The organism is Lentibacillus sp. (assembly GCF_035301675.1).
In the GTDB taxonomy this organism is placed as follows: domain Bacteria; phylum Bacillota; class Bacilli; order Bacillales; family Amphibacillaceae; genus Lentibacillus.
In genome coordinates this window covers 1-57,671 of record NZ_DATGTT010000047.1, presented here as the reverse complement: position 1 = coordinate 57,671, position 57,671 = coordinate 1, and the positions used below count along the sequence as shown (strand labels likewise).

The following is a 57,671-nucleotide window of genomic DNA, read 5'->3' as shown; positions in this document are numbered from 1 at the left end:
TTGGTGGAGGTTCCACGACAGTCTCAGTTTTTGAAAACGATCATTTGGCCGGAACCAGCTCTATTCCATTGGGTGGGGATAACATAACAAAAGACCTGTCCATTGGATTAAGGACGTCAACTGAGGAAGCAGAAGATATTAAGCTGAACTATGGTCACGCGTTCTATAATGATGCTCAGGAAGACGAAACTTTTGAAGCGTCCATTATCGGTAGCAATCATCGTGAAACGTATAACCAGCTGCAAATCTCCGACATGATTGAAGCAAGACTGGAAGAAATCTATGCATATGCAGAACGGGAAATACGCCGAATGGGTTACCAGCAATTACCTGGTGGATATGTTTTGACGGGTGGTACAATGAAAATGCCAGGTGTTATGGAACTTGCACAGGATTTATTTCAGTCGAACGTCCGTGTTGCAATTCCTGACTACATAGGTGTAAGGGAACCACAGTTTATTGCTGGTGTGGGAATCTTGCAATTTGCCTATCGCAATGCGAAAATACAGGGAAAAGAACTTTTAACTTCTGTAGCAGACTTTGAAGGTGAAGCGAAGCCGAAGCGCGCTAAAAAATCAGGTGGTTCGGATGCACCGGTTAAAACCAAGAAAAAAGAATCGGGAATCGCGAATTTGTTTAAATATTTCTTTGATTAATTAAGTGAAATGTTTGACATGTTTTTTTAATGCGTTTTTTGGTTACATCCGGGTATCAGAGTATAGAAATTAACACGTCGTAATTCAGCATAATAGGAGGAACAGATGTATGTTAGAGTTTGAAACGAATATGGATCAACTGGCAACAATAAAAGTTATTGGAGTTGGAGGCGGCGGCAGTAATGCCGTTAACCGCATGATTGAACATGGTGTTGAAGGTGTTGAGTTCATTGCTGTCAACACAGATGCACAAGCTTTGGATCTGTCAAAGGCAGAAACTAAACTCCAGGTCGGCGGAAAATTGACACGCGGACTGGGGGCCGGGGCAAATCCGGAAGTTGGCAGAAAAGCTGCTGAAGAAAATAAGGAACAGTTGGAAGAGGTCCTCCAAGGAGCAGACATGATTTTCGTTACAGCCGGTATGGGGGGCGGAACCGGTACAGGTGCGGCGCCTGTTATCGCCCAAATAGCTAAAGAGCTTGGAGCTTTGACAGTGGGTGTTGTAACACGTCCATTCACATTTGAAGGCAAAAAGAGGTCAACACAGGCAGGTTCAGGAATTGATTCACTAAAATCGAGTGTTGATACGCTGATTGTTATCCCGAATGATCGCCTTCTGGAAATTGTAGATAAGAATACGCCAATGCTTGAAGCCTTCCGTGAAGCAGATAATGTTTTGCGTCAAGGTGTACAAGGTATATCAGACCTGATTGCAAAACCTGGTTTGATCAACGTAGACTTCGCTGACGTAAAAACCATTATGTTTGATAAGGGCTCTGCCTTGATGGGCATCGGTATCGCCACAGGTGAAAACCGTGCAGCCGAGGCTGCCAAAAAAGCAATCTCATCGCCACTTTTGGAAACATCCATTGATGGTGCACATGGTATTCTGATGAATATCACAGGCGGTTCAAATTTGAGTCTTTATGAAGTTCAGGAATCTGCCGATCTTGTCACTTCTGCCGCGGATGACGAAGTGAATGTAATCTTTGGTTCGGTTATTAACGAAAACCTGAAAGACGAAATTATTGTAACCGTCATTGCAACAGGCTTTGATGAGAGTCAAAAGGCAGATAATCAGCCGCGTCAGCGTCCCGTTATCAATCAAAACCAGCAAGCAGCAACACGTACTTCTGAAGAGCCGCCGCGTGAGCGTGAACAGGCACAAAACCAGCAAAATCGTCCGAATACACAGGATGATGAATTGGACATCCCTACATTTCTGCGGAATCGCAACCGCAACCGTGACAATTAATAGGTTAATAAATTTTGAAGAAGCAATCAGATTTAGTCTGGTTGCTTTTTTTTGCTCTACGAATGCTTTATCAAAAATTGCCACGTCCGGCTCCAGCGCAGCTGGAGCGAATCCGGCACTTCATGGTAGTCAAAATGAAAGCACGCCTCATTAATGAGAACTTTCACTACATCGCAATATATGAATTTTGTGTCAAAGACAATATACTATTAGAAAATAGCCTTTGTTTTTTGAACATTCGTATTGATAGCTGCTTTAAGATAAAAGAGCGTCTTGATCTGAAACAATATTATAGCTTCACAGAGTTTAGACTGTTGAAAGCCTTTTTATGACAAATTAGCTGATAAGTAGTTAAAATTAGCCCCATTAACCCTTCACGAAATGACAGACTTTGCTGTTCAATACCACTATACTTTCCGTTAAGGGATTTTTTCAGGAAAGGAAGAACTGAGTGTGACCATTTATCTGGATGCTGTCTGGCTGCTGAACTTTTGTTTGGATATGATGTTACTGATGCTCACACAAGCTCTGGCAAAAGACAGCACAAGAAGGCTGAGAATCGTATTCGGTGCGTTTGTGGCTTCACTATTGGTCCCGCTGTCCATTTATTATCCCGATTCTTTTTTTACAAGTCTGATAGGAAAGCTGATGTATTCAATCATCATTATTTTATGCAGCTTTCGCATTTATTCAATCTATCAGATGGTCAAATTACTGCTCTTATTTTATTTCACAACTTTCTCCATAGGGGGTGGATTGATCGCAATACACTTTCTATTCCAAAACCCCGTTGGTGTTTCTTCAAGTGGGGTTTTGACATTTAGCGGCGGTTATGGTGATCCGATCAGTTGGCTGTTTGTTGTCATTGGCTTCCCGATCATTTGGTATTTCACTAAGTCCCGCATGGACAAGCACGCAGCAGAAAAAATCCGTTATGACCAATTATGTCCGACCACGATCCAATTTCAGCAAACAAGTAAATCAACGACAGCTTACATCGACAGTGGTAATCAGCTGACGGACCCATTAACTAAAAAGCCGGTCATTATTTGTGACGAGTATTTTTTAAAACAATGGTTTACAGAAGAGGAATGGAAGATGCTGGAGACAGCTCATGACACACTTGATTTTGGGGGGGTTCCTGATGAGTGGGAAAACAGAATCCAAATTGTTCCGTTTCAGGGTGTTGAAGGAAACCGTACGTTTATGTTGGCGATTAAGCCTGATAAGGTCACAATTATTTATGAAGAAAGGGAAATTGTAGCACGTAAGGTACTGATCGGTATCCAATTTGCGAATTTGACAAAAGACCAATCATATCATTGTCTGTTGCATCCGCAAATCATCAAATTGGGTACATCCGTTTCGGCTTAACGTGACATATAGTTTTTGCCGTATCTTTATTCCAGTAAATGATGACAATAATCTGAAAAGGAGCGACTTGATTTGAAACTATTAAGACTTCGTTTGCGTTTATGGTGGTATAAAATACTGTTTAAATTGGGCTTCAAAACAGATGAGATTTATTACATCGGGGGCAGTGAAGCACTTCCGCCACCTTTATCCAAGGAGGAAGAGCGACGGCTGCTTGAACTCCTTCCTAAAGGTGATAAATCAGCCAGAGCAATGCTTATTGAACGAAATCTGCGTCTTGTTGTTTATATTGCCCGTAAATTTGAAAACACCGGCATTAATATTGAAGATCTGATCAGTATCGGAACGATCGGACTGATCAAGGCAGTCAATACTTTTAATCCTGAAAAGAAAATAAAACTCGCTACATATGCCTCAAGATGCATTGAAAATGAAATATTAATGTATCTGAGAAGAAATAATAAACTTAAGTCGGAAATATCTTTTGATGAACCGTTGAATATTGATTGGGATGGCAATGAATTATTGCTCTCGGATGTAATGGGAACAGATGAAGATATAATAACCAGAGATATTGAAACAAATGTTGATAAGCATTTATTGAAAAATGCGTTATCACAGCTGAATCCCCGCGAAAAACAGATTATGGAGCTTCGCTTTGGTCTGATCGGCCAGGAAGAGAAAACACAAAAAGATGTGGCCGATATGCTGGGTATTTCGCAATCCTATATTTCACGTTTGGAGAAAAAAATTATAAGACGGCTGCAAAAAGAATTTAATAAAATGGTTTGACTTACTCTGGCGTGAATTACAGCCATGTTGAGGACGTTTATATGACTTATCGCATTGCATAAAAAACCTCCTACGGGGAGATACTGCTCATGAACAGCATCTCCAACCGGGAGGGTAGAACATGACAAAACATAAAGTAGAAATATGCGGAGTTGATACATCAAAATTACCTGTCCTGAAAAACAACGAAATGCGTGAATTATTTAAACGAATGCAGGCTGGTGATATAACAGCAAGGGAAGAGCTGGTCAACGGGAATTTACGTCTCGTATTAAGTGTTATTCAGCGCTTCAATAATCGTGGTGAATATGGTGATGATTTATTTCAAGTTGGCTGTATTGGACTTATGAAATCAATTGATAATTTTGATTTAGGACACAATGTGAAATTTTCCACCTATGCTGTACCGATGATCATAGGTGAAATAAGACGATACCTGCGTGACAACAATCCAATCAGGGTATCGAGATCTTTGCGGGATACCGCTTATAAAGCCCTTCAAGTCAGGGAAAAATTAATCAGTAAAACATCCAAAGAACCGACAGCAATGGAGATAGCCAAGGAAATGGATGTCGACCATTCCGATATTGTTTTTGCAATGGATGCCATTCAGGATCCGGTGTCACTATTCGAACCAATTTATAATGATGGCGGCGACCCAATCTACGTCATGGATCAATTGAGTGATGACAAAGACAAAGATTCACTCTGGGTTGATAAACTTTCACTGAAAGAGGGAATGTATCAGCTTAATGAACGTGAAAATACAATCTTAAATAAACGTTTTTTTCAAGGGAAAACCCAAATGGAAGTGGCTGATGAAATCGGTATCTCCCAGGCCCAGGTTTCCCGGCTTGAAAAAGCAGCTATCGACCAAATGAACAAAGAAATGTTCGAATAAAAGTACAACCATCTATCATTGCTCCTGTAATCGACTCCAAATTCAATTTGGAGTCTTTTTTTATAAAAAGATCGAGAAGTTCGTGGGGGTACAGTTTCGAGCATAGGTAAAGCTATCCTGAAAATCATCGCACACGAACATTGGTGCTATTTTTTCCAAAGGGCGGAGAAACAAGCCGACGAAGACAATCAATAAAAATGGAAAATATAATAATTTACTCATCTGCCTGCATATAAATCTCTAATAAGAGGCAGGTGAGACTTGTGGTAACGTTATCTGAACTGCAAATAAAAGAAGTTATTGTGGTGAATGACGGCAGGCGGTTAGGACAACTTTCCGATTTGGAAATTGATGGGGATAATGGCAGGATCACAGCGCTGGTACTTATCGCAAAGGATAAAAAATCAGGGTTTTTCGGAAAATCCGATGAGCTTATTATTCCCTGGAACAATGTAGAGGTAATCGGCACTGATGTCATTTTGGTCAAAGATGTAAAAACACCTACCCTTTATTCTGAACAGGAATTACTCGAATAATGTCTGAAATATGGTAGAATGGAACAAGCACTTAGCGCCGATTAGGAGGAAAGCAAATGTCGGAACCATTCCAGCCACTGACAGAATCCACTTTAGAATTGGAAGATTGGCAACAGCTGATTCCGGGTCTTAAAGCAGGCTTCACAACGCGAAACAGCGGTCTGTCAGCGCCGCCTTTTGATACATTGAATCTTGGTCTGCATGTACCTGATCATTCAGCAGATGTGGTTGCCAATAGACGAAAGCTGGCGGATATCGTTCAATTTCCATTAGGGTCTTGGGTTTCCGGCGAGCAGACACATGAGACGAACGTTCATCTTACAGCAGAGAGTGACAGAGGAAAAGGATCGACAACGTATGACACATCATTAAAGCAGACTGACGGCTTGGTCACGAATCAAAAAGGCATATTATGTACTGCCTTTTTCGCTGATTGCGTACCCATCTTTTTCCTGGATCAATCGACAGGATACATTGGTATTGCGCATGCCGGCTGGAAAGGGACTGTCAGTCATATTGGGCAACGGATGGTCGAAACAATGCAAAAAGCCGGTGCCGATCCGGTTGATATACGTGTCACCATTGGTCCGAGTATATCACATGATGTCTATGAGGTGGATGAGCGGGTTGTAAGCCATATTCCGCAGGCGTTTTTTGAAAAAACGGTTACTGCTCAGGAAAATAATCGTTTTTTGCTTGATCTAAAGCAATTAAACGCAGAAATTCTTTTACAACAGGGTATTTTGCGTCATAATATAGATATAACAAATTATTGCACATTCCGTGACGATCATTTATTTTTCTCGCATCGGCGTGACCAAGGGGAAACTGGCAGAATGCTGGGCTATATTGGTTACGAAAAATGATTGAATGGGGGAGGACGAAGGGTATAATGGATGTAGCAGAAAATCTGAGCCGTATCAGACAAAATATTGAACAAGCCTGTAAAAACAGTAATCGGAATCTCGATGAAATAACCATAATTGGTGTGACGAAATATGTTACAATAGAGCGAGCAAAGGAAACAATTGAAGCAGGAATTACGAACCTTGGCGAAAATCGTCTGGAGGGTTTTCTGGAAAAACACGAAAATATACAAGACAGCGCATCGTGGCATTTTATCGGCACGCTGCAGTCCAGAAAAGTTAAAGAGGTGATCGGTAAGGTCGATGCCATTCACTCATTGGACAGGATGTCGCTCGCCAAAGAAATAAATAAACGTGCCGCAAAGCCGGTTGATTGTTTCGTTCAGGTGAATGTAAGCGGTGAAGAAACGAAACACGGGTTTGTACCTGAGGATACACTGTCATTTATCAGGGAACTGGAAGTGTATAACAATATCCGGATAGCGGGACTGATGACAATGGCACCGCATATTGATGATGAGGAACAGTTGCGGAATAATTTCAGACAATTGGCTTCGCTTAGGGAAAACATTCAAGCCGAAAACATTACATATGCGCCATGTGAGTACTTATCAATGGGTATGAGCAATGACTATCAGATTGCTGTTGAAGAGGGTGCCACGCATATCCGAATCGGGTCTGATTTGGTCGGATCCTAACAACGGGGTGAAATAATGAGTATTAAGAACAAAATTAAAAACTTTTTTACAATGGAAGAAGATTATGAGTATGTTGAGGAGCACGAAGAAATGAATCATGAACCGGTGACACATCAGTCGAGCAGTAATGGGAATATTGTCAGTTTAACAAGTATGCAGGGGCCGACATCCAAAGTTGTGCTGTATGAACCGCGCAATTACAGTGAGGCACAGGAAATTGCCGACAATGTCGTCAATAAGCGGGCAGTCGTCATTAATCTTCAGCGTGTTGATCAACAGCAGGCAAAACGGATTGTAGATTTTTTGAGTGGCACTGTGTATGCGATCAACGGTGATATTCAAAAAATTGGTGCCGGGGCATTTCTGTGTACAGCGGATAATGTCGATGTATCAGGTTCCATAACTGAATCACTTGCTGAAGAAGATGAATATAGTAAAGGATGGTAGCAGACTATGCAATCACTACTCAGTTTTTTATATTTGGCATTGGAGCTTTACAGCTTTGCCTTGATTATTTATATATTCATGTCCTGGTTTCCGGGTGCGCGTGAATCCTCGTTTGGCGTCTTTTTGGCCAAAATATGCGAACCTTATCTTGAACCTTTCCGCAAAATCATACCACCGCTTGGAATGATCGATTTGTCCCCGATTGTGGCTATCTTTGTCCTGTATTTTGCCAGAGCGTTCGGGTTGCCTGTTCTGTTCAGCTGGTTTTGATAGGTGAAGATATATGGGAATTCACCAGCATTACAGGAAAGAGGAACACCCATTTATCGATCAGGCATTATCATGGATAGACCATGTTGAAAAAACTTACCGGATGAAACGAACGGACTTCCTTGATCCAAGGGAGCAGCAAATTGTCGAGACACTGGCCAGGACAAGCATGGAAGAGTTAAGGGTTTACAAACGTGGCGGCGGTGATAATGCTGAGCGGCGGCGGCTAATCATTGCGCCAATGTACGACGAAGTGATGGAAGAATCTTTTCAGCTCACTTTACTGCAAGGATCCTATCATGACAAATTTGTGTCACTGGGACACCGCGACGTAATGGGAGCATTTTTATCGTTAGGGATTAAACGGAAAAAACTGGGCGACATCGTGGTTGAGAACGGACTTATTCAAATCGTAATAGCTGAGGAAGTCGCCCCTTTCGTACTGGCAAACTTGACCGCCATCAAAATGGCAAGAATCAGGCTGGAAGAACGGTCGCTTTCATTCCTTGTGGAACAGGATGTCAATTGGGCCGAATCCAGTCAGGTTGTGACCTCACTTCGGCTTGATGCTGTTATAAAGGCGATTTATAAACTGTCCCGCAAAGACGCAGCCGAATCGATTACCAAGGGTCTTGTGAAGGTGAACTATAAAATTTCTGATGATCGCAAATTGATTCTGGAAGCCGGTGATATGCTCTCTTTGCGGGGCAAAGGAAGAAGCAAGCTGGTTGAGGTCAACGGGCGGACAAAGAAGGATAAAGTCAGTATAACAACTGCACTATTAAAATAATCTAAACAAATTTGCAGGATTTTTGGCTTTTTTGTCGAAATAACATATAATATGAACTTATCATAACTAATGTAATATTTAACGGTTAAACTACTTAAGGAGGTGGCCTGTGTGGCATTAACACCACTGGATATTCATAATAAGGAATTCACAAGAAGTTTTCGCGGATATGACGAGGATGAGGTAAATGAATTTTTGGATCAAGTTATCAAAGATTATGAAATGGCGATCCGTGAGAAAAAAGATTTACAGGAAAAAGTCGATCAGTTGAATGAAAAGCTGGGACATTTCACGAATATTGAAACGACACTGAATAACTCAATTCTGATTGCACAGGAAACGGCTGAAGAATTAAAAGGAAATGCCCAGAAAGAATCAAAGCTGATCATTAAAGAGGCGGAGAAGAATGCTGACAGGATTGTTAATGAAGCGTTAGACAAATCCCGCAGAATAGAAATGGATGTTGAGGGGTTAAAAAAGCAGGCTAAAGTCTTCCGTACCCGTCTGAAAATGCTTGTGGAAGCTCAGCTGGATGTTATCGACGCAAACGATTGGGAAGAACTATTCGACGAGGAGACCGATGAGGAAACCAATGAGGAAACAAATGAACAAACGGAAGAGATGCCTGATTACGCAGGGTCAAAGGCATAGACCTTGACGTCTAATGATATTTTACATATAATGCTCTTATATTAATACGCTATATGATGACGGAGACAGTATGGATGTATGCTTGTCCAGCGAATCAGGGGGCGGTGGAAGCCTGATACATCAATGCATTCTGAACATCACTCCCGAGTATTCATTCTGAAGTACAGTAGGGATGGACGGTTTATTCACGTTATGAATCTCGAGATGAATTTACAATGAATCGACAGGCGATTTTAAATTTATAAGGGTGGTACCGCGAGTCTTCTCGCCCCTTTTTGGGGATGAGAAGGCTTTTTAGTTTCAGGCTGTTTTCTCAAAGTAATATTTTCATCCGGCATAACGTGCAGCAAACCCCTTGCAGGCACAATGGCCAAAGCGAGACCCCACAGTGAAGTTCGACCGGGGAGGTTCACGGTCACCTTAAGGTGCGCAAAGTATATTCAGGCTGCGATTTTAACAGCAATGCGTATTACAAAAAATAATTTTTTACAAAATGAATAGGAGGATAAACAGTGGATTATAAAGACACGTTACTGATGCCTAAGACGAAGTTTCCGATGCGCGGTAATTTGCCGAATAAAGAACCTGAACGTCAGAAAATATGGGATGAAAACCGAATTTATGAAAAGAATCTTGAACGGACAAAAGGCCGTCCGCTGTTCATTCTGCATGACGGACCACCATATGCCAATGGCGACCTGCATATTGGGCATGCACTAAACAAAATATTGAAAGACTTTATTACCCGGTACAGATCAATGAGCGGCTATCATACGCCATATGTGCCCGGCTGGGATACACATGGTTTGCCGGTTGAAACCGCACTGACCAAAAAGAAAAAAGTGGACCGCAAAAAAATGAGTATTGCCGAATTCCGGCAAAAGTGTGCCGAATACGCTATGGGACAGCTGGATAATCAACGTAATCAGTTTAAGAAGTTTGGTGTCCGTGGTGATTGGGATAATCCGTATATTACGCTGACCAAAGACTATGAAGCAGCCCAAATTAAAGTGTTTGGTGAAATGGCCAAAAAGGGTTATATCTACCGGGGGCTAAAGCCTGTTTACTGGTCACCGTCTTCTGAGTCAGCCCTTGCAGAAGCGGAAATTGAGTACCATGATAAACGGTCACCTTCTATTTACGTCGCATTTAACGTAAAAGACGGTAAAGGAGTTCTCGATGGCGACGAGAAAATCATCATATGGACGACAACACCTTGGACAATACCTGCAAACCTGGGTATTGCCGTTCACCCTGAATTGGAATATGCGGTCGTGGCTGTCAATGGTGAAAAATATGTGGTTGCGCATGAATTACTGGAAATGATGACCGAAGAACTCGAGTGGAATAACCCGCAAGTTATCAAAACATTCAAAGGAGATGAAGCGGATAGAGTCGTTGCCAAACATCCGTTTTATGACCGTGATTCACTTGTAATGCTAGGAGAGCATGTGACAACAGATGCCGGTACGGGGTGTGTTCACACAGCACCCGGACACGGCGAAGATGACTTCTATATGTCCCGGGAATACGGAATTGAACCATTGTCACCTGTTGACCATCAAGGTTACTTCACCAATGAGGCGCCAGGCTTTGAAGGCGAGTTTTATGACAAAGCTAATAAACCGATTACTGAAAAGCTGGATGAGACCGGGTCATTGTTGAAGCTGACATTTATTACACACTCATATCCGCATGACTGGCGTACGAAAAAGCCGACGATTTTCCGTGCGACTTCACAATGGTTTGCATCTATAAAGGATTTCCGTCAGGATATTCTTGATGAGATCAACCGGATTAACTGGTATCCTGCCTGGGGTGAAACACGTCTTTATAACATGGTGCGCGACCGGGAGGATTGGTGTATTTCCCGGCAGCGGTCATGGGGTGTGCCAATGCCGGTATTTTATGCCGAGGATCAAACGCCGATTATTACCGACGAGACGGTCGAACATGTCTCCAAATTATTTGCTGAGCATGGCTCGAACGTTTGGTTTGAACGGGAGGCAAAGGATCTCCTGCCTGAAGGATTTACATCTGAGCATAGTCCAAATGGCAAATTCACAAAAGAAACGGATATTATGGATGTCTGGTTTGACTCAGGTTCCTCTCATGAAGCTGTTTTGATGGGCCGGGAAGACCACAGGCGTCCAGCTGATGTTTATCTGGAAGGAAGCGATCAGTACCGCGGCTGGTTTAATTCATCGATTTCCACGGCTGTGGCAGTTACCGGAAAAGCGCCGTTTAAAACAATTGTCAGCCATGGGTTTACATTGGATGGCAACGGCCGAAAGATGAGTAAATCACTTGGCAACGTCATGGATCCCTTAAAAATCCAAAAGCAGCTTGGAATCGATATACTGCGTTTGTGGGTGTCATCGGTTGACTATCAGGCAGACGTCCGGATTTCTCAGGAGATCCTGAAACAAATTTCAGAAGCTTACCGCAAAATCCGCAATACGGTCCGCTTTATGCTCGGTAATCTGGCTGATTTTGATCCGGCTAAAGACGCTGTTTCTGAGTCGGAAATGGAAGAGGTCGACCGTTATATGCTGCACCGTCTGCAGAACCTGGTGAAGAACGTTAGAGATAACTATGACATTTATGAGTATTCACCTGTTTACTCACAGATTCATAATTTCTGTGCAGTTGATTTGAGTTCGTTTTATCTTGATTTCGCTAAAGATATTTTATATATCGAGGCAGCAGATAACCATCACCGCCGGAGTATCCAGACTGCTTACTACGAAATTGTGACAACTCTGGTGAAACTCTTAACGCCCATCATCCCGCATACGACGGATGAAATGTGGGAGTATATCCCGGGCGTGGAAGAGGAAAGTGTCCAGCTGACTGACATTCCGGAGCCGAGGGAAATCACCGGATTCGACCAACTTAATGAAAAATGGGATCACTTCATGAACATCCGTGATGATGTTCTGAAAGCGCTGGAAGAAGCCAGGGAAGATAAAGTTATCGGGAAATCACTCGAAGCGAAAATTACGGTGGTACCGAAAGACAGCAAAACAAAAGAAGTGCTTAATGGCATTTCCGATGTGCATCAACTTTTCATTGTATCAGGAGCAGAGATAACGGAAAATGCTTCAGATGCAAAGGAACACCGTTATGTTGATGTAAAAGTGGAAAAACATCCCGGTGAAACTTGCTCACGCTGCTGGACCGTTTCCGAAACAATCGGAAGTGATCACGACCATCCGGAATTATGTTCACGCTGTGCCGATATCGTCAAAGAGCATTACAGCGCATAAAGCAAAAAGCGCCTATCCTTTTATAGGATAAGGCGCTTTATAATTATATGTGGTAAAATACTTAAAAAACCCTTAAAATGTAAAAGAGATGTGCTGTTAGCTAAAAACTGTTGTTCAAGTTGTATTGCACTTGTACAGTAAGAAAGGATTTATACTTTCTTAACTTCCGAAAAAGCCAAATAAACTTACACTTAAAGAAAAGCTAAGGGATAAGACAAACGGAGGAAATGGGATGTTTTTATATTACATATTGGCACTGCTTGTTTTAGCAATTGACCAGTTGTCCAAGTGGATAGTTGTGAACACGATGGAAATTGGTGAACAGATAACTGTTATCGGGAATTTTTTCTATTTAACGTCACATCGTAATAGCGGAGCTGCATGGGGAATCCTCCAGGGGCAAATGGGCTTTTTTTACGTAATTACAGTAATTGTCGTTATAGGTCTTATATATTTCATGCAAAAACATGCCAGGGAGAGTAAAACTCTGGCAATCGCATTGAGCTTGATTCTCGGCGGTGCAATCGGGAATTTTATTGATCGGCTGTTCCGCAAAGAAGTGGTGGACTTTTTGGATTTCAATATTTTCGGATACGACTATCCGATTTTCAATATAGCGGATTCAGCGTTGGTAGCAGGCGTAATTTTAGTGATCATCATTACCATTATTGATGAACGAAAGGAAAAGCGGCAAAATGACACAACAATACAGCGTAACGGAAACTGAAGCGAATATACGGGTTGATAAATTGCTCTCCGGCATTATTCCGGGTGCATCACGCTCAGAGATTCAAACATGGATGGCAGATGGGTATGTCCGTGTGAATGGCCGGCAGATGAAAGCAAATTACAAATGCCAGAATGGTGATGTGATCGATTGGTCGATCCCTGAACCGGATACCTTAACGATTGAACCGGAAAATATACCACTGTCAGTGATTTATGAAGACACCAGCCTGCTGGTAGTCAACAAACCAAAGGGGATGGTTGTCCATCCATCGGCAGGTCATCAGCACGGGACGCTTGTGCATGCACTGCTATATCATTGTGATTCTCTGTCACAAATTAATGGTGAGGAGCGGCCGGGCATTGTTCACAGGATCGATAAAGATACAAGCGGTCTTTTGGTTGTTGCTAAAAATGATCAAAGCCATAACAGTCTTACCGAGCAGCTGTCTGCAAAAGATATTGACCGGCGGTATGAAGCGATTGTTCATGGTGTCATTGAACATGAAACAGGAATGATTGACGCTCCGATTGGCAGGGATCGGAATGACCGGAAAAAGATGGGGGTCGGCGAAAACGGTAAGCCTGCTGTAACGCATTTTCGTGTTTTGAATCGCTACAAAAATTTCACACATGTTGAATGCGATCTGGAGACCGGCCGTACCCATCAAATTCGGGTTCACATGAAATATATCGGTTTTCCGATTGCCGGCGATCCGAAATATGGACAGCGAAAAACGATGACAATCGGCGGGCAGGCACTGCATGCCAAGTCCCTGTCATTTAGTCATCCGAAAACAGGTGAACAGTTGCATTTTGAAGTGGAAACGCCGTCCTATTTTCACGAGTTATTAGCACAATTTGAGAAGATGCATTGACAACCTGAGGGAAGTCTGCCATAATAATTTCAAATCAAACATGAACCTTTAATATAGTCCAGTGAGGCTAAAAAGGTAACGGAAAAGTAACGGCGTGTGTTACGTATGTCCAAACCCTTTTCTCACTGGAGAAAAGGGTTTTTTCTATGTCTGGAGTGATCGAGTTGCAGAAAAAAACAGTTCTGCTTGATAAGCCCGCAATGGGTAGGGCTTTGACACGAATTGCGCATGAAATCGTTGAGAATAATAAAGGCGGTGACAACCTTGTTCTGATTGGCATTAAAACAAGAGGCGTGCCTATTACAAAGCGGCTTCAGGAAAAAATCAAGCAGATCGAGGACATTACAGTGCCGATTGGTGAATTGGATATTACATTATACAGAGATGATCTGGTTAAGGTAACCTCCAGCGAAGACCCTGAATTGAAAGACACTAAAATTGATGTAGAACTGAAGAATAAAAAAGTCATTTTGATCGATGACGTTCTCTACACAGGAAGGACAGTCCGGGCAGCAATGGATGCCGTTATGGACATTGAACGCCCATCCCAGATCCAACTTGGGGTCCTGATTGATCGGGGGCATCGTGAACTGCCTATAAGAGCAGATTATGTCGGCAAAAACATTCCGACATCTGAAGAAGAAATCATCGTTGTTCACCTGGATGAAATTGATCAGCAAGAAGAAGTGAGTATTTACGAAAAATGAATTGATTGACCTTTAATTAGATCCGGAGAGATTTAAAAGGTCGCCTTAGAAGACGTGTATTCACAACACACGTGTACCTCTTTGCGGCCTTTCGCAAAGAGGTTTTTTTGTAAGATTAACCCCGAGCTGTGGATAGCTGCAGTACAGACTAAGGAAATCTGACTGTTAAAAATGAATTGGAGGAATTCGAAATGAACAAACAGGAAATGGTCATGGACGTTCAGGAAGCGCCGAGAATGCAAAAATGGATTGTGCTGAGTCTGCAGCATTTATTCGCGATGTTCGGGTCAACGATTCTTGTTCCTTTCCTGACAGGGCTGTCACCGGCAGTAGCACTGATATCGAGTGGCGTGGGAACGTTAGCCTATTTACTGATCACTAAAGGGAAAATTCCGGCATACCTTGGTTCAAGTTTTGCATTTATTGCACCGATTATTGGTGCCAGTTCAGCAGGCGGCCCGGCCGGCGCGATGATCGGAACTTTTTTGGCGGGGGTTGTCTACGGAATCGTTGCCGTATTCATCAAACTGTTGGGTTTAAATTGGCTAATGCGGATTTTGCCTCCGATTGTTGTCGGACCAGTCATTATTGTAATCGGCCTCGGTCTTGCTTCAACCGCAATTGATATGTCCATGTATGTACCGGGACTTGATGAAGATGTATACAGTGGAACGCATTTCAGTGTCGCACTTTTCACACTTGCAGTAACCATTGCAGCATCGATTTTTTTCAGAGGGTTCTTTGGTTTGATACCGATTTTAATTGGAATTGTTTCCGGTTATACGTTCGCCATATTCCAGGGGGTAGTTGATACCGCTGAAATAAAAGCGGAATGGGCAGACATTACCTCTGCAGGATCAATTGGCGAACTTTTTACAGGAGTCTTTCAATCACCTGACTTTATAATACCGTTTGCGTCTTACTCACCGTTTGAAGTTATCAGCGGTGAAATTGTCCTGTTGATGGTCCCGGTCGCACTTGTAACAATTGCTGAACACATTGGCGATCAGATGGTTTTATCAAAAGTTGTTGGGCGGAACTTTATTAAAAAACCCGGACTGCACCGCTCTATTTTTGGTGACGGTGCGGCGACCATGATTGCCTCTTTTCTGGGGGGACCGCCGAACACAACTTACGGTGAAAATATCGGTGTTCTCTCGATTACCAGGGTGTTCAGTGTGTTTGTTATAGGCGGTGCTGCTGTGTTTGCCATTTTCTTTGGTTTTGTCGGGATTATAACAGCGACCATCAGCTCGATTCCATCAGCGGTCATGGGCGGTGTCTCGATCCTATTGTTCGGGATTATTGCATCAAACGGTCTGCGCATGCTTATTGATAATCAAGTGGATCTAAGTGATAAGCGAAATCTTGTGATTACATCGGTCATCCTAGTAATCGGTGTCGGCGGGGCATTTATCCAGCTGTCAGATAATCTGCAAATCGCAGGAATGGCATTGTCGGCAATCATTGGCGTATTACTGAATCTTGTCTTACCTGGTAAAGAAAGCGGTTATGGCAATGGGGCAATGTTTGATGACAGTGAGATCAAGAAGAACAAAAATCGCGATGACGCAGCCTAGGCAGAAAACTGATTTGGAAAGGATGATGAAAAATGAGGGATTTTATATCAACACGTGAACTTTCGGCTGCTTCGATTTATAGCATTCTGGAAACAGCTGAGGCAATGCGGAATAAGCCGGAATCAATACAAAGTGGAAGATTTGCGGCGAATCTGTTTTTTGAACCGAGCACACGGACAAAAACGAGTTTTCAGGTAGCCGAACAGAAGCTTGGGATGAAAACCCTGGATTTTCAGATGGAAAGTTCCAGTATGACCAAAGGCGAATCACTTTATGATACGGCACGCACGTATGAAGCGATCGGGGCGGAACTCTTGGTTGTCAGGCATGCGTGCGACCATTGGTATGATGAACTGGCCGGAAGAATGTCCATCCCGATCATCAATGCCGGTGCTGGGAAAGGAGAGCACCCGACTCAATCGATGCTTGATCTTTTGACAATCTATCAGGAATTCGGCTCATTTGGAAATTTGAACGTGGCCATAGCAGGTGATATCAAGCACAGCCGGGTGGCACGTTCCAATGCCTATGCACTCAAGACCCTTGGTGCAAATGTATGTTTCGCAGCAGCACCCGGTTTTGAAGATGATTCATTGGACATTCCACATGTGTCAATGGATGAGGCATGTGATATGTGTGATGTGCTGATGCTGCTCAGAATCCAGCACGAACGCCACGCATCAGCATCATATCGAACGAAGTCATACCATGCTGACTACGGCCTTACGATTGCGCGAGAGCGGCAAATGCAGGATCATGCTGTTATCCTGCATCCGGCACCAGTTAATCGCGGTGTAGAAATTGATACGAGATTAGTAGAATGCAATCGTTCAAGAATTTTTAAACAAATGGAAAATGGTGTTTATACACGAATGGCCATCATATCAATCTTGTTAAATGAAAGGGGAGTCAATCATGAAAATTTTACTGAAAAATGCAAGACAATTGCGACGTGATCATGAAACAGAACGTTGTGACATTTTAATAGAAAAAGGAGAGATAATTAAAATAGCACCGGATATCGATGAAGATGCCGATAAACTGATCGATTGTAAACATAATATGGTGTTCCCGGGTTTTATTGACGTTCATGTTCATTTACGTGAACCGGGGGAAGAACATAAAGAGACGATTAAAAGCGGGACAGAAGCGGCAGCATGCGGCGGTTTTACAACGATATGTGCGATGCCGAATACGACCCCCGTACCTGATAATACTGTAACACTTCAGGCATTATTGAATAAAATTGATGATGATGCTTGTGTGCGTGTGCTGCCGTACGCATCGATCACGAAAAATTTAAAAGGTGAGGGGCTGACTGACATATCAGGGCTAGCTGAGACGGGTGCATTTGCATTTACTGATGATGGTGTGGGCATCCAGACAGCTGATTTCATGCTGCGGGCAATGCGTGAAGCTGCAGCCAATGGCAAGCCGGTTGTTGCTCATTGTGAAGATAATTCACTAGTGTATGGCGGCGTTGTTCATAACGGACAAGTAAGTGAACGTCTTGGATTGCCGGGCGTCCCGTCACTGTGTGAGTCGGTCCAAATTGCCCGGGATGTGCTGCTGGCTGAAGCAACCGGCTGCCATTATCATGTCTGCCATGTCAGTACAAAGGAATCGGTAAGGGTCATCCGTGATGCAAAAAATGCTGGTATCAACGTAACGGCTGAAGTGACACCGCATCATCTGATTTTGAACGAAGAAGCGGTTAAAGCCGACGATGCGAATTTTAAAATGAATCCGCCATTGCGTAGCCAGGCAGATCAGCAGGCACTAATCGACGGATTGCTTGATGGCACAATCGATTTTATAGCAACCGATCATGCACCACATGTCGAGGAGGAAAAAGCGCCGGGATTTCGTCAGGCGCCATTCGGCATAGTCGGTCTGGAAACTGCTTTTCCATTGTTATATACATACCTGGTCAAAACGGAAAAGACAACTTTGAATGATTTAATAGATTGGCTAACTGCCAAACCGGCGAATACCTTTCAGCTGCCTTATGGCGTATTGCAGGAAGGTGCAATGGCAGATCTGACAATAGTAGATTTGAATAAAAGCACCTGTATTGACAAGCAAACATTCATTTCAAAAGGGAAAAACACGCCGTTTCATGGCTGGCAGATACAGGGCATACCTTTGGCAACCATTGCAGAAGGAAGAATCGTTTATGAGGAGGGATTGGATGGCTAAACGGAAGCTGGTGTTAGAAGATGGAACAATTTTCGCAGGCATTGGGTTTGGTTCTGAAACATATTCGACGGGAGAGATCGTTATTAATACGGGAATGACGGGATATCAGGAAGCTATCACGAATCCGTCATGCTGTGGTCAGATTGTGACAATGACCTATCCGCTCATCGGAAACTACGGTATTAACCGTGATGATTTTGAAACGGTAACTCCGTTTATCCATGGACTCGTTGTTAAAGAAATAAGTGAGCATCCTTCAAATTTCCGCACTGATGAAACATTGCATGATTACCTGAAAGCTAACGACATTCCTGGAATCTCAGCCATTGATACACGAAAACTGACGAAACATATTCGCAAGTATGGAACAATGAAGGCAATGATGACAGATACTGATAAGCCGGCTGAGGAGCTCATTGAAATGGTCAGGAACCTGCAGGACAAAACAGATCAGGTCAAAACGACATCAACTGTCAAACCTTATGTCGTGCCCGGAAGAGGTAAGCGGATTGTATTGGTTGATTTCGGCATGAAGCATGGCATTTTGCGCGAATTAACGAAACGGGATTGTCATGTGACGGTTGTGCCTTACAATTACAGCGCAGAAAATATCCTGCGTTTAAAGCCTGATGGCATCATGCTGACGAACGGACCGGGTAATCCGAAGAATGTCCCAGAACCGATTGCGATGATCAAATCGGTTCTGGGGGATGTTCCTCTGTTCGGGATGTGCCTCGGACACCAGCTGCTTGCACTAGCCTGCGGGGCCGATACGGAGAAGATGGCGTTTGGTCACCGCGGTGCCAATCAGCCGGTTAAGGATTTGGAAAAAAATAAAACATTCATGACATCACAGAATCACAGCTATGCGGTGACACATGATTCATTGAGCGGGACAGATTTGGAATTAACTCAGTTTTCCCTGAACGATAATTCGGTTGAAGGAATCAGACATAAATCATATCCGGCTTTTTCAGTGCAATACCATCCGGAAAGCTCACCAGGACCGGAAGATACGCCGCAATTATTTGATGCGTTTCTGCAGATGGTTTCACAATCCAGACAGAAGGAGAATGCATATGCCTAAGAATACCACCATTGAAAAAATTCTCGTAATCGGGTCAGGTCCGATTGTAATCGGACAGGCAGCCGAATTTGATTATTCCGGTTCACAGGCGTGTCAAGCACTGAAAGAAGAAGGCTATACAGTTGTCCTGGCCAACTCCAACCCAGCGACGATTATGACGGATGTAACTGTAGCAGATCAAATTTATATGGAACCTTTGACAGTTGAATTTTTGACTAAAATTATCCGGAAAGAGCAGCCTGACGCGATTCTCCCGACACTCGGCGGACAAACTGCCCTCAATCTGGCTGTGGGACTGAAAAAAACAGGGGTTCTGGATGAACATAATGCCGAACTGCTCGGGACACCGCTCAATGCCATTGAACAGGCGGAAGACCGGGAAAAATTCCGTGCTTTGATGGGAGAACTTAATGAACCAGTTCCTGATAGCCAGATTGTTCATTCCGTTGAAGAGGCGCGTGATTTTGCACATGACATCGGCTATCCGGTAATCGTACGTCCCGCTTATACACTGGGGGGCACCGGCGGTGGCATGTGTTATGACGAATCGGAGCTGAAAGAAATTACCCGCAACGGATTGGCGTTATCCCCCGTTCATCAATGTTTAATCGAAAAAAACATAGCCGGATTCAAGGAAATCGAATATGAAGTGATGCGCGACAAGCATGACCAGGCGATTGTTGTCTGCAATATGGAAAACGTTGATCCGGTCGGAATACATACCGGTGACTCGGTTGTTGTTGCACCATCCCAAACCCTTAGTGACCGGGAATATCAGCTGCTGAGGAATGCCTCACTTAAGATTATCAGGGCTCTGGATATTGAAGGCGGGTGCAATGTTCAGCTGGCACTTGACCCTGACAGTTTTACCTATTATGTGATCGAAGTGAACCCGCGGGTGAGTAGATCTTCAGCACTCGCCTCCAAAGCAACAGGCTATCCGATTGCAAAAATGGCAGCGAAAATTGCAGCCGGTTTAACTCTGGATGAAATTGTCAATCCGATTACAGGAACAACGTACGCATGTTTTGAACCGGCCCTCGACTACGTGGTCACCAAAATCCCGCGCTTTCCATTTGATAAATTCGTGACCGGCAACCGTTATCTCGGTACGCAAATGAAAGCAACCGGCGAGGTTATGGCAATTGGACGCAATTGTGAGGAATCACTTTTAAAAGGTGTCAGGTCGCTTGATATCGGAGCGGAAGAATTCTGGCTTCCCGAACTGGCAGATGCATCTATTGAGGAACTGAAAAATCGTCTTGTAAAAGCAGATGATGAGCGACTGTTCGTCCTGGCCGAAGTTTTCCGGCGCGGCTCAACGGTTGAAGAGATTTGGCAACTGACGAAAATAGACCGTTTCTTTTTAGGCAAGATCAAAGAGCTGATGGCTTTAGAGACAAGACTGGCTGAGAACAAATTTTTCCCTGAAGTCTTACAAGAAGCCAAACATTTTGGCCTGTCGGATGTGCATATAGCACGGCTGTGGAACACAACAATTGATGACATCTATGAACTGCGTATGGTAAATAACATCACACCAGTTTATAAAATGGTCGACACATGTGCTGCGGAATTTGAATCTGAAACACCTTATTTTTACAGCAGCTATGAAGATGAAAATGAGTCTCTGCAATCAGAACGGAAGAAAATACTGGTTTTGGGTTCAGGCCCAATCCGAATTGGCCAGGGTATTGAGTTTGATTATGCGACTGTTCACTCTGTATTGGCTATCAAAGAAATGGGCTATGAAGCGATTATTATGAATAATAATCCGGAAACGGTCTCAACCGATTTCAGTATTTCAGATAAGCTTTATTTTGAACCGCTCACACTGGAAGATGTCATGCATGTCATTAATCTTGAACAGCCTGAAGGGGTGATTGTGCAGTTTGGCGGCCAAACAGCCATTAACCTGGCGGAAGGGCTGCAGAGTCGTGGCGTAAAGATATTGGGGACTGACCTGGAGGCAATTGACAAAGCAGAAGACCGTGACCAGTTCGAACAGCTTCTGAGCGATTTGAACTTATTGCGCCCGCAAGGAAAAACGGTATCAAAACTTGAACAGGCCGAAGAAGCGGCACATAATATTGGCTACCCTGTTCTGGTCAGGCCTTCATATGTCATTGGCGGTAGCCGTATGGAAATCGTTTATGACGATGATGAGCTTCATCACTATTTGGCTAAATCAAATGGAGCGGATGATGCTCACCCTATTCTGATTGATAAATATATAACCGGCATCGAAGCGGAAGTTGATGCCATCAGTGATGGTGAAACGGTTATCGTTCCGGGAATTATGGAGCATATTGAGCGGGCAGGTGTTCATTCAGGCGACTCCATTGCCGTTTATCCGCCGCAGCGGCTCAGCGATGCTGTGAAACAGAAGTGTATGAAGGCTACAAAAAAAATAGCCCGTCAATTACATGTGAAAGGACTAATCAACATTCAGTTTATCATACGTGATAACGATGTTTATGTACTTGAAGTCAACCCGCGTGCGAGCAGAACGATTCCGTTCCTGAGTAAGATAACCGGTGTCACGATGGCCAATCTGGCAACACGATGCATTTTAGGGGAGAGTTTATCGGAACTAGGCTACGATTCCGGGGTTTTGCCTGAAGGAGATGATGTCTCAGTCAAAGTGCCTGTATTCTCGTTTGAAAAACTGCGCAGTGTTGACACCATACTGGGGCCTGAAATGAAATCAACAGGTGAGGCAATCGGCCATGATAAAACATTGGAAAAAGCGTTGTACAAAGGTTTGATTGCTGCCGGGTTGTCCGTTCCTCAGGAAGGCGCCGTCCTCCTGACTGTGGCGGATAAAGATAAAGCCGAGACACTTGAGGCTGCCGAGCGGTTTCATCAGCTTGGTTTCCAGCTCTATGCCACGGAAGGGACGGCGGATTATATGGATAAGGCGGACATTCCCGTTACACAAGTCGGGAAAATCGGATCCTCAGAACGAAACGTCCTGTCCGTTATCGAAAATGGCGATGTCCAGATTGTAGTGAATACACTGACGTCGGGCAAAAAACCGCGGTCTGACGGATTTATGATTCGGCGTGAATCGGTGGAGCATGGCATTGTGTGTTTGACAAACCTTGATACAGCAGAGGCTATATTGAATGTGATTGATGCGACAACATTCAGCGCACATCCGATGATTGATAAACGGGCGGTTTTAATATGAAAAAGCGTGTAGAGATGATAGTGAAATCGGTGAGTGAAATTGCCCTGGATACATTTGAAATGACGCTGGAAAATGCTTTTACTGCGAAAGCGGCCGTACCGGGACAGTTTTTACATCTGCTTGTGGATGGCCATACTCTTAGAAGGCCAATATCTATAGCGGATATCAACCGCGAGAAGGAAACCATTACTATTTTATTTAAACAGATCGGCGACGGAACAAAACGATTAGCTTCTTTTCAGAGCGGAATGAAAGTGAGTGCCATCGGTCCGGGCGGTAATGGATTCAGATATGATGCATCCATGGCTACAGCGCTTCTGGCCGGTGGCGGCGTTGGCATTCCCCCTTTGTATTGTCTGGGTAAAGAACTCAGGAAGAACGGGATACAGGTTAAAGCTGTTCTTGGTTTTCAGACAGAAAACCTAGTTTTTTACGAAGAAAAGTTTCGTCAGCTCGGAGAAACTTATGTCGTAACCGACGATGGCAGTTACGGGTATCAGGGCTTTGTGACGGATGTACTGGATCAGACCGGAAACTTTGATCATTACTTTTCCTGCGGTCCGATTCCAATGCTCCGTGCTGTTACGAATAAGCTAGGAAATGATTCAGGTTCCATTTCACTTGAAGAACGTTTGGGGTGCGGGGTTGGCGCTTGCCTTGCCTGTGTCATCCCTGCAGATTCCGAAGGCGGCTACCGGAAAATTTGTTCCGATGGTCCGGTTTTTGCAGCAGGTGAGGTGATGTTATGACGCAGTTGACTGTTGATTTGCCCGGTTTAATGTTAAAAAATCCCGTCATGCCTGCATCAGGGTGTTTTGGATTTGGCAGAGAGTATAGTGAATTTTATGATTTGAAACAGCTTGGAGCAGTGATAATGAAGGCCGCAACGGGTGAGCCCCGCTACGGAAATAAAACACCGAGAGTTGCCGAAACGCCATCAGGCATGCTAAATGCTATCGGACTCCAGAATCCGGGTGCAGAAAAAATTATAGTGAATGAAGTTCCTTTCCTTGCTGAGTACAATGTGCCGATCATCGCTAATGTGGCGGGAAGCACAGTTGAAGAATATGTTAAGGTAGCTTCACTATTCAACAACGCTGATTCAGTCAATGCACTGGAATTAAATATCTCCTGTCCAAATGTGAAAGAAGGCGGTATCCAGTTTGGAACCGACCCTGACATGGCAGCTGAAGTAACTGAAAAGGTTAAAGCTTCCAGTCATTTGCCGGTCTATGTCAAGCTCTCACCCAATGTATCAGACATTGTGGGGATGGCAAAAGCGGTTGAAGCGGCAGGGGCGGATGGTTTGTCCATGATTAATACGATTACCGGCATGCAAATTAATCTATCCAGCCGGAGGCCATTATTGGCCAATAAAACGGGTGGGATGTCCGGCGGAGCCATCAAGCCAATCGCTATCCGCATGATCTATGAAGTGAAGCAGCAGGTGTCGATTCCAATTATCGGCATGGGCGGCATTTCAACGGCTGAAGATGCATTGGAATTCCTGCTGGCTGGAGCGAGTGCTATAGCGGTCGGAACAGCTAATTTTCAAAACCCATATGCCTGTCCGGAAATCATTGATAACTTGCCCCACGTTTTGCAGCAACACGGATTTGATTCAGTGACAGATGCAGTCGGAAAGGGGCATGAGAGATGACGGGAAAAATATTTCTGGCATTGGATTTTCCAGTGTGGAAGGAAGCAAAGGTGTTTATCGAACAGAACGAACTGCATGGTGTTCCTGTCAAAGTGGGTATGGAACTTTTTTATCGCGAAGGTCCCCGGCTGATTGATTTGCTGAAAAAAAATAATCATGAGATCTTTCTTGATCTGAAACTAAACGATATCCCAACAACTGTTAAACGGGCCATGAGAAATCTTGCCGGGCTTGGGGTTGATATGGTAAATGTTCATGCGCTTGGCGGTAGTGACATGATAAGGCAGGCGAAAGAAGGATTAATGTCTGGATCTTCAGCCGGTCATAAACCAAAATTGATAGCTGTTACCATACTGACATCAATGAATAATCACGTCATAAATCATGAGCTGGGAGTACAAGGAAACTTACAAGTTAATACCGTACACTTATCTGACCTTGCTTCTCAAAGTGGCGCAGATGGCGTTGTCTGCTCAGTTCACGAAACGGGGGAAATCAAGAATGTATGTGGTGCCTCGTTCCTGACTGTTACACCTGGAATACGGCTTGCGGAATCAGCAGACGACGATCAAAAACGTATTGCAACACCGGCGTTTGCTCGTGAAAATGGGGCAGATATGCTTGTTGTTGGAAGGACCGTCACGAACGCCAAAGATCCAAAAGCGGCGTATGAAAAAGTGCAAAAGGAGTGGTTGCATGGGATTAAGTCATGATATAGCCAGAGACTTGCTTCGTATAAAGGCCGTGCAGATCAGCCCTGATGATTATTTTACCTGGACCTCTGGAATGAAATCACCCATCTACTGTGATAACCGGCTGACGATGTCGTACCCCAGTGTGCGGGATAAAATTGCGGATGCATTTGTTGAACTGATTGAAAAGTTGGAGTGGAAGCCGGATGTTATCGCCGGCTGTGCGACTGCCGGTATCCCGCATGCTGCCTGGATAGCTCAAAAACTTAACCTGCCAATGGTTTATGTACGATCCAAGCCAAAAGGTCATGGTAAAGAGAATCAGATTGAAGGCAAGCTTGAAGCAGATCAGCGGGTTCTCGTAATTGAGGATCTCATTTCAACAGGCGGCTCCTCGATTGAAGCTGCCAGCGTATTGAAAGGAGAAGGTGGCGATATTCTCGGAGTGCTGGCTATTTTCACATATGGACTTGAAAAAGCAAAACAGCAATTTGCCGATGCACAATTAAAATATCAGACAATCACTGACTATGATGAAATATTAAAATTGTTAGCTGAAGATGGAACAATAAGCACTGTTGAGCGTCAGCAATTGGAGGAATGGCGTTTTAGTGTTTAATTTCACTTGTGTCAGGAATAATTTGTGTGCAATAAGCATAATTTTACGTTATAATAAAATCAAATAACGATTACTTATCAACCGAGGTAACCCATTATGAAAATAGATGACTATGAACTACTGTTGAAGCTAAAGGAAATTGGCACAATCCGCGGTACTGCAAAAGCGATTCTCATATCCCAGCCCGCTGTGACACAGCGCCTGAAGTATATCGAGGAATATTTTGGCGAACCAATCTTTATCAGGACATCAAAAAGCCTGGTGCTTACCCCGACTGGTGAAATGATCATGGAACATGCCAGAAACGTCATCAAGGAGGAAAAGGCAATTAAAAATACGCTTGCCCAATCCAGCGGGGAAGTTCAGGGGTCTTTGGCGATTGCGTGTTCATCACTGGTCAGTCAACGTTTTCTGCCTTCGATTCTTGGGGATTATACGAACGCGTATCCAAAGGTAGCGATTGATTTGGTCACAGGCATCAGTGAAGATATTAAACGCGAGCACAAAAACTATCATGTGTGTATCATCCGAGGTGAAAAGTTAAAAGAATCCGTCAGCGAACTGTTATTTGAGGATCCGCTATATATGTTTGATACAGAGCCGTTTCCAACTGATCAAATGAAGGAGCGGCCGCTGATATCGTTCAAGAGCGATGACAGCATGCATGAGTTGGTTGATAACTGGCTGTATCATCATCAGGAACAGATTAAACCGATCAAAATGCTGCATGTTGATCAGATCGAAACATGCAAACAGTTTATGCAGGAAGGTCTGGGCATGGCGGTTCTTCCGAAAAGTGTATCTGACAGTATGATGGAGGAATACCCGCATATTCCGCTTGAGGTAGACGGCCGGCCAGTGACAAGGGATACGTGGGTCTGTTATCAGGAAGGTGTACGCAAATTGCCGCAGGTCGATGAATTTTTGTCAGCGGTATTGGATAAAAAATTCCTTTAAGTGTTTAAACTGCTAAAGAATAAGGAAAACATATAATACGCAGCAATTAAAGGAGTGATTATACATGAGCGATGTAATTTTCACATCGAAAGCTACAGCTAAAAATGGACGTGACGGACATGTGCAATCCGCTGACGGGTTAATAGATTTAGATTTAGTCAATCCTGCAAGTAATCAAGAAGATAAAGGGTCAAATCCGGAGCAGTTATTCGCAGCAGCATATTCGGCATGCTATGACGGCGCCCTTAACCTTGTAGCTTCAAATCAAAATAAGAAAATTGATTCGGAAACGACGGCTGAAGTCAGTTTTATGAAGGATCCTGCAGATAACGGTTTTAAAATAGCGGTTAAGCTGCACATTGAAATCGATGGTGTCAGCCCGGAAGAAGCGGAGGAACTGGCTCAGGATGCGCATCAGGCTTGCCCATATTCCAAAGCAACCCGCGGTAATATCGATGTGATACTAAACCCTAAAGCTGGTGAAACACCGAGCTAAAAAGAATTAAAGGCTGCTGAAAGGCCTCGGTGATACCCAGCAGAACGGAGTTCGAGGAGGCTCGCCAGCCGCCCCGAAACATCCACCGAGTAATCTGCGAGTTGCGAGGAGTGCTGCTTCACCGAAGTTCTTGCAACACGACGAGCACCAAGTGTTTTTCCGAAGCGGTGTTATAGCAAACAAGTTTTCATAGTACGTCGCAGTTTATTTCAACTGGGAGAATGAAAAGCAGCAAAGTTTACAAAAAGGGTCTATTTAAAAAGACGGATGATCCATCATAAGGGTCGTCCGTCTTTTAATTTCTCGGCTGTATCTATTTCAGGTGTCACAAATAATGTTTTTTGATTGTCGTAAGTCACATAACCGGGTTTTGCACCGTTTGGTTTTCTCACATGTCTCACTTTCGTGTAGTCAACGGGTACTGACGATGACTGGTGTGACTTGCTGAAAAAGGCAGCGAGCCGGGCCGCTTCCAGCAAAGTATCGTCGCTTGGTTCTTTTGAACGGATAATCACATGCGATCCGGGAATATCTTTCGTATGGAGCCAGATGTCATCGCGATTTGCCAGTTTCATTGTCAAATACTCATTTTGTTTATTATTTTTGCCGACTAAGATGACGGTTCCATCGGACGCCATGAATTTTTCCGGGCTCGGCTTTGGTGCTTTCTTTTTATTTTTCCTTTGCTTTTGCCTCTTCAAGTATCCTTCTTCCCTCAGCTCATCCCGGATTTCTCCGATATCGGCCTCGCGGGCAGCGTCAATTTGCTGGAGCAGCTGTTCCAGGTAGGTAATTTCTTTATTGGCTTTTTTCATCTCTTTTTGAACTTTTTCTTTTGATGTTTTTAACTTCTGATAGGTTTTGAAAAAATTTTGGGCGTTTTCACTTGGTGTCTTGTTCGGATTTAATTCTATCGTCATTTCATTCTGATCAGGGTCATAATAATCAATGACGTTTACTTCTGCATCTCCCTGCTTCACCTGATGCATGTTTGCTGTCAGCAGTTCGCCAAGCCGCTGATATTGCACCGCGTTTTCTGCTTTTTTTAATGTTTTTTCGTGTTTTTTCAGCTTGCGTGTATTTTTGTCCCGTTCATTTTTTATAAATTGATACAAGTCTTTTGCCTGCTGTTTAACCCGATCACGTTCGGCTTTACCCGAATAAAAGGAATCAAGCATCATATTGGTCTCGGAGAACGATTCCGGTTCACCGTCTTTATGTGTAATCGGAAGCACATGAAAATCTTCTTTCCCGTTACGATAAATGGCAGGCAAGAAACGGTTATATCGGATCATTTCCTGCATACTTTCAAATTTTTCTTTATAAATCCCGATGGCACCAAGTTTAGCCTGATGGACGATTTCATTGGCTATAAAGGGAGACATGCCGGTCAGTGTCTGGACGATCTGTTTACCTAGTTTCCCTGCGTTAAAGTCCATTTTGCGGAGAAACATATCACTGTCGACTTCCAGAGGGTTCAGTTTATTCTGGTTTGGCGGAAGTTTGTAGTCGAAACCGGGCAATATTGTGCGGTAACGGTTTTGGGAAGCGGAAATGTGTTTCATACTGTCCAGAATGTGCCCTTTTTCTCCGTTAACCAGCATCACATTGCTATGTTTGCCCATCAGTTCAATGATCAGTTTTTTGGTTGTGACATCCCCAATCTCATTCCGTGACCGGACCGAGAACGTGATAATCCGCTCCATTCCGTATTGGGTGATGGAGTCGATAACCGCTCCTGAAAGATGCTTTCTGAGCAGCATACAAAACATCGGCGGTTCTTTTGGGTTGTTGTATGAATCCCCTGTTAAGTGCAGCCGGGCATATACGGGGTGTATTGATAACAGAAGTGAATGGTTCTGCCCATGGCTTCGTATAGTGAAAACCAGTTCAGTGTCTGTCGGCTGATATATTTTTGCAATTTTTCCCGGTATGATTTTTTCATTCAGTTCGTTTGTTACCGCGCGGGCAACAATTCCATCAAATGGCATATAACCACCTCTTCCTGCATACGGTCGCCTTCGCTTTTCTATCTATTATAGCATTTTTCAGGACATGTCTGCATAGGTATTGGTATACAGAATAATGCTGAGAAGTCTGCAGCAATGAAAGCTCCCGATGGGCTTGCAAAATATGAGTTTTCCAAGATGAATCTGGAGGGAATGCTGGATGAAATGGTATCAGATGGATGTCGAGGCAGTCGAGCAAAAATTGCATGTCACAACAAAACGCGGGCTGACAGATAAGCAAGCGGAACAGCGGCAGAAGCAATACGGGCCAAATCGACTTGAATCCGAGAAAAAAGTATCCAAGTGGCTGATTTTTTTGAAACAATTTCAGGATTTTATGGTGCTGGTATTGCTTGCTGCCACTTTAATCGCCGGGATGCTTGGTGAGTATGTCGATGCAATAGCTATTATGATCATCGTTCTGGTTAACGGCTTTTTGGGATATTTTCAGGAGCAGAAAGCGGAAAAATCACTTGCAAAATTAAAAGAAATGTCAGCCCCCGTTGCAACCGTGCTTCGGGATGGCAAGTGGGAGAAGTTACCATCACAGGAAGTGGTTGTCGGGGATGTTGTAAGGTTAAACAGCGGCGATAGGATCCCGGCAGATATCCGAATAACACAATCCAGCAGTCTTGAAACAGAGGAATCAGCACTGACCGGCGAATCCCTTCCGGTTATGAAGCATGCGACAAGCATTACAAAGGACAAGCTTGATGCTCAGGATCAAGTCAATATGGGGTTCATGAGCACGTTAGTCACGCGGGGGTCGGGTACAGGCATTGTCGTCGGAACGGGAATGAATACGGTGATGGGGCAGATCGCCTCACTACTGGTTAAAACGAAGAAAACAACAACCCCGCTTGAACACAAACTTGCGGAACTGGGCAAAATTTTAATTGCTGTTGCACTTCTTTTGACTGCTCTGGTTGTACTGGTTGGGGTTTATCAGGGTCACCCGGTATACAACATGTTTCTTGCAGGTGTGTCACTGGCTGTCGCCGCCATACCGGAGGGGTTGCCGGCCATCGTGACGGTTGCACTGTCATTGGGCGTACAGCGCATGATCAGGAAAAAGGCCATTGTCCGGCAACTTTCCGCTGTAGAAACGCTTGGATGTGCGTCGGTCATTTGCTCGGACAAGACCGGGACTATGACTGAAAATCAAATGACGGTAAAAGAAGTGTTTCTGAATGGAAAGTGGTTATATGTAACAGGTGACGGCTATGATGTGAAAGGGGACGTTTACCTTAATCATGATGCGGTAGACAGGAATTTTCCAAATCTGGAATCGATGTTTTTATATGGCATGCTTTGTAATAATGCATCGTTACTGACGAAAAAAGGGAAGTACTATGTAGACGGTGATCCAACAGACGGTGCATTGCTGGTAGCTGCTAGGAAACTGGGGCTGTCACATCAGCTTCATGATAATTACCATGTTGTCAAAGAACTTCCATTTGATTCCGACCGAAAACGGATGAGTATGGTCGTGGAAGATGATAATAAAATGCGTTTTCTTATAACTAAAGGAGCCCCGGATGTAATGCTGCCCCGTTCGAACTACCTCATGGGGGAGCAGGGAAGAAAATTGATACGGTCTGAAGAAAAAAAGAAGATCGATCAGGCAGTCGACAAGATGGCGGATAAAGCATTACGGACACTTGCAGTCGCCATGAAGCCGTTGGCAAAAGATGAGTCATTAAATACTGCTGTATTGGAAAAAGACCTGACACTTGTAGGTCTGTACGGGATGATGGATCCGCCAAGAAAAGAGGTGAAAACAGCTATTGAAGAATGCCGGGAAGCCGGAATTAAGCCGGTTATGATAACCGGTGACCACGAAAAAACCGCCCGGGCGATTGCGGCAGAATTGAATCTGCTTCCTGAAGGCGGAAGCGTTCTAAATGGTTATCAATTAAACAATATGTCCGTATCAGATCTGCAGGATATCATAGATCAGGTTTATGTTTTTGCCCGAGTCACACCTGAGCACAAGCTTAAAATTGTGAAGGCATTGCAGGAAAAAGGTCACATTGTTGCCATGACTGGTGATGGCGTCAATGATGCGCCTGCAATCAAAGCCAGTGACATCGGAATCGGTATGGGTGAAAGCGGGACAGATGTGACCAAGGAAGCTTCTTCGCTCATTTTGATGGATGATAATTTTGCCACGATTAAATCGGCCATTATCGAAGGCCGCAATATCTATGAAAATATCCGCAAATTTATCCGCTATTTATTGGCTTCCAATGTCGGTGAAATTTTGGTGATGCTGTTCGCCATGCTGCTTGCGATGCCGCTGCCGCTTGTGCCGGTACAAATCCTATGGGTCAATCTTGTAACGGACGGTCTTCCCGCAATGGCACTCGGGCTGGACCAGTCGGAAGATGATGTGATGAGACGCGGGCCAAGGAATCCAAAAGAGGGTATTTTTGCCAGAGGACTCGGATTTAAGATTGTCAGCCGCGGTATTGTAATAGGGCTGGTCGCCTTAGTCGCGTTTATGCTTGCCTATCAGGGCAATCCGGATAACCTGATTTACGGCCAGACAGTTGCCTTTACCACATTGGTGATGTCCCAGTTGATTCATGTCTTTGACTGCCGGAGCGAACATTCGATTTTTGTACGAAACCCGTTTGAAAATAAATATTTGGTTCTGGCGGTGATATCATCAGTATTCCTATTATTGGTCGTGATCTACTGGGCACCTTTACAGCCCGTTTTCCATACGACAGCACTGAACCTCAGGGATTGGATGCTGGTTCTTGCGTTGAGTTTTCTGCCGAGTGTTCTCTTTGGCTTTACCAAAAAATAAGCAATGCTGCCCTTCCTCCAGAGAAGGGTTTTTATTTTTGCTGTAAAGTTGTTATAATAGGGTTTCAGGAATTCGGATAGCCTTTTCACACCCTGCAGACTGAAAAAACTTGGGATGGAAACGTAATTTTGAGAAAATAAAAGAAAAAGTCCAAATTATACAGTAAATGGTTGTGTTTTAGTTTTTAATTACACTATAATAGGTTTATTATACTTATAGATTAATCCAAGCATTAGACAGATTTCTAAGGGGGAGCCAATTTGAGTTTACGGTTAATCAATATAGGGTTTGGGAACGTTGTTTCGGCCAATCGGGTCATTTCGATTGTTTCGCCGGAATCCGCACCGATTAAGCGAATTATTACAGTAGCTCGCGACAATGAAAAATTAGTGGACGCGACTTATGGACGACGAACACGTGCTGTTATCATCACGGACAGTGATCATGTTGTGCTGTCAGCTGTACAGCCGGAGACTGTAGGACAGAGGGTAATCAGTCACGAGGAAGTTTTAGACGAGAGTAACTAGGAGGAAGCGTTGTGATTGATGAAAATGGCATTTTATTCATTTTATCAGGACCCTCAGGTGTAGGTAAAGGGACTGTGAGACGGGAACTTTTTGAGCGTGCAAATGACCTGGCGTATTCAATTTCCATGACTACAAGGAAAATGCGGCCCGGTGAAGCGGAAGGCGTCGATTATTTTTACAAGACAAATGATGAATTCGAGCAGATGATTGAAGCTGGACAGCTTTTGGAATATGCCCGTTTTGTCAATAATTATTATGGGACACCGCGCAAATATGTGGAAGATACGTTGCAGGATGGCAAGGACGTGTTTCTTGAGATTGAAGTCCAGGGCGCCGTGCAAGTGAAGGAAAATTTTCCGGAAGGTGTTTTTATCTTTTTGTTCCCGCCCAGTTTGGAAGAATTAAAAAACCGGATTGTTGAAAGAGGTACGGAATCACAGGAATTAGTGCTTAAGCGGCTGAAAGAAGCTCAGAAAGAGATTGACATGATGGACGCCTATGATTACGTCGTCGTCAATGATGATGTTGATGCTGCCGTCACTAAGATTCAATCAATCATTCAGAGTGAGCACTGCAAACGTGAACGTATTGCTAAACAATATAAAAAGTTATTGGAGGATGAATAATATGATGCTCGAACCGTCCATTGATGATTTGCAGACGAAAATAAAATCCAAGTATACACTTGTAACAATAGCTGCCAAACGGGCACGCCAAATCCGGGAGACGGAAAAAGTGCTTGTTGATGACCCGCAATCGAATAAATATGTTGGGCAGGCACTTGAAGAAATTATGGCTGAAAAGCTGTATGTAAAAGAAGATAGTAAGTAATCCTGATGACCCTCGCTTCTCTTTTCCGTTTGCGGGGGTCTAAGTTTTAGGTGGATTGTGATCGGCAACTACTTTATAGGGAACGAGGGGGATGTACGATGATCCAGAACAAAAATATCCTGTTGGGGGTTTCGGGTGGTATAGCTGCATATAAAGCATGTGCCCTAACAAGTAAATTGACTCAGCAAGGTGCCGATGTGAAAGTGATTATGACGGAAAATGCTGCAAAATTTGTTTCACCGCTTACATTTCAGGCGTTATCCAGGAACCCGGTTCACATTGATACGTTTGATGAAAAAGATCCTGCCAAAATTGCCCATATTGATCTGGCAGACTGGGCTGACATCACTCTGCTTGCACCGGCGACAGCGAATATCATTGGTAAATTGGCAAACGGTATTGCCGATGATATGCTTTCAACAGTGCTGCTTGCAACCCGGTCAAGTGTTTATATTGCACCGGCAATGAATGTACATATGTATGCACACCCCGCTGTTATTGCAAATATGAAACAGCTTGATTCCTGGGGTTATCATTTTATTGAACCGGGGGCAGGGTATCTCGCCTGCGGGTATGTCGGCAAGGGACGCCTGGAAGAGCCTGAGAGCATTATTTCAGCTGTTGCGGAGCACCAGGGAAGAAATGCATTGTTTTCAGGAAAAAAAGTGCTGATTTCTGCAGGCCCTACTCAGGAAAAGATCGATCCGGTCCGTTTTCTTACAAATCGATCATCCGGAAAAATGGGTTTTGCGCTTGCTGAAGCAGCAGCGAATGAAGGTGCGGATGTTACACTTGTAACCGGTCCTGTCAATCTGGAGACCGGAAACAAACGCATCAACCGGGTCGATGTTGTGACTGCTGAAGAAATGTATAAGGAGATGCATGGACACTTCCGGACGAGTGACATTGTTATTAAAGCTGCTGCTGTTGCCGATTATCGTCCGGAGCGGGTTTATGATGAGAAGATAAAAAAACAGCCTGATGACTGGCATATTGAAATGGAGCGGACACAGGACATTCTGCAGTCACTTGGCAAAGCGAAAGATCACCAATTTTTAGCTGGATTTGCGGCTGAAACAACTAACCCGGTTGAACATGGCATCAGCAAACTGCAGAAGAAGAATCTCGATGCGATCATCGTCAACAACGTGGCTGCTGAAGGTGCCGGTTTTAGAGGGGATACAAATGTGGTCACGTATGTGAACAAGTCAGAAGAAAAAGAAGATATTACGTTAAGATCCAAACAGGAGATCGCTGAAGAAGTACTGAAATTAATAGCCCGTGATATGAAGGATGAAACAATGTGAATATAGCCAAAGTAATCGTGGATGTTCCGGCAAGTTCTATTAACCAGACATTTGATTACCAGATACCCGAACGGTTTCAGGAAATGCTGCAGCCGGGAATGCGCGTCATCGTTCCATTTGGTCCGAGAAAAGTAATGGGATATGTCGTTGCGAGAGCCAGTGAATCCAGCTTGGATAACTTAAAAGAATTAATTGATATCCTCGATTTGACCCCTATTCTGACATCTGAATTGCTTAATTTGGGCAAATGGCTGGCAGAAGAGACTTTAAGTTTATATATTACGGCTTTTCAGGCGATGCTTCCACAAGTGTTGAAAGCAAATTATAAAAAAGAACTGGAACGATTGACCAGTGCCCCGCTACATAAGCAGCTTGAAGTGTTTTTTGCCGGAAGGGATTTTGTTTCGTATGAAGAGCTGCTGGAAAATGCCGGGGTCAGCTTTTACCAGGTGCAAAAAGCGATACAGGCTGGTGATATTGCTGTTCATTACCTAGTCAAATCAAGAGTGACGAAAAAGCATATCACTTTCCTTAAACCGGCACGTGAAGTCCATCTGCTGGAAGAAGCGCTCCAGGATACGTCCAACAAAGCCAAAAAGCAGCAGGAAATTCTTGCTTTTTTTATTGACAGCCCGGAAGAAATCGAGCTTAACCGTGTACTGAAAAAATTCGGGACAACACGATCTGTAATAAATGCATTACTTAATAAAAATTTACTCAATGCGTTTAAGAAAGAAGTATACAGGAATCCGTATGATGAACATGCATTTGAAAAGACAACAGCTTTAGAACTGACAGCACAGCAGCAAGAAGCCATCAAACCAGTGAAACAGCGTATTAATGACGACCGGCATGATGTGTTTCTACTGCATGGTGTAACAGGCAGCGGAAAAACAGAAATCTATCTGCAAGCAATCCAGGATGTAATTGACAAAGGGGAAGAAGCGATTGTCCTTGTCCCGGAAATATCCTTGACACCACAGATGGTCAGACGGTTCAAGGGACGGTTCGGGTCGAATGTCGCAGTATTGCATAGCGCTTTATCCCACGGGGAAAAGTACGATGAATGGCGGCGCGTCCACCTTAAAGAGGTTCAAGTGGTGGTCGGCGCCAGATCAGCTGTTTTTGCCCCGTTTGAAAACCTTGGGATTATCATTATAGATGAAGAACATGAAAACAGCTATAAACAGGAAGATCAGCCACGCTATCATGCACGGGATGTTGCCATTCATCGCGGGAAGGACCATCAATGCCCTGTCATCCTTGGCAGTGCGACACCGACACTGGAATCATATGCGAGAGCACAAAAAGGTGTCTATAAGCTGACAACCTTAAGTAAACGAACCAATGAAAAGGCGATGCCTGAAGTTAATGTTGTGGATATGCGTGATGAGCTTCATGCCGGTAACCGATCGATGTTTTCACGCAGTCTGAAAGAGAATATGGAAGAGCGAATCAGACGCGGAGAACAAATAGTTCTGTTGTTAAACCGGCGCGGCTATTCAACATTTGTTATGTGCCGGGAATGCGGACATGTGAAAGAATGTCCGCATTGTGATATTGCACTGACATTCCATAAGCACAACAACCGGTTAAAATGCCATTATTGTTCATATGAAGAACCCATGCCAATGTATTGTCCATCATGCAGCAGCCATTTAATCCGTTTTTTCGGAACTGGAACACAGCGTATAGAAGAATCGCTGACCCAATTGATTCCGGAAGCAAGGGTGCTGCGGATGGATGTGGATACAACACGAAGAAAAGGGGCGCATGAAAAACTGCTGGCCCAATTTGCCAATAAAGAGGCGGATATACTGCTGGGAACGCAAATGATTGCAAAAGGGCTTGATTTTGAGAATGTAACACTCGTTGGCGTTCTGACAGCTGATTCGATGCTGAATCTGCCGGATTTTCGCTCATCCGAAAAAACTTTTCAGCTCCTTACACAGGTGAGCGGACGGGCGGGCAGACACGAACTGCCGGGTGAGGTGATTGTTCAGACGTACACACCGGAACATTACAGTATTGAACTGGCAAGTCATTATAATTTCACACAGTTTTACCAGCAGGAAATGCAAGTGCGCAAAAAATTTCAATATCCGCCATACGTGTTCCTGACATTAATCACAGTATCTCATCAGAATCATGTGACAGCGGTTCAGACGACCCAAAAAATCGTAAAAACCTTATGGAAGTATGTCCGGGAAGATACAGTCATCTTAGGGCCGACCCCCTCACCAATATCACGGATGAAGGATAGATATCGCTACCAATGCATGGTAAAATACAAACAGGAACCAAAACTGCGAACGTTAATCCATAAAATTATCCGGCAATTTGATGATGAGATGCGCAAAGATGATTTGCAGATCTCCGTTGATATGCAGCCGTACCAGCTAATGTAGTGAATGCTGTACCTAGAAAGGAGCACTGCCTTATGAAAAGACTTGTTTTTATGGGGACACCGGATTTTTCCGTGCCGATTCTGGAAAAACTTATGCTGACAGAGTATGAAATTGTATTGGTTGTGACACAGCCTGACCGCCCGAAAGGCAGGAAAAAAATCGTAACACCGCCTCCTGTTAAAAAAACGGCTGAAAAATATGAAATTCCGGTACTGCAGCCCGAAAAATTAAATGATGAATATAAAAAAATTCTCGCTTATAAACCCGATATCATTATTACAGCAGCTTATGGACAAATTTTGCCGAAAGAACTGCTTGAAACCCCTGAATTTGGCTGTATTAATGTCCATGCATCATTATTGCCTGAGCTCCGGGGCGGGGCTCCGATTCATTATGCTATTCTCCAGGGAAAACAAAAGACAGGTATTACCCTCATGTACATGGCTGAAAAATTGGATGCCGGTGATATTATCGTACAGCAGTCCGTAAAGATTGCGGCAGCTGACCATGTCGGGACGCTGCACGATAAACTGTCTGAAACAGGCGCTCTGCTTCTGGCTGACACATTGCCGGAAATATTTGCCCAAAATATCACCCCTGAAAGTCAGGATGAAAGTCTGGCGACATTTGCCTTTAATATTAAGCGTGATCAGGAAAGAATTGATTGGCAAAACCCGCATGATGTTATTTATAATCATATTAGAGGCATGCATCCCTGGCCGGTTGCTTTTACGACATATGATGGAGGTCAAATGAAGATATGGTGGGGCGAAATGGATAATCACACATATAAGGGAAGCCCTGGTGAAATTGTTGACATCGTAGATAATGAAGCCTTTGTCGTCGTATGCGGCAACCAAAAAGGCCTCCGGATAACGGAGGTACAGCCTGCAGGTAAAAAGCGGATGACGGTGAGTCAATATTTGCAGGGATCGCCAGATAGGATTAAAACAGGCATAGTATTGGGTGATTAAATGGAAAACTTTCGGGTAAGAGAAGCAATTGTTGATTTGCTTGTGCGTATTGAACAGGACAGCGGTTTCAGTCATTTATTGATTGATCATGAAATTACATCCCGAAACATTCCGGAAAAAGACGAAGCTCTCATGACGGAGATTGTTTATGGAACCATCCAGCGGAAGTTAACTTTGGATTATTATCTGGATGCCTTTATCGATACAAAGAAAAAGATAAAACCATGGTTGCGTATGCTCTTGCGTATGTCTGTTTATCAGATGCATTTTCTGGATAGGATTCCGGATCATGCCGTTATCAATGAAGCGGCTGAAATTGCAAAACAGCGGGGACATAAAGGGATTGCTTCATTTGTTAACGGTGTACTGAGAAGCATACAGCGCAAAGGTGTTCCGGATACAACTGCAATTGAAAATATAGCAAAACGTCTTGCCCTTGAAACAAGTCATCCTGAATGGCTTGTTAAACGGTGGATAGACATGTATGGTTATGACATGACAAGGGACATGTGTTATGCCAATCTAGAGAGAAAATCCTTGTCGATTCGCGTACAGCCGTTAAAGATCAGTCGCCGGACAGTGATGGATGAGCTTCATGAACTCGGTTTTGAAACAAGGTCATCCGGTTTCTCCAGTCAAGGCATTATTGTTAATCAAGGCAATGTTTTGCGGACAAGACTTTTTGAAGAAGGTTATATCACCATCCAGGATCAGAGTTCGATGCTGGTAACGGAAATGCTTAATGCCGAGCCCGGAATGTCTGTTTTGGACGCCTGCAGTGCACCAGGCGGCAAAGTGACACATACTGCCGAAAAAATGCAAAACAAGGGTTCAATCTCTGCATATGATCTTCATGCCAAGAAAGTAAAACAAATAAGCGACAAAGCGGCTGCACTTGATTTGACGATAATTGATGCCAATGCCGGTGATGCCCGCAAATTGCAGGAAAGGCACGAAAAGGAAAGCTTTGACCGTATTCTGATTGATGCGCCATGTTCGGGTTTTGGTGTGATTCGCGGCAAGCCGGATATTAAATATAATAAAACGGAAAACGATATTTACCGTTTAGCACAGATTCAGACAGATATACTGAAGAATGTGGCGCCATTATTAAAAAAAGGCGGACTGTTGGTATACAGCACCTGTACGGTTGATAAAACGGAGAATGACGAAGTTGCACAAACCTTTTTGGACCAAAATCCGGAGTTTATTTTAGACACAGCCTTTTTTGAACAATTACCATCCATGATTCAGCATTCACCGGGGCATTCTGAAATTGGTCTGCAATTATTTCCGCAAACATTTTCAACTGACGGTTTTTTTCTGACAAGATTCAAGCGAGTATAACCAGCGTGCAGGCTGCAATGCATGATTGCTGTTGAGAGGTGAGAAAAGTGAAAGCGTATTTTCAGACAGATCAGGGACGTGTCAGACCACATAATGAAGATGACGGCGGTGTATTTTATAACCGGACAGGCCAGCTGCTGGCAATCGTTGCTGATGGGATGGGCGGTCATCAGGCAGGAGATGTCGCCAGTCAGATAGCCATATCCTTCGTCCGGGATAAATGGGAGCAGACAGATGGCTTCAATTCATCTGCAGCATCAGAGACATGGTTAAAGGAAATCCTTGAGGAAGCGAATACTGCCCTTTTGGCACATGCTCAAAACAATGAAGCATATGCCGGGATGGGAACGACGGTGGTCGCAGCAATTTGTACAGATGGTTTTATCGCTGTTGCCCATATCGGTGACAGCCGATGCTATATGCTGACTGATGAGGGGTTCGGACAAATAACGGAAGATCATTCATTGGTAAATGAACTCGTCAGGTCCGGTCAGATCAGTAAGGAGGATGCTGAACACCATCCGCGTAAAAATGTTTTGCTGAAGGCACTTGGAACAGAAAAAGACATAGCTGCTGATACCCAATCCATGACGTGGGAATGGGACAATAAACTCTTGCTGTGTTCTGATGGGCTGACAAATAAGGTGACGGATGAAGAGCTTTCATCATTTATCCAGAAAGAACAGGACCTCGAATCAGTCAGTAATGACATGATTGAACTCGCCAACGATCGGGGCGGAGAGGACAACATATCCCTAGTAATTGTACATCATGACACAGCCACGGAAGAGGGTGAGGCCTAATGCTGGACGGGCATCTGCTGAATGAGCGTTACAGGATAAAAGGATCCATTGGCGGCGGCGGTATGGCTGATGTTTATCTTGCAAAAGATACGATTTTGGACCGTAACGTAGCAATCAAGGTATTGCGCCTTGATTATGCCAATGATGAAGAGTTCATTGCCCGGTTTGACCGGGAAGCACAATCAGCAGCAAGTTTGTCCCATCCGAATATTGTCAGCATTTATGATGTCGGGGAAGAAGATCGGATATTATTCATGGCGATGGAATATGTGGACGGATTAACACTTAAGGAGTACATACAACATTACGCACCGCTTGATGTGGAAGAGGCAATGGACATCATGGCACAAATTACATCAGCCATTGCACAGGCCCATGACAACGACATCATACACCGGGATATTAAACCGCAAAATATTTTAATTGATACATATGGTCAGGTTAAAGTGACAGATTTCGGAATTGCGATGGCACTAAGCTCAACGGCATTAACTCAAACGAACTCCATCCTGGGTTCTGTCCATTATTTATCTCCTGAACAAGCCCGTGGAGGGACAGCAACCAAGAAGTCCGACATCTATTCGTTGGGGATTGTCCTATTTGAATTATTGACGGGGAGACTGCCTTTTTCAGGCCAATCACCTGTTTCAATCGCACTAATGCATTTGCAGAACGATACACCATCAGTACAGTGGTATAATCCGGATATTCCACAGTCCGTCGAAAACATTGTGTTAAAGGCTACGGCCAAAGATCCCTTTCACCGTTATGATTCAGTATATGAAATGGAAGACGATCTGGAAACGGCACAGGATCCGGACAGGATCAATGAGGAAAGATTTGTTCCCCCGGAAGAAGAGGGGGAAGAAACGAAGGCTATTCCTATTATAACCGACAATCAAATTGAAGAAGGCCCGAATGGTGATACGATTGCCGGTCCATCAAATGATACTACGAAGGCATATACAGCTGAAAATAATACAGATAACGATAAGAAATCGGGAAAAAAGCGGCGGAGAAAAAAATGGCCAATCATCCTTAGTATAGTATTTTTATTGCTGGCGGCAGGCGTAGCAGCATGGTTCTTTATTCCTGATGTGTTTCAGCCTGAAGACGTTGAGATACCTGATGTCAGCGGCATGCAGTACGAGGAAGCTTTATCCGATTTACGTGAACTGAATCTGAATACAGAGCGTGAACAAACTTACTCGGATGAGATCGAAGAGGGTGTTGCTATACGGACAGAACCGAAAGGCGGTGCAACAGTAAAGGAAGAAGATACAGTTACAATCGTTGTCAGCCAGGGAAAAGAAACAGTAGCATTTGACGATTATGTCGGCAAGAACTTTGATCAGGTCAAGCGTATACTTGAAAGTCAGGGGTTTACGGATATTTCTGCGAATAAAACATATTCAAGTGATTATAACGCAGGTGAAATTATGAATCATGTTTTTCCTTCTCCGGGGACTGAAGTTATACCGGACGAAGCTGAAGTCGTGTTTGATGTCAGTAAGGGTCCTGAGCCAATCAGTTTGAATAACCTGAAAGGGATGAGTGAACAGGAGGCCATTAACTCCCTGGAGAAGCAAGGATTGAACGCATCAATCAAGCAAGAAAACTCTGACAGTACTCCTGAAGGCGATGTTATCCGGCAGGAACCGGGAGCAGGGACCGAACTGGGAGAGGGTGATACCGTCAATGTTTATATTTCTACAGGGCCTGAGGAAAAGCCGCCTGTCAATCACAAAGAAACATTTACGGTAAGTTACAACCCGAAACAGGAAGATGAAAACAGTGATAAGCCGGTCGAACAAACCGTTAAAATTTATATTGGTGATAATAACCGGTCGATTTCAGAAGTCTACGAAGAATATAAGATAACCGAGGACAGGGAATTTACAATCCCATTAACAATAGCACCCGACAATGTTGCGAATTATCGGGTTATGCGCGATGACGAAGTGGTTATCGACAAGTCAATTCCATATGAAGAAGCGGAAGGTGAATAAATGGCTGAAGGCAGAATTATGAAGGCAATAAGCGGGTTTTATTACGTCAAGAGCGGTGATAACGTATTTCAATGCAGAGGAAGAGGGGTATTCCGCAAACAAAAGATCACACCGCTTGTCGGTGATTTTGTGGAATTCGATGGTGATAATCCGGAGGAAGGATATATTCATTCCATCAAATCGAGACGTAATATACTGATCCGGCCGCCGGTGGCAAATGTTGATCAGGTAATTATTGTCAGTTCAGCCATTATGCCTGATTTCAATCCACTCTTATTGGATCGTTTCCTTGTGCTGATTGAATCAAAAGAAATCAGTCCGGTTATCTTTATTACGAAGAAGGATCTCCTGTCTGATAAAGAGCTGGAATCGATTAGTGTTTATCAAAAATTATATAGAGAAATCGGCTACTCAGTCGAACTGGTTTCTTCCAGAGCGTTGGAAGAACCGGACCATTTAAAGGATTATTTCTCTGACCAAATCTCTGTCATTGCCGGTCAATCAGGCGTAGGGAAATCATCGTTGTTAAACGCTGTCAATCCTTCCCTTGAATTAAAAACGGCCGGCATATCCGAAAGTCTGGGAAGAGGAAAACATACGACAAGACATGTCGAGCTGGTCGAAGCAGGCAATGGTCTTGTAGCTGACACACCAGGATTCAGTTCACTTGATTTCAATGAAATCATAGCCGGGGAATTAGGTGATTGTTTTCCGGAAATTGTTGACCTGAAAGCAGATTGCAAATTTCGTGGCTGTTTTCATAAGAAAGAGCCTGGCTGTGCGGTGAAACAGGCTGTAACCGACGGACAAATTGCTTCAAGCCGTTATGATCATTACCTTCGTTTTTTAGACGAAATTAACTCACGAAAGCCGAGGTATTAGTATGACGAAAATAGCACCTTCCATATTATCAGCTGATTTCTCCCAGCTTGGTAATGAAATACAAGATGTTGAAAAAGGCGGCGCGGATTATATTCATGTCGATGTAATGGATGGTCATTTTGTTCCAAATATCACAATCGGACCGCTCATCGCTGATTCCATTAAGCCGCACACTGAATTACCGTTGGATGTCCATCTGATGATTGAAAACCCAGATCAATACATTCCGGCCTTTGCCAAGGCTGGTGCATCAATCATCACGGTTCATCAGGAAACTTGTCCCCACTTGCACCGGACGGTTCAACTGATCAAGGATCAGGGAATAAAAGCGGGAGTTGTCATTAATCCGGCGACCCCCGTTGAGATGATTCGGGATATTATCCATGATGTTGATTTGGTGTTACTTATGACAGTTAACCCGGGCTTCGGCGGTCAATCATTCATCCGCAACGTTGTAAAAAAAATAGAAAAGGTTGCAGCCTGGAGGGAGCAGCACCAATTATTGTTTGAAATCGAAGTTGATGGCGGCGTCAACTGTGATACGGCAAAACTGTGCACGGATGCCGGCGCTGATGTGCTGGTTGCTGGAAGTGCCGTTTTTAAGCAAGCTGATCGCAAGCAGGCAATCCGGGAAATTCGCCAGGCAACCGGAAAGGCGGAGTAACCCGTGTTACATATTGGCATTATAGGAAACGGTCCGCGGCAATTGGTGCCGGACTTATCCCGATACGAAGCTGTGATAGATGTCTGGATTGGTGCTGATCGGGGGTCCCTGACATTAGTGGAGAATAGTATTACACCCGATTATGCTGTTGGTGATTTTGATTCTATGAATGATACAGATAAAGATGCAGTACGGAGACAGGCAAAAGTGTTTGAACAATATCCTTCCGAAAAAGATCAGACAGACCTTGAAATTGCGTTGGAACAGGCTTATTCATTAAATCCGGAAAAAATATATTTATTCGGAGTGACAGGGGGCCGTCTCGACCACGAAATAATCAATATACAGTTGCTTTATTCCATAATGGACAGGAATATTAAGGGGCTGATTGCGGATAGTCAAAATCAGCTCGAATTATCGGGAGCCGGCACGCATAAAATCAGTTATGACAAGAACTATCCGAACATTTCGTTTATTCCATATACCCAATTTGTGAGGGGGCTGACTCTGGAGGGGTTTTATTATCCGCTTACCGATGAAACGATTACATGGGGGTCAACACTCTGCATTTCAAACAAGCTTATTTCAGATTTTGGTACTTTTTCGTACGAAGAAGGCATACTATTAGTAATAAAGAGTAATGATGTCCAGTAAGTGCGATTTTATTGAAAGCTTTGTTTGACAGTAAAAAGTATACGTACTTTCTTACTGCATAAGTGTAACTAGGGCTTTCGCCATAAACCAAGTTTTCTAATAAACAGAGGAGGCGGAGAACTCATGAAATTTTATACTATTAAGCTCCCGAGGTTTATCGGCGGATTTGTAAGGGTTATCGCCGGTGTTTTCAGGAAAGAGAAATAATCAAGCTTACTCGGCTTTTGTCATGTTATTGGCAGAAGCTTATTTTTTATTGATTATGGCTCCTGTATAAGATTGTTTTGCTAATTTTAGATTCAGCTAAATAAAAAAAGCATCCTTAATGGGGATGCTTTTCAGTCAAGCGTTATTTTGTATTATTAAACGCGTTGTACTTTGCCTGATTTCAGGGCACGCGCAGATACATAAACACGTTTCGGTTTCCCGTCTACCATAATACGAACCTTTTGCACATTGGCTTTCCAGTTGCGTTTATTTGCATTCATAGCGTGAGAACGATTATTTCCGGTGCGGGTTTGGCGTCCGGTCACGGTACATTTTCTAGCCACTGTAATCCCTCCTGTTAAAAACTGTTTCCTGCATTTACTTATCCAATTTATCATAATTGCTCCTGTAATGCAATTACTGGCGGAGGATAGGACAGTAAGTTGAAACGTTGCTCAGCGGGGGGTCGACGCTGATTGTTAATTGAGGGACAGAAGTGTGTGTATTGCATGCGGGATAAAGAAAAATTGCTTGACATATCGGGGTAAATCATCCATTGTTATAGTGCGCAATCAAGAAGGAGGATCACAAGGACCAATAAGTTCGAGGCGGCTTCGTTTCGAGCACAGGAAAAGTTACCTTGAATTTGCATCATTAGTGTTCTTCTTTCTCTACAAGGCAAATTCATCAAATGCTTTTAATAAATGCATGCTTATAGTAAAATATCCTTATAATACGTGTTCAAAAAAGGATGAAAAGAATCGGAAGTTTAACGCGCGAAGATTTCGGTGGACGGAGTACATGCATACAGATACATGAATACAGGAAATACGTCACTGAATTCGCAGCTCAAGCGAGCATTAGTGCTTTTCTTTCCCAAGGAACGGAAATACAAGCGGGCGCTGAAATTCGATGCGTTATTTTCACCGGGCTTTTTGAACAACACTCAATAATGAGCGTGGTGTCAAAGGAGGATTATGATGTCCATAGAATTGAATACTAACGATGGTCAGGTAACCATTACAAATGAAGTGATATCTACAATAGCCGGCGGTGCTGCCGTAGAATGCTACGGGATTGTCGGCATGGCATCGAAAAGCCAAATAAGGGACGGTATAGCTGAGATTCTCAGGAAAGAAAACTTTTCAAAAGGTGTCATTGTCAGACAAGAGGATACTCACCTCCATATTGATATGTATATAATCGTCAGTTATGGGACGAAAATTTCAGAAGTTGCGCATAATGTTCAATCACAGGTGAAATATACGCTGAGCAAATCTTTGGGCCTTGAAATTGATTCGGTGAATATTTATATTCAAGGTGTCCGGGTTGCTAAGGATTAAGCGCAACATCGCGGGTTGACCGCTTTTTGCTTACTGTTGTTAAGAGGGAGGAAAGTATTGTGACATCAGAAACGTTAAATGGTGTGATGTTTACGCAAATGGTACTCTCAGGTGCACACCATTTGAAAAACAATGCCGAAAAAATAGATACTTTAAATGTTTTTCCCGTTCCGGACGGTGATACCGGCACAAATATGAATTTATCGATCACTTCCGGTGCAGATGAAGTTAAAAAATTAAACAGCGAAGATATCTCAGAGGTAGCCAATGCTTTTGCAAAAGGGCTGCTTATGGGAGCACGCGGGAATTCCGGTGTTATCTTGTCCCAGTTGTTTCGCGGATTTGCAAAAGGAATGGAGCAGAAACAATCGCTGTCAGCCGCAGATTTGGCCGATGCCTTTGACAGTGGTGTCAATACAGCATACAAGGCGGTTATGAAACCTGTTGAAGGTACCATTTTGACCGTTGCAAACGATGCAGCTAAAACAGCAATTGAGGCCGCGGAAACCGAAAAGGATGTAACCGCTTTAATGGAAAAGGTCGTAAAAGAAGCAAAAGCATCGCTGAAACGCACACCAGATCTTCTCCCTGTATTGAAAGAAGTGGGTGTGGTTGACTCAGGCGGTCAGGGGCTTGTCACGATTTATGAAGGCTTTTTGGCGGCACTGAAAGGTGAAGCGGTTCCCAAATCAGATACAGATGACATTGAAATGGATGAAATGGTCAATGCGGAGCATCATAAAATCGCTCAGGATTTCATGGATGCTTCAGAAATTGAGTATGGTTATTGTACAGAATTTATGGTCAGATTTGAGCCGGACAAGCTGGAAAGAAATCCGTTTGATGAAGAGACTTTCCGTAATGAACTGAGTGAACACGGTGATTCACTCTTGGTTGTTTCGGATGATGATCTTGTCAAAGTTCACGTCCATGCGGAATATCCGGGTGAAGTGATGACACTTGGACAGCGATTTGGTTCCTTGACAAACATGAAAATTGAAAATATGCGTGATCAGCATACAGCCATTGTCAGTGGAAATAAGAACACGGCACAACGAGAAAAAACTGAATATGCAATCGTGACCGTGGCAATGGGCTCCGGAATTAAAGAACTGTTTGAAAGTCTTGGGGCATCAGTTGTCATTGAAGGCGGACAAACAATGAACCCGAGCACAAAGGATATCGCGGGCGCAATTGAAGAAGCAAATGCAAGCAATGTCCTGGTTTTGCCGAACAATAAAAACATTGTAATGGCAGCGGAACAGGCTGCAGAACTGGCCGGGGTAAACGCCGCAGTAGTACCGACGAAAACAATACCACAGGGTATAAGCGCACTTTTGGCTTTTCATCCGGAATCCGTTATTGATGAGAACCGTCAATCGATGGAAGCTGCTGGCAAGGAAGTTAAAACCGGACAGGTTACATATGCAATTCGCGATACAAAAATTGATGGCATGATGATTGAAAAGGATCATTTTATGGGACTGGCAGATGGGGCAATTAAAGCTTCCCATAAAGATAAAATCGAAACGGTCAAGTCATTGCTCGCTGAAATGATCACTGACGATGATGAAATCCTGACAATTCTTCAGGGTGAAGATGCAAGTGATGAAGATGTAAAAGCTACTGAGAAGTATGTTGAAGAAACATTTGAAGACATTGAAATAGAAGTTCATAAAGGCAACCAGCCGATTTATGCGTTTATTTTTTCAGTAGAATAAAAATCCAAGGCTCTCTTTGTAAAGATTGTTGGTCTTTAGCTTAGCAGTTGAACAGAATCTTAAACAACATTTCAGGAAACAGCCAAATCTGAAAAAAAGCCTCCCCGGACTGTAAGGGGAGGTTTTTTATATTCCGATTATTTTCATGACAAAATAAAACAGGAACAAAGCTGAAATAACCAGCAGTATTGCCGATAAATCCTTCTGTTTGGACATAGCTGCTTTCACGAGCGGGTAAGCAATAAATCCGAATGCCATACCATCAGCAATGCTGTAGGTGAATGGGATCATGGCAACAATCAGGAAGGCAGGTAACGCTTCCGATAGGTCATCCAGCGGTATATTCCGGAGATTTTGTGCCATCAGTACGCCAACAATAATTAATATTGGACTGATTGCCGCATTCGGAATCATGGAAATCCATGGAATGACGAGCAGTGTAGCCAGAAACAGCAATCCTGCTGTTATAGCGGTTTTTCCTGTTTTTCCGCCGGATGTAATAACAGCCGCATTTTCCGCTGCAGACACAGTAGGCGATGTTCCAAAAAACGCACTCATCAATGATGAAAACGCAGTCGTCCTGTAAGCTTTATTGTAGCTGTTTTGCTGGTTCAGCATTTGGAGCTGTCCATGCAGCAGCCCCATATTCTCAAAAACGAGAATGATGGTCAGCGGGAAAACAGCCAGCCAGAATTCCAGATCACCCACTGCCGAAAATGAAGGCATGGACAACATATCATTCATGTTCATTTGAATTGAAGATTTTGTTGTCTCAAGAACCCCAAATACGTAAGCGAGGACGGTTCCGACGATCATGGTAACAAGGAAATTGGCCGGAATATTTTTCATGAATAAGAATATCGCAATGAACAATGTCAGCAAGCTGACGATAAACGCAGACGATGTAAAGTCACCGATAGCTATTATCGTTTCTTCGCCGCTAACCACAAGTCCGCTTTTCTCAAGCCCGATTAAAATCAGGAAAAAGCCTAGTCCGACTGTAATCGCGTGTTTTAATGCTTCGGGGATTGCCTCTTTTAGAACAGTTCCGAGTTTCGAGAAAGCTGTTATTATAAATAAGATAGAGGCAGCAAGAACAACCGTCAGACCTTCCTGAAATGAAAGTCCAGTGCTTTCCACAATGGAGTAAGAAAACAATGCGTTTATCCCCATGCCGGGAATCACGATTAATGGAAGTTTTGCGTACAGCCCCATTAGTATGGTCCCGGCAAAACTGGCAAGAATGGTGGCCATCATCCCGCTTTCCAGCGAAATGCCCGCCTCACTAAGTATCGAGCCGTTGACCACTACTATATAGACAGTCGTCAAATATCCGATTAATCCGGCCGTTAAGTCAGTAAGCCATGTTCCATTAGCAGTTTGTGATCTCATGTTGTCCTGATAAGACATACGATGTCACCGTTATTTTACTGTCCCTCTCCCGCCCGATCATACATCAACGTACAATCCACAAGTGATTATTATAGCGTTTTTTGTTATAATTAGCAAAGGAAGAAAACGTTATTCTTACAGGTGGTGTTCTATCGTGAAATTTAACTCAGTATTTGACATTATCGGACCGGTCATGATTGGACCATCAAGTTCACACACAGCAGGAGCAGCACGAATCGGAAAAGCAGCACGGAATCTACTGGGAAACGAACCGAAATGGGCAAAGATCCATTTATATGAATCATTTGCCAAAACATATAAAGGTCACGGGACGGATTTTGCCTTAGCAGGCGGTCTGCTTGGATTTGAGACAGATGATCCGAGAATGAATCAGGCACTTGAAATTGCCAAAGAACATGGCCTCGATATTGAATTTATTGAAGATAGCGCGGGCGTCGATCATCCGAATACAGCGAGGCTGATTGTCGGGGATGGTTTAGAGCAGATTGAACTTGTCGGTATTTCGATTGGCGGCGGAAAAATTGAAATCACCGAATTGAATGGATTTGAATTGCGCCTGTCCGGCAATCATCCAGCCATCCTGATCATGCACAATGACCGGTTTGGAGCGATTGCCTCAGTTACGGAAATTCTGGCAAAGCATCAAATTAACATCGGTCATATGGAAGTGAACCGAAAGGACATTGGAAAAGAAGCACTGATGGTTATTGAAGTGGATCAGAATGTCGATGACAGTATTCTAAAGGAAATGGAAAATGCCGATCATATTGAACAGATTGCTAAAATCGTAAGCTGAGAAATATAGATTATAAACACAAGTAAATAATATCGCACAACAAACCAAAATTTCGCGCGATTAATGAGAAAAACCGTACAATCAGTTGTTCCGGGACGGCTATTGTAGAAATGGCCAGCGGTACACCGCAGCAATCAGCCGAAGCATTTGCGATGACCCTAAAGAATATGCTCGGGCTTGTTTGTGATCGGTTGCTGGTTTAGCAGAAGTGCCATGTGTAAAACGTAACGCCGGTGGATCGTCACTTGCCATTGTTTCCGCTGACCTTGCACTCGCCGGCGTCACGAGCACAATCCCATGTGACGAAGTGATTGGTGCTATGTACCGGATTGGCAAACAGATGCCTACAAGCCTGCGCGAAACAGGTGAAGGCGGTTACGCAGACACCCCAGCCGGATGTCTTTTAAAGGAGAAAATATTTGGAATGTCGGTCTAGAAAGAAGTGATCAAACATGTTGAGTGATCCAGTTACAGTCATTAAAGGCATTGGGGAAAAACTTGCAGCCGATTTAGGGGGAATGGACATTCATACCGTGGAAGATTTGCTTTACTATTTTCCCTACCGCTATGATGTATTTGAAATTAAACCGCTAAGTGAATTGATTCATGAGGATAAGGTCACCATCGAGGGAAGGATCATCCATGAGCCTTCCCTTAATTTTTATGGCAAAAAAAGATCGAGGCTGTCATTTAATGTCGAAGTGGAAGGTGTTGCGGTAAAGGCGGTCATGTTCAATAGGGGGTTTGCCAAAAAACAGCTAAATCCCGGAGACACCGTGACGCTGACAGGCAAATGGGACGCTCACCGGCTGCAGATAACAGTCAATCATTACAAAAAAGGTACGGCAAATGAGCAGACAGCAATTCAACCGACGTACTCATTAAAAGGTGATGTGACCAATTATAAAGTGAAGAAAGCTGTCAGGAATGCGATTAAAACATATCAAAATGACATACGGGAGTTGTTGCCGGATCGATACCTGGAATCCTATAAGCTGCCGGATCGGGCCGATGCTGTCTCCACTATGCATTTTCCCGCAAACAGAGTCGAACTGAAGCATGCCAGACGCCGGTTTACATACGAGGAATTTTTACTGTTTCAGCTTAAAATGCAGCTGCTCAGGAAAATAAAACGGGAATCAACGAGCGGAAACACGCAGCATTATGAACCGGCCATCCTTAGGGAATTTATCGACAGTTTCCCATTCTCCCTGACAAAAGCACAGCAAAAAGCCTTGAACCAGATTTTGGCTGATATGAAATCTCCCTACAGAATGAGCCGGCTTTTGCAGGGGGATGTCGGATCAGGTAAAACAGCCGTTGCTGAAATATGCCTCTATGCTTCAATTACCGCCGGCAAACAGGGTGCTTTAATGGTGCCGACTGAAATATTGGCTGAACAGCATTTCCAGTCACTGAATGAAACTTTTGGGAAAAGGGCTTCAATTGTTTTATTGACCGGGTCAGTGAAAGGCAAAAAACGAAAAGAAATCCTTACTGCCATTGAAAATCATGAAGCCGATATTGTGGTCGGAACGCATGCTTTGATCCAGGATGATGTGTTTTTCAATGACCTGGGCTTTGTAATCGTCGATGAACAGCACCGATTCGGGGTTGAACAGCGGCGGGCATTAAGGGAAAAAGGCCTTAATCCGGATGTATTATTTATGACTGCAACCCCCATTCCGCGGACATTGGCCATAACGGCATTCGGTGATATGGATGTTTCGGTGATTGATGAGATGCCATCAGGACGGAAAGCGATTGAGACGTACTGGGCCAAGGAAAATACATTCGATCGGATATTGCAATTCATTGCTAAACGGGCAGAGCAGGGTGAACAAGCGTATGTTGTCTGTCCATTAATTGAGGAATCCGATAAGCTGGATATTCAGAACGCAGTTGATTTATATCATCAGCTTGAAGAATTTTACTCGGGTTCACTGCAAATCGGTCTGTTGCACGGCCGGCTTGCAACAGATGAAAAAGACGATATTATGAAACAGTTTGCAAATGGCGATGTGGATGTCCTCGTCTCCACGACCGTTGTGGAGGTCGGGGTGAACGTGACCAACGCAACGATTATGGTCATTTATGATGCAGAACGTTTTGGTCTTTCCCAATTGCATCAGCTCAGAGGCCGTGTCGGGCGCGGCGAAAAACAAAGCTATTGCATTCTGCTTGCTGATCCGAAAGGTGAAACAGGAAAAGAACGGATGCGGATCATGACCGAAACAAATAACGGATTTGAGTTATCCGAACAGGATTTGAAACTTCGCGGTCCCGGCGATTTTTTTGGAAAGAAACAAAGCGGGCTTCCCGAATTTAAAGTAGCTGACATGATTCATGATTACAGGGCATTGGAAACTGCACGTAAGGATGCTGAGGAGATCATTGAAAATGGACTCCTCGAAAACGATTCTTCTTTCAGGCACCTGCAAATCTATCTGGAAGATCATACTGTTCTTTATGAGAAATTGGAGTAAAGAAAACAGAAATCCGATGATAGCTTGCATATCCAGAAGTGGTGTTATATATTACTGTTAGGACCAAGTCATAGGATTAACGTGTAAATGTATAATTAAACGGAAAACAGAAATACAGAACACCTTCTGGGGTGAAACCTATGTTTTCCTATTGGACGGAGCTGCTAATGAAAATCAGTAAAACAGAACGCCAGCGGTTATTAAAAGAAACCATTGAGGCGACACCATTTATAACCGACGAGAAACTTGCAGAAAAATTCAATGTCAGTATACAAACAATCAGGCTTGACCGGATGGAGCTTGCCATACCTGAACTCCGTGAACGGATCAAGTCTGTCGCCGCATACCAGTGGAATGAAACGGTGAAGGCGCTTACTCTGGATGAAGTGATTGGTGAAATTATCGATCTTGATCTTGATAGACGTGCCATTTCGATATTGGAAATCAAAAAAGAACACGTTTTTTCGCGAAATAAAATTGCACGCGGGCATCACCTGTTTGCACAGGCAAACTCGCTGGCGGTCGCTGTCATTAACGACGAGCTTGCACTGACCGCGAAATCAGAGATTAAGTTCACCAGACAGGTAAAAGCAGGTGAACGTGTTGTTGCCAAGGCTTTCGTTGAAGATGTGGATGCCAAAGGGATGACAGTCGTACGTGTTGACAGCTTTGTCGACAATGAAAAAGTATTTACCGGATTATTTCATATGTATCGTTCAAACGATCCAAAAGGGGACATTGGAAATGAAGATAGCAATTGATGCGATGGGCGGCGACCACGCACCCGAAGCAATAGTCAAGGGTGCAGAAGAAGCCGTAGCCAACATTGAAAATCTGAACATAACGCTGATTGGTGATGAGAAAAAAATCAAACAGTATTTATCCGGGTCGGGACGGATTGAAATTATTCATACTGACGTGGCGATAACGGCTGAAGATGAACCGGTCAGAGCAGTCCGGAGCAAAAAAAAATCATCTCTCGTCCTGATGGCCAAAGAAGTGAAGGAAAAACGTGCGGATGCATGTATTTCAGCAGGCAATACCGGTGCATTGATGAGTGCGGGGTTGTTTGTTATCGGCAGAATCCGGGGAATTGACCGTCCGGCATTAAGCCCGACGCTTCCAACAACTGACGGGAAAGGGTTTTTGCTGCTGGATGTCGGCGCAACTGTTGATGCGAAAGCACATAACCTGGTTCAGTATGCCATTATGGGCTCAATCTATACAGAAAAGGTAAGATCCATTTCCAACCCGACTGTAGGCCTAATGAACATTGGAACAGAAGAGGGCAAAGGCAATGAACTGACGAAAAAGGCTTACAATCAGTTAAAAGAGGCGCCTGTTAATTTTATCGGAAACGTTGAGGCGCGTGATATTCTGTCGGGTGCCGCAGATGTTGTTGTCACCGATGGGTTCAGCGGGAATATTGCACTGAAAACGATTGAAGGCACAGCCATGACCATGTTTTCAATGCTGAAAGAAACATTCATGTCGTCGGTCAAAACGAAAATAGCCGCCGGTATGGTCAAAAACGATTTAAAAGGCTTGCAGAGCCAATTGGATTACTCGGAGTATGGCGGCGCAGGATTATTTGGACTGACATCACCGGTTATTAAAGCCCACGGGTCATCGAACAGCCGTGCAGTCTTTAATGCCATTCAGCAGGCAGCACATATGGTTGATTACAATGTCACTGATACGATTAAAACAACGGTCGAATCGGTTGATTGGGAGGGGGATTAATATGAAACGTATGGCATTTTTATTTCCCGGCCAAGGTTCTCAAGCGGTCGGTATGGCAAAAGCATTTTATGATGAATATACTGAGGTTAGAGAATTGTTTCAGCAGGCAGATCAGCTGTTGGAAGAAGAACTGACACAGCTGATGTTTGAAGGACCAAAAGAAGAACTGACCGAAACGGAAAATGCACAGCCTTCGCTGCTTTTGGCCGGAGTTGCTGTTCAGAAGCTGCTTCGAAAGGAAAACATCCAGCCGAAGATGGCAGCAGGGCACAGTCTTGGGGAGTACAGTGCTCTTGTGGCTGCAGGATCGCTCTCCTTTGAGGAAGCACTGCCGCTTGTTGCAACCAGAGGAAGACTGATGGAGGAAGCATTTCCAAAAGGCAAGGGCTCGATGGCAGCGGTGCTGGGCATGGCGGAGACTGATATCGAACAGGCACTTGATACGTTAAATGATGATCAGGTTGCTGATATTGCCAATCTGAACTGTCCGGGACAGATTGTCATCTCCGGATCGAAAGAGGGGATTGATGCAGCCAAAGAACTTTTAAAGGAGAAAGGTGCTAAACGAGTCCTGCCCCTGAATGTCAGCGGACCATTTCATTCGAGACTGATGAAACCGGCCAATGAACAATTTGCAAAAGAATTGGACCGTATAACGTTCAGCGATGCTGATATCCCGGTTTACGCCAATGTCACAGCTGAACCTGTCACAGACAAGAGCAGTGTTAAAGATCTGCTGATCAGACAGCTGTATTCACCTGTCCGTTTCGAGGAAACAGTCCGGAATATGATGAATGAAGGTGTTGATGCATTCGTTGAGCTTGGAACAGGGAAAGTATTAAGCGGACTTGTCCGGAAAATAGACCGTAAAACCAAAACGTTTGCCATAGAGGATCCGGACTCGTTGAATGAGTTTCTAACATGGTATAGGGAGGAATCCTGATGCTGGAAGGAAAAAGTGCGTTAGTGACGGGTGCCTCGCGCGGCATCGGCCGTGCGATTGCTCTGGAACTTGCAAGACAGGGGGCAAATGTTGCCGTCAACTATGCCGGCAGTGAAGACAAGGCACAAGCCGTTGTTGAAGAAATGAAGCAAATGGGTGTACAATCGTTTAAGATTCAGGCAAATGTTGCGGATGAAAAAGAGGCAAAAGCCATGGTGAAAGAAGTTGTCAATGAATTTGACAGCCTGGATATTTTAGTGAATAATGCGGGTATCAATCGGGATAACTTATTAATGCGGATGAAAGAAGAAGAATTTGATCAGGTGATTGACACCAATCTTAAAGGCGTCTTCCAATGCACGAAAGCTGTTTCAAGACAAATGATGAGACAAAAAGGCGGCCGTATTATCAACGTATCCTCGATTGTTGGTGTCAACGGGAATGCAGGCCAGGCAAACTATACAGCTGCCAAAGCAGGCGTTATTGGCTTGACAAAATCAACCGCCAAGGAATTTGCATCACGGAATATCCTCGTTAACGCGGTTGCGCCCGGTTTCATTTCGACCGATATGACCGATGCCCTAACAGAGGAGCAAACGGAAGGAATGCTTTCCATGATACCGCTCGAAAAATTGGGGGAACCGGAAGATGTAGCACGGGTTGTCCGTTTCCTGGCCTCAGATGATGCAAAATATATCACTGGACAGACTATTCATATCGATGGCGGTATGGTGATGTAGAACAGAAGCCAAGAATTCGGGTTTCTGCCATGCATAACTTCTTGAAAGGGGGTGACGAATCGTGGCAGACGTATTCGATAAAGTGAAAGATATTATTGTTGATAAACTGGAAGTGGAAGAATCACAAGTAACCATGGAGGCTTCTTTTAAAGACGATCTTGAAGCTGATTCACTTGATGTGGTTGAACTTGTTATGGAACTTGAAGATGAGTTTGACATGGAAATTGCTGATGAGGAAGCTGAAAAAATCAATACGGTTGGGGATGCTGTCAATTACATAAACAGCAATCAATCCTGAATCCATATAGTTTTGCAGGAAGTCCCGCACCATGCGGGGCTTTCAGTCTATTTCAGATGTATCAATCTTAACGCAGAGTGGTGACAACCGGCATGAATCTTTCACAATTGGAAAAACAACTGGATATAACGTTTAATGATAAAAGCTTGCTGAAACAAGCTTTTACACATTCATCTTATGTGAATGAGCATCGGGATGAAAGTTTTTCGGATAATGAGCGGTTGGAATTTTTGGGTGATGCTGTCCTTGAACTCGGTGTATCCCAGTATTTATACAAGCAAAAGGAACGTCTGGCAGAGGGGGATCTGACCAAATTACGCGCATCGATTGTATGTGAGCCGTCGCTGGTCGAATTTTCCCGGGAGCTCAATTTTGGGGACTACCTGCTGCTGGGTAAGGGTGAGGAACAATCAGGCGGCCGCGAACGACCGGCGATACTAGCGGATGTGTTTGAAGCATTTCTGGGAGCATTGTATCTGGATCAGGGATACGATATCGTCATTCAATTTCTGATACAATATGTTTATCCGAAAATAACGACAGGTGCTTTTTCGCATGAGATGGATTATAAAAGTAAACTGCAGGAACAAGTGCAGCAGAACCGCAATCACAGTATAGACTATATGATTGCTGATGAAAAGGGACCATCCCATGATAAAGAGTTTATCGCGCGAGTGATTATCAACGGTAACATATCAGGTGAGGGAGCGGGTCATACTAAGAAGGAAGCCGAACAGCGTGCTGCCAAACATGCACTGGATACGTATGCAGAATAATTATGGAGCCTGTATTCAAGGTTATTTTGATGGGCAGTTACTCAGTTTTGCTGGCGTAATAAACCAAATAACAATTATGTTTTCAGCCTTATCTCCAATCGATTTTTGTTAAATCTATTAATCAATGGTCTAAAGCAGGAAGGTACTGTATGATTTTTTAAGCATTTTGACAAAGAATGAATGTAATAAAAACCGGTTCCGGCTGGATTGCCGAACCGGTTTTTATTAGCTGGTTTACTATGCGTTATGATTTCCTTACCGATCTCAGTTCATCGATAAATGCCTGTGTCTCGGATGGGCTCAGCTGGCCTTTTTGTTTGATCATATCATACATGAACTTGATATCGGCATATTTATCTAAATCGTAGTCAGCTGCATCCATCACCTCACGATTGACAACTCCCAGCTGATCAGCCAGCTCATCCAGCATAAATTTCAGATTTTCCCGCGTTGGATTTTCCAGATTCATATGAACACTCCTCTCAAAATAGTCCCAAAAGCTTATGTAATGGATTTTAGCCTTCTTTTGTGCTTCTCTTTATGATAAAATAAATGCGTTAAAATGCCAACCAGGCTGGATACATATTTTGCGGAACCCCTGAGAATAACTAGGAGAATGTTTATGTATTTGAAACGTTTGGAAAGTGTGGGCTTCAAGTCTTTTGCCGAACGGATA

At 43.8% G+C, this 57,671-nt stretch carries 55 protein-coding genes, 1 pseudogene and 1 other annotated feature (1 of these 57 running past the window's edge); of the genes and pseudogenes, 52 read left to right on the top strand and 4 right to left on the bottom strand.

Going from position 1 to position 57,671, the window contains the following annotated elements:
- The 27 genes from ftsA to VK097_RS07025 form a co-directional block, all read left to right on the top strand.
- Positions 1-656, top strand: partial view of a cell division protein FtsA gene (ftsA, locus tag VK097_RS07155; RefSeq protein WP_324211119.1) — the 3' portion only. The gene continues 625 nt to the left of window position 1, outside the view; the window shows 656 of its 1,281 coding nt (coding positions 626-1,281); the start codon falls outside the window, past its left edge; it ends in the stop codon at positions 654-656.
- A gap of 109 nt (positions 657-765) precedes the next feature.
- Entirely contained in the window at positions 766-1,911 is a 1,146-nt protein-coding gene (gene ftsZ / locus VK097_RS07150) for a cell division protein FtsZ (protein WP_324211118.1), read from the top strand.
- 453 nt (positions 1,912-2,364) lie between these two features.
- Positions 2,365-3,285, top strand: a complete 921-nt coding sequence (gene spoIIGA, locus VK097_RS07145; RefSeq protein ID WP_324211117.1) for a sigma-E processing peptidase SpoIIGA — start codon at positions 2,365-2,367, stop codon at positions 3,283-3,285.
- Between the two features lie 72 nt (positions 3,286-3,357).
- Positions 3,358-4,077: an RNA polymerase sporulation sigma factor SigE gene (gene sigE / locus VK097_RS07140; RefSeq protein WP_324211116.1), complete on the top strand. Its 720-nt coding sequence runs from the start codon at positions 3,358-3,360 to the stop codon at positions 4,075-4,077.
- Positions 4,078-4,198: 121 nt separating this feature from the next.
- A complete protein-coding gene (sigG, locus tag VK097_RS07135) occupies positions 4,199-4,978 on the top strand; it encodes an RNA polymerase sporulation sigma factor SigG (protein WP_324211115.1) in 780 nt (259 codons plus the stop codon).
- A 263-nt stretch (positions 4,979-5,241) separates the two neighbouring features.
- Positions 5,242-5,514, top strand: coding sequence for a YlmC/YmxH family sporulation protein (locus VK097_RS07130; protein WP_324211114.1), 273 nt, complete (start codon positions 5,242-5,244; stop codon positions 5,512-5,514).
- Positions 5,515-5,570: 56 nt separating this feature from the next.
- Positions 5,571-6,380, top strand: coding sequence for a peptidoglycan editing factor PgeF (pgeF, locus tag VK097_RS07125; protein ID WP_324211113.1), 810 nt, complete (start codon positions 5,571-5,573; stop codon positions 6,378-6,380).
- Between the two features lie 26 nt (positions 6,381-6,406).
- Positions 6,407-7,078, top strand: coding sequence for a YggS family pyridoxal phosphate-dependent enzyme (locus VK097_RS07120; RefSeq protein ID WP_324211112.1), 672 nt, complete (start codon positions 6,407-6,409; stop codon positions 7,076-7,078).
- Between the two features lie 15 nt (positions 7,079-7,093).
- A complete protein-coding gene (locus tag VK097_RS07115) occupies positions 7,094-7,525 on the top strand; it encodes a cell division protein SepF (RefSeq protein ID WP_324211111.1) in 432 nt (143 codons plus the stop codon).
- A gap of 6 nt (positions 7,526-7,531) precedes the next feature.
- On the top strand, positions 7,532-7,795 hold the full coding sequence (locus tag VK097_RS07110; RefSeq protein WP_324211110.1) for a YggT family protein: 264 nt from the start codon (positions 7,532-7,534) through the stop codon (positions 7,793-7,795).
- Between the two features lie 13 nt (positions 7,796-7,808).
- Positions 7,809-8,585 carry a YlmH family RNA-binding protein gene (locus tag VK097_RS07105; protein WP_324211109.1) on the top strand — a complete coding sequence of 259 codons (777 nt, stop codon included), beginning with the start codon at positions 7,809-7,811 and terminating at the stop codon, positions 8,583-8,585.
- Positions 8,586-8,696: 111 nt separating this feature from the next.
- Positions 8,697-9,236, top strand: coding sequence for a DivIVA domain-containing protein (locus VK097_RS07100; RefSeq protein ID WP_324211108.1), 540 nt, complete (start codon positions 8,697-8,699; stop codon positions 9,234-9,236).
- A gap of 47 nt (positions 9,237-9,283) precedes the next feature.
- Positions 9,284-9,512, top strand: a binding site (T-box leader).
- A gap of 236 nt (positions 9,513-9,748) precedes the next feature.
- Positions 9,749-12,505: an isoleucine--tRNA ligase gene (ileS, locus tag VK097_RS07095; RefSeq protein WP_324211107.1), complete on the top strand. Its 2,757-nt coding sequence runs from the start codon at positions 9,749-9,751 to the stop codon at positions 12,503-12,505.
- 232 nt (positions 12,506-12,737) lie between these two features.
- Positions 12,738-13,232 carry a signal peptidase II gene (gene lspA, locus VK097_RS07090; RefSeq protein WP_324211106.1) on the top strand — a complete coding sequence of 165 codons (495 nt, stop codon included), beginning with the start codon at positions 12,738-12,740 and terminating at the stop codon, positions 13,230-13,232.
- On the top strand, positions 13,201-14,109 hold the full coding sequence (locus tag VK097_RS07085; protein ID WP_324211105.1) for an RluA family pseudouridine synthase: 909 nt from the start codon (positions 13,201-13,203) through the stop codon (positions 14,107-14,109). The genes lspA and VK097_RS07085 overlap by 32 nt, the downstream gene beginning before the upstream one ends.
- Positions 14,110-14,273: 164 nt before the next feature.
- Positions 14,274-14,816 (top strand): bifunctional pyr operon transcriptional regulator/uracil phosphoribosyltransferase PyrR, encoded by a 543-nt coding sequence (gene pyrR, locus VK097_RS07080; protein ID WP_324211262.1) that lies wholly within the window; start codon positions 14,274-14,276, stop codon positions 14,814-14,816.
- Between the two features lie 191 nt (positions 14,817-15,007).
- The gene (locus VK097_RS07075; protein ID WP_324211104.1) at positions 15,008-16,396 is read left to right on the top strand and encodes a solute carrier family 23 protein; all 1,389 of its coding nucleotides are present in this window, start codon (positions 15,008-15,010) and stop codon (positions 16,394-16,396) included.
- A gap of 32 nt (positions 16,397-16,428) precedes the next feature.
- Positions 16,429-17,352, top strand: coding sequence for an aspartate carbamoyltransferase catalytic subunit (locus VK097_RS07070; RefSeq protein ID WP_324211103.1), 924 nt, complete (start codon positions 16,429-16,431; stop codon positions 17,350-17,352).
- The gene (gene pyrC, locus VK097_RS07065) at positions 17,312-18,595 is read left to right on the top strand and encodes a dihydroorotase (RefSeq protein WP_324211102.1); all 1,284 of its coding nucleotides are present in this window, start codon (positions 17,312-17,314) and stop codon (positions 18,593-18,595) included. Before VK097_RS07070 ends, pyrC begins: the two co-directional genes overlap by 41 nt.
- Positions 18,588-19,682: a carbamoyl phosphate synthase small subunit gene (locus tag VK097_RS07060; protein WP_324211101.1), complete on the top strand. Its 1,095-nt coding sequence runs from the start codon at positions 18,588-18,590 to the stop codon at positions 19,680-19,682. The genes pyrC and VK097_RS07060 overlap by 8 nt, the downstream gene beginning before the upstream one ends.
- Positions 19,675-22,875: a carbamoyl-phosphate synthase large subunit gene (carB, locus tag VK097_RS07055; RefSeq protein ID WP_324211100.1), complete on the top strand. Its 3,201-nt coding sequence runs from the start codon at positions 19,675-19,677 to the stop codon at positions 22,873-22,875. Before VK097_RS07060 ends, carB begins: the two co-directional genes overlap by 8 nt.
- Positions 22,872-23,624 (top strand): dihydroorotate dehydrogenase electron transfer subunit, encoded by a 753-nt coding sequence (locus tag VK097_RS07050; RefSeq protein ID WP_324211099.1) that lies wholly within the window; start codon positions 22,872-22,874, stop codon positions 23,622-23,624. The genes carB and VK097_RS07050 overlap by 4 nt, the downstream gene beginning before the upstream one ends.
- Positions 23,621-24,535 carry a dihydroorotate dehydrogenase gene (locus VK097_RS07045; protein ID WP_324211098.1) on the top strand — a complete coding sequence of 305 codons (915 nt, stop codon included), beginning with the start codon at positions 23,621-23,623 and terminating at the stop codon, positions 24,533-24,535. Before VK097_RS07050 ends, VK097_RS07045 begins: the two co-directional genes overlap by 4 nt.
- A complete protein-coding gene (gene pyrF / locus VK097_RS07040) occupies positions 24,532-25,248 on the top strand; it encodes an orotidine-5'-phosphate decarboxylase (protein ID WP_324211097.1) in 717 nt (238 codons plus the stop codon). Before VK097_RS07045 ends, pyrF begins: the two co-directional genes overlap by 4 nt.
- Positions 25,232-25,846: an orotate phosphoribosyltransferase gene (gene pyrE, locus VK097_RS07035; protein WP_324211096.1), complete on the top strand. Its 615-nt coding sequence runs from the start codon at positions 25,232-25,234 to the stop codon at positions 25,844-25,846. Before pyrF ends, pyrE begins: the two co-directional genes overlap by 17 nt.
- 96 nt (positions 25,847-25,942) lie before the next feature.
- Positions 25,943-26,803 (top strand): LysR family transcriptional regulator, encoded by an 861-nt coding sequence (locus VK097_RS07030; protein WP_324211095.1) that lies wholly within the window; start codon positions 25,943-25,945, stop codon positions 26,801-26,803.
- A gap of 64 nt (positions 26,804-26,867) precedes the next feature.
- Complete coding sequence (locus VK097_RS07025) at positions 26,868-27,299, top strand: organic hydroperoxide resistance protein (RefSeq protein ID WP_324211094.1); 432 nt, start codon at positions 26,868-26,870, stop codon at positions 27,297-27,299.
- 275 nt (positions 27,300-27,574) lie between these two features.
- Here VK097_RS07025 and VK097_RS07020 read toward each other — a convergent pair whose 3' ends face one another.
- Complete coding sequence (locus tag VK097_RS07020; RefSeq protein ID WP_324211093.1) at positions 27,575-29,290, bottom strand: Rqc2 family fibronectin-binding protein; 1,716 nt, start codon at positions 29,288-29,290, stop codon at positions 27,575-27,577.
- 178 nt (positions 29,291-29,468) lie between these two features.
- Between VK097_RS07020 and VK097_RS07015 the strand changes: the two genes are divergently transcribed.
- The 14 genes from VK097_RS07015 (at position 29,469) to spoVM (ending at position 44,736) form a co-directional block, all read left to right on the top strand.
- Positions 29,469-32,123, top strand: coding sequence for a calcium-translocating P-type ATPase, SERCA-type (locus tag VK097_RS07015; protein WP_324211092.1), 2,655 nt, complete (start codon positions 29,469-29,471; stop codon positions 32,121-32,123).
- A 260-nt stretch (positions 32,124-32,383) separates the two neighbouring features.
- Entirely contained in the window at positions 32,384-32,650 is a 267-nt protein-coding gene (remA, locus tag VK097_RS07010; RefSeq protein WP_324211091.1) for an extracellular matrix/biofilm regulator RemA, read from the top strand.
- 11 nt (positions 32,651-32,661) lie between these two features.
- A complete protein-coding gene (gmk, locus tag VK097_RS07005) occupies positions 32,662-33,276 on the top strand; it encodes a guanylate kinase (protein WP_324211090.1) in 615 nt (204 codons plus the stop codon).
- 1 nt (position 33,277) lies between these two features.
- Positions 33,278-33,481: a DNA-directed RNA polymerase subunit omega gene (gene rpoZ / locus VK097_RS07000; RefSeq protein WP_324211089.1), complete on the top strand. Its 204-nt coding sequence runs from the start codon at positions 33,278-33,280 to the stop codon at positions 33,479-33,481.
- Between the two features lie 98 nt (positions 33,482-33,579).
- Entirely contained in the window at positions 33,580-34,788 is a 1,209-nt protein-coding gene (coaBC, locus tag VK097_RS06995; protein ID WP_324211088.1) for a bifunctional phosphopantothenoylcysteine decarboxylase/phosphopantothenate--cysteine ligase CoaBC, read from the top strand.
- Positions 34,785-37,196, top strand: coding sequence for a primosomal protein N' (gene priA / locus VK097_RS06990; protein WP_324211087.1), 2,412 nt, complete (start codon positions 34,785-34,787; stop codon positions 37,194-37,196). Before coaBC ends, priA begins: the two co-directional genes overlap by 4 nt.
- A gap of 32 nt (positions 37,197-37,228) precedes the next feature.
- On the top strand, positions 37,229-38,170 hold the full coding sequence (fmt, locus tag VK097_RS06985) for a methionyl-tRNA formyltransferase (protein ID WP_324211086.1): 942 nt from the start codon (positions 37,229-37,231) through the stop codon (positions 38,168-38,170).
- Positions 38,171-39,517 (top strand): 16S rRNA (cytosine(967)-C(5))-methyltransferase RsmB, encoded by a 1,347-nt coding sequence (gene rsmB / locus VK097_RS06980; protein ID WP_324211085.1) that lies wholly within the window; start codon positions 38,171-38,173, stop codon positions 39,515-39,517. It begins immediately after the preceding gene.
- Between the two features lie 47 nt (positions 39,518-39,564).
- Positions 39,565-40,320, top strand: coding sequence for a Stp1/IreP family PP2C-type Ser/Thr phosphatase (locus tag VK097_RS06975; protein WP_324211084.1), 756 nt, complete (start codon positions 39,565-39,567; stop codon positions 40,318-40,320).
- A complete protein-coding gene (gene pknB, locus VK097_RS06970; RefSeq protein WP_324211083.1) occupies positions 40,320-42,329 on the top strand; it encodes a Stk1 family PASTA domain-containing Ser/Thr kinase in 2,010 nt (669 codons plus the stop codon). The genes VK097_RS06975 and pknB overlap by 1 nt, the downstream gene beginning before the upstream one ends.
- Positions 42,330-43,211: a ribosome small subunit-dependent GTPase A gene (gene rsgA / locus VK097_RS06965; RefSeq protein WP_324211082.1), complete on the top strand. Its 882-nt coding sequence runs from the start codon at positions 42,330-42,332 to the stop codon at positions 43,209-43,211. It begins immediately after the preceding gene.
- 1 nt (position 43,212) lies between these two features.
- Positions 43,213-43,875, top strand: coding sequence for a ribulose-phosphate 3-epimerase (gene rpe, locus VK097_RS06960; protein ID WP_324211081.1), 663 nt, complete (start codon positions 43,213-43,215; stop codon positions 43,873-43,875).
- A gap of 3 nt (positions 43,876-43,878) precedes the next feature.
- Positions 43,879-44,529 (top strand): thiamine diphosphokinase, encoded by a 651-nt coding sequence (locus VK097_RS06955; RefSeq protein ID WP_324211080.1) that lies wholly within the window; start codon positions 43,879-43,881, stop codon positions 44,527-44,529.
- Positions 44,530-44,652: 123 nt separating this feature from the next.
- On the top strand, positions 44,653-44,736 hold the full coding sequence (spoVM, locus tag VK097_RS06950) for a stage V sporulation protein SpoVM (protein ID WP_324211261.1): 84 nt from the start codon (positions 44,653-44,655) through the stop codon (positions 44,734-44,736).
- Positions 44,737-44,891: 155 nt separating this feature from the next.
- Here the strand turns inward: spoVM and rpmB are convergent, their stop codons facing one another.
- The gene (gene rpmB / locus VK097_RS06945; RefSeq protein ID WP_188631595.1) at positions 44,892-45,080 is read right to left on the bottom strand and encodes a 50S ribosomal protein L28; all 189 of its coding nucleotides are present in this window, start codon (positions 45,078-45,080) and stop codon (positions 44,892-44,894) included.
- Between the two features lie 636 nt (positions 45,081-45,716).
- Between rpmB and VK097_RS06940 the strand changes: the two genes are divergently transcribed.
- Entirely contained in the window at positions 45,717-46,079 is a 363-nt protein-coding gene (locus VK097_RS06940) for an Asp23/Gls24 family envelope stress response protein (RefSeq protein ID WP_324211079.1), read from the top strand.
- 59 nt (positions 46,080-46,138) lie between these two features.
- Positions 46,139-47,800, top strand: a complete 1,662-nt coding sequence (locus VK097_RS06935) for a DAK2 domain-containing protein (protein ID WP_324211078.1) — start codon at positions 46,139-46,141, stop codon at positions 47,798-47,800.
- A 126-nt stretch (positions 47,801-47,926) separates the two neighbouring features.
- On the opposite strand, the gene VK097_RS06930 is transcribed toward VK097_RS06935, so the two are convergent.
- Positions 47,927-49,192: an NCS2 family permease gene (locus VK097_RS06930; protein WP_324211077.1), complete on the bottom strand. Its 1,266-nt coding sequence runs from the start codon at positions 49,190-49,192 to the stop codon at positions 47,927-47,929.
- A gap of 154 nt (positions 49,193-49,346) precedes the next feature.
- Here VK097_RS06930 and sdaAB point away from each other — a divergent pair, with 154 nt between their 5' ends.
- The 9 genes and pseudogenes from sdaAB to rnc all read left to right on the top strand — a co-directional run bounded on the left by sdaAB (position 49,347) and on the right by rnc (position 56,995).
- Positions 49,347-50,009, top strand: a complete 663-nt coding sequence (gene sdaAB / locus VK097_RS06925; RefSeq protein WP_324211076.1) for an L-serine ammonia-lyase, iron-sulfur-dependent subunit beta — start codon at positions 49,347-49,349, stop codon at positions 50,007-50,009.
- Between the two features lie 89 nt (positions 50,010-50,098).
- A pseudogene (locus VK097_RS06920) lies at positions 50,099-50,445 on the top strand (L-serine ammonia-lyase, iron-sulfur-dependent, subunit alpha); the annotation flags it as partial.
- A 16-nt stretch (positions 50,446-50,461) separates the two neighbouring features.
- Positions 50,462-52,495 (top strand): ATP-dependent DNA helicase RecG, encoded by a 2,034-nt coding sequence (gene recG / locus VK097_RS06915; RefSeq protein WP_324211075.1) that lies wholly within the window; start codon positions 50,462-50,464, stop codon positions 52,493-52,495.
- Positions 52,496-52,662: 167 nt separating this feature from the next.
- The gene (fapR, locus tag VK097_RS06910; RefSeq protein WP_324211260.1) at positions 52,663-53,256 is read left to right on the top strand and encodes a transcription factor FapR; all 594 of its coding nucleotides are present in this window, start codon (positions 52,663-52,665) and stop codon (positions 53,254-53,256) included.
- The gene (gene plsX / locus VK097_RS06905) at positions 53,240-54,238 is read left to right on the top strand and encodes a phosphate acyltransferase PlsX (protein WP_324211074.1); all 999 of its coding nucleotides are present in this window, start codon (positions 53,240-53,242) and stop codon (positions 54,236-54,238) included. Before fapR ends, plsX begins: the two co-directional genes overlap by 17 nt.
- A 1-nt stretch (position 54,239) precedes the next feature.
- Positions 54,240-55,181: an ACP S-malonyltransferase gene (fabD, locus tag VK097_RS06900; protein ID WP_324211073.1), complete on the top strand. Its 942-nt coding sequence runs from the start codon at positions 54,240-54,242 to the stop codon at positions 55,179-55,181.
- Positions 55,181-55,921 (top strand): 3-oxoacyl-[acyl-carrier-protein] reductase, encoded by a 741-nt coding sequence (gene fabG / locus VK097_RS06895; protein WP_324211072.1) that lies wholly within the window; start codon positions 55,181-55,183, stop codon positions 55,919-55,921. Before fabD ends, fabG begins: the two co-directional genes overlap by 1 nt.
- Positions 55,922-55,982: 61 nt before the next feature.
- Positions 55,983-56,219, top strand: a complete 237-nt coding sequence (gene acpP, locus VK097_RS06890) for an acyl carrier protein (protein WP_010530628.1) — start codon at positions 55,983-55,985, stop codon at positions 56,217-56,219.
- Positions 56,220-56,311: 92 nt separating this feature from the next.
- Positions 56,312-56,995, top strand: coding sequence for a ribonuclease III (gene rnc, locus VK097_RS06885; RefSeq protein ID WP_324211071.1), 684 nt, complete (start codon positions 56,312-56,314; stop codon positions 56,993-56,995).
- 244 nt (positions 56,996-57,239) lie between these two features.
- Here the strand turns inward: rnc and VK097_RS06880 are convergent, their stop codons facing one another.
- Positions 57,240-57,464 (bottom strand): DUF1128 domain-containing protein, encoded by a 225-nt coding sequence (locus tag VK097_RS06880; RefSeq protein WP_324211070.1) that lies wholly within the window; start codon positions 57,462-57,464, stop codon positions 57,240-57,242.
- Positions 57,465-57,671: the final 207 nt, after the last annotated feature.

Bases quoted from the DNA above. Each gene is read 5' to 3' on its own strand.
- ftsZ (WP_324211118.1), top strand. From the start codon at position 766: ATGTTAGAGTTTGAAACGAATATGGATCAACTGGCAACAATAAAAGTT.
- sigG (WP_324211115.1), top strand. From the start codon at position 4,199: ATGACAAAACATAAAGTAGAAATATGCGGAGTTGATACATCAAAATTA.
- pgeF (WP_324211113.1), top strand. From the start codon at position 5,571: ATGTCGGAACCATTCCAGCCACTGACAGAATCCACTTTAGAATTGGAA.
- VK097_RS07120 (WP_324211112.1), top strand. From the start codon at position 6,407: ATGGATGTAGCAGAAAATCTGAGCCGTATCAGACAAAATATTGAACAA.
- VK097_RS07115 (WP_324211111.1), top strand. From the start codon at position 7,094: ATGAGTATTAAGAACAAAATTAAAAACTTTTTTACAATGGAAGAAGAT.
- VK097_RS07110 (WP_324211110.1), top strand. From the start codon at position 7,532: ATGCAATCACTACTCAGTTTTTTATATTTGGCATTGGAGCTTTACAGC.
- VK097_RS07105 (WP_324211109.1), top strand. From the start codon at position 7,809: ATGGGAATTCACCAGCATTACAGGAAAGAGGAACACCCATTTATCGAT.
- lspA (WP_324211106.1), top strand. From the start codon at position 12,738: ATGTTTTTATATTACATATTGGCACTGCTTGTTTTAGCAATTGACCAG.
- VK097_RS07085 (WP_324211105.1), top strand. From the start codon at position 13,201: ATGACACAACAATACAGCGTAACGGAAACTGAAGCGAATATACGGGTT.
- VK097_RS07075 (WP_324211104.1), top strand. From the start codon at position 15,008: ATGAACAAACAGGAAATGGTCATGGACGTTCAGGAAGCGCCGAGAATG.
- VK097_RS07070 (WP_324211103.1), top strand. From the start codon at position 16,429: ATGAGGGATTTTATATCAACACGTGAACTTTCGGCTGCTTCGATTTAT.
- pyrC (WP_324211102.1), top strand. From the start codon at position 17,312: ATGAAAATTTTACTGAAAAATGCAAGACAATTGCGACGTGATCATGAA.
- VK097_RS07060 (WP_324211101.1), top strand. From the start codon at position 18,588: ATGGCTAAACGGAAGCTGGTGTTAGAAGATGGAACAATTTTCGCAGGC.
- carB (WP_324211100.1), top strand. From the start codon at position 19,675: ATGCCTAAGAATACCACCATTGAAAAAATTCTCGTAATCGGGTCAGGT.
- VK097_RS07050 (WP_324211099.1), top strand. From the start codon at position 22,872: ATGAAAAAGCGTGTAGAGATGATAGTGAAATCGGTGAGTGAAATTGCC.
- VK097_RS07045 (WP_324211098.1), top strand. From the start codon at position 23,621: ATGACGCAGTTGACTGTTGATTTGCCCGGTTTAATGTTAAAAAATCCC.
- pyrF (WP_324211097.1), top strand. From the start codon at position 24,532: ATGACGGGAAAAATATTTCTGGCATTGGATTTTCCAGTGTGGAAGGAA.
- pyrE (WP_324211096.1), top strand. From the start codon at position 25,232: ATGGGATTAAGTCATGATATAGCCAGAGACTTGCTTCGTATAAAGGCC.
- VK097_RS07030 (WP_324211095.1), top strand. From the start codon at position 25,943: ATGAAAATAGATGACTATGAACTACTGTTGAAGCTAAAGGAAATTGGC.
- VK097_RS07025 (WP_324211094.1), top strand. From the start codon at position 26,868: ATGAGCGATGTAATTTTCACATCGAAAGCTACAGCTAAAAATGGACGT.
- VK097_RS07020 (WP_324211093.1), bottom strand. From the start codon at position 29,290: ATGCCATTTGATGGAATTGTTGCCCGCGCGGTAACAAACGAACTGAAT.
- VK097_RS07015 (WP_324211092.1), top strand. From the start codon at position 29,469: ATGAAATGGTATCAGATGGATGTCGAGGCAGTCGAGCAAAAATTGCAT.
- rpoZ (WP_324211089.1), top strand. From the start codon at position 33,278: ATGATGCTCGAACCGTCCATTGATGATTTGCAGACGAAAATAAAATCC.
- coaBC (WP_324211088.1), top strand. From the start codon at position 33,580: ATGATCCAGAACAAAAATATCCTGTTGGGGGTTTCGGGTGGTATAGCT.
- fmt (WP_324211086.1), top strand. From the start codon at position 37,229: ATGAAAAGACTTGTTTTTATGGGGACACCGGATTTTTCCGTGCCGATT.
- rsmB (WP_324211085.1), top strand. From the start codon at position 38,171: ATGGAAAACTTTCGGGTAAGAGAAGCAATTGTTGATTTGCTTGTGCGT.
- pknB (WP_324211083.1), top strand. From the start codon at position 40,320: ATGCTGGACGGGCATCTGCTGAATGAGCGTTACAGGATAAAAGGATCC.
- rsgA (WP_324211082.1), top strand. From the start codon at position 42,330: ATGGCTGAAGGCAGAATTATGAAGGCAATAAGCGGGTTTTATTACGTC.
- rpe (WP_324211081.1), top strand. From the start codon at position 43,213: ATGACGAAAATAGCACCTTCCATATTATCAGCTGATTTCTCCCAGCTT.
- spoVM (WP_324211261.1), top strand. From the start codon at position 44,653: ATGAAATTTTATACTATTAAGCTCCCGAGGTTTATCGGCGGATTTGTA.
- VK097_RS06940 (WP_324211079.1), top strand. From the start codon at position 45,717: ATGTCCATAGAATTGAATACTAACGATGGTCAGGTAACCATTACAAAT.
- VK097_RS06930 (WP_324211077.1), bottom strand. From the start codon at position 49,192: ATGAGATCACAAACTGCTAATGGAACATGGCTTACTGACTTAACGGCC.
- recG (WP_324211075.1), top strand. From the start codon at position 50,462: ATGTTGAGTGATCCAGTTACAGTCATTAAAGGCATTGGGGAAAAACTT.
- fapR (WP_324211260.1), top strand. From the start codon at position 52,663: ATGAAAATCAGTAAAACAGAACGCCAGCGGTTATTAAAAGAAACCATT.
- plsX (WP_324211074.1), top strand. From the start codon at position 53,240: ATGAAGATAGCAATTGATGCGATGGGCGGCGACCACGCACCCGAAGCA.
- fabD (WP_324211073.1), top strand. From the start codon at position 54,240: ATGAAACGTATGGCATTTTTATTTCCCGGCCAAGGTTCTCAAGCGGTC.
- fabG (WP_324211072.1), top strand. From the start codon at position 55,181: ATGCTGGAAGGAAAAAGTGCGTTAGTGACGGGTGCCTCGCGCGGCATC.
- rnc (WP_324211071.1), top strand. From the start codon at position 56,312: ATGAATCTTTCACAATTGGAAAAACAACTGGATATAACGTTTAATGAT.
- VK097_RS06880 (WP_324211070.1), bottom strand. From the start codon at position 57,464: ATGAATCTGGAAAATCCAACGCGGGAAAATCTGAAATTTATGCTGGAT.